A 57,309-nucleotide genomic window follows, 5' to 3' on the forward strand; every position below is an offset into this window, starting at 1 on the left:
CGGCTCCTCCGCACCCGGATCCTCACTCGACCATGAAGTTCACGGAACTCCAGACAGAGCCAAAACCGGTGAGCCTCAACAGGCGTTCACCGGAGAGCGGTGGAACGCGCAGAGATCAGTCTTCTCGCGAAGCGGGACGCCGCATCCTGCGCTCAACTTCCTTGCCCTGGTCATCCCGCAGGCCAGCCTCGAGGAGGTGGACGGCTTGGTAGGCGAGGATGCGGGCGGCGCGGAAGCCGGCTTCCATTCCGCCGACGCGGTCACGCAGCACCGGCAGACCCGACAGGGCTCCGTTGTAGCGGGGACGGCCTTTCAGGTAGCTGGTGGTGGTGTCGAGTACGGCTTCGTGGATACCGAGGCTGACGGCGGCTAGATTGGGGCGGCCGTAGAGGATGCTGCTGCGCTAGCCGACAGCCAGGCCCTGGCCGATGTCGCCGAGTGCGTTGTCCGCGCTGGACCCGACCGAGCTCATGCTTCGCCGAACCCCTGCTGACCTGCAGGCTTCAGCGAAGGCCCTGCTCGTGTACTGGGCTCCGTGGTCGGTCCCGACAGCACCTGGCTCGCCACCCGCAGCAACGCGGACACGACGGTGCGGCTATGGGACCGGGCCAGCGGACAGTGCACCACCACCCTCACCGGACACACCGACCGGGTGACCTCAGTGGCGATCTCACCCGACGGCACCTGGCTCGCCGTCAGCGGGGACACGACGCTGCGGCTGTGGGACCGGGCCAGCGGACGGTGCATCAAAACCCTCACCGCAGAATCCGGCCGGGTGGGCTCGGTGGCGATCTCACCCGACAGCACCTGGCTCGCCAGCGTGAGCAAAAGCGGAGAGATCCGTGTTTGCAACGTCCGCAGCAGAGCCATCGCAACGCTTGTGCGCACCGATGGCTCCTTGACGGGATGCACGTGGGCGAGCCACGGCCGGACCTTCGTGGCCGTTGGTATCCGTGGACTGCACCTCTTTGAGCTACGCACGTGACAGCACGTTGTTGGCCAGGCCGCACCACACAGCTGCCGCCCCATTCGTCGTCGCGGTGCGTGTGCGGGCACGCAGGCGGCCCGCTCGTCGCATCGGGTGGGCGCCGGTTGCCACGGTCCCGTCGGTGGCTCTGCTGCTCGTCGGGGTTCGAGGAGATCGACATCGCCGACATCCCCGACGTCCCGGATCTTCCCCGGGCTGTTTTCGGTCAGCCTGGGTCCGGGAAGGTGCCGAGCCGACTGATCGTGTCGGTGATCTCTTCCGTCCATGGCCAGTGGCGGGCGCATCGGAGGCGCCGTTGGCGTGCGGTCGCGATGAGTTGGGCAGCGGCGGAGAACAGCCGCAGCCTCCCACGGCAGCAGCGACCGGCAAGCCGAGGTCCGTGGCTTCCGGGGCGGGACAGCGTGACGGCGATGGTGCCGGCCGGGCCGGCACCAGTCGCGGTCACCTCATCACCCCACCGCTCGCACCCGGGCTGTTGGATCCAGGACCGGCCTTCGGAGACGGGTCGTGGTCTCGGACATAGACGGTGACTCGCGCCCCGTTGACACGGGTTGTTCCATACTCCCGGAAGTGGCGCCGCAGGGTGCTCGTTTTCGCTTCCTCCTGCGGGTTGGCCGGCGAGTGCACACCCACCGCGCGGACCGCGACGATCCGGTCGAATTGCAGCATGCGTGCCGCTATTTCCTGGGCGGGAAGCTCGACACCGGCAAGTGTGTTCGACGAAACGGGATCCTGTGCCAGGGCGAGATCTGTCAGAAGACGGGTGTCCTCGGGGTTGGCCGCGGTCAAGATCCGGTGTTGGCCGGCGAGATGGAGCAGCCCGTCGCCGGGACGGCCTTCCTTGCGTACGGCGGCGCCGATGGCGGTGACGTCATTGCTCCGGCTCTGGGGCGTCCTCAGCGAAAGGCTCGGCTGGACGAGCGCGGCCAGTACGGCAACCGCCACGATCCACGCGTAGCGGGAAGACCGCTGCCGCCGGAGGAAGTAATCCATGCAGGCGCCCAGCAGCAAGGCGATTCCGATATTGCTGTAGACCACATACCGGTCGACGAAAAGGGGCTTGACCAGTGAGGCGATCAGCAGCAGAAGGCCGGGAAGCACAAGAATCGGCACAGCCAGCACGGAAAGCCGAACGGGCCCCCTCACCCCCAGGGGTGCTCGGGCACACACCATGCCCACGACCGCCACCACCAGGAAATAACGAAGCCGCACCGGTACGCCGATCCAGGACACCTGCTCCGACTGCCCCGCACTGTAGATCGCCAGCGGCAACAGCCCGGCCACGACGCCCGCGGCAGCCACACTCCACGCTCTCAGCACCGGTCGTGGAACACGGGAGACGACCAGTGTGACGCCGTGTGCGACCAGGGCGAGGACCGCGAACTCATGGAGCAGACAGGCCAGCAGCATGGTGGAGCCATAGACCGCCCACCGCCACCGGGCGCGATGCGGGACGCTGACCACGAGCGCATAGGTGGCCCAGGTGACCAGGGCACAGACCATGGCGTACGAGCGGCCTTCCTGCGCGTACTTCTGTACCTGGGGAAGGAGCGAGAACACCAGCCCGGCCAGCAGCCCGGCACGGGGTCCCGCCAGGCGTAGCCCCAGAAGCCCGACTCCGCTCGCCGCCACGGCCATCGCCAGCACGGACGGCAGCCGCAACGTCAGCAGCCCTCCGCCGAAGAACCCGAAGATCTCATGCATCACGGCGTAGTAGAGGGCATGGACCAGATCAATATGCTGGGCGGTGAGCCATATCTGCGAAAGATCGCGGTGCGCGAGCTGATAGGTGACGGACTCGTCCCCCCACATGGTGTTCTTCCTGCGGATACCCCAGAGCCCCAGAGCGATGGTCAGCGCCAGGGGCGCGATGACGACAAGGGTCTCGGCCGGGCCCGATGATCGTCGACGGGCGGGTACGGGAGGGGAAACCGCCCTGGCGACGGCGGGGACACGTTCATCAACGGACATCGGCGACAGGGCCTTTCAGCAGTGGCGAAGACACTCCGCCAGCGTGCCCGGACCTCGTTGACCGGAGGCTGACCCAACCTGACCGGCCGATCAGGAAGGCGGGCCGGCGCTGTGCGAAGCTGCACCGCATGCGCATCCTGGTGGTCGAAGACGAGGTGGACCTTGCCCACACCCTGCACACCGGTCTGACCGCCGAGGGCTACAGCGTCGACCTCGCCCATGACGGCCGACAGGGACTGTGGATGGCCCGGACCGGCGAATACGCCCTTGTCGTACTGGACTTGATGCTGCCCGGACTCAACGGCTACAAGGTCTGCGCCCAACTGCGCCGGGAGGGCAACGCGACTCCCATCCTGGTACTCACCGCCAAGGACGGGGAGTGGGATCAGGCAGAGGCCCTGGACACGGGGGCCGACGACTACCTGGCCAAGCCCTTCTCCTACGTGGTGCTCGTCGCACGGCTGCGAGCCCTGGTCAGACGAGCGGCCACGGTCGCACCGCCCGTCCTTGCCGTGGGCGACCTCTCGTTGGATGTCGCCGGCCGGGTCTGCCGCCGGGCCGGGGCCCGGGTGGAACTCACGCCCAGGGAGTTCGCCGTGCTGGAGCTGCTGGCCCGCCGGGCGGGCCAGGCGGTCTCCAAAACGGATCTGCTCTATCACGCGTGGCCCGACGAAGCCCTGGATCCCAACCTGGTGGAGGCACGGGTCAGCGCATTGCGCAAGAAGGTGGACACCGCGTTCGGCCGACGGTCCCTGCAGACCGTACGGGGTACCGGCTACCGTCTGGTGGACGACCGTGAACGCGACTGAGCCGCGACGCCGCTGGTGGCCGCGTTCGGTACGAGCCCGCACGGCTCTGGCCGCCGCCTCGGCCGCCGTTGTCATCCTGGTCGGCATCGGCTGGTGGCTGCACCACGACGTCTACCGCCAGGGCACGCAGATCGCCGAAGGACAAGCCGAGCAACAGCTCTGGGCTCTTGTCGATCAGCTGAACGAGGGTGTGGTTCCCGCTCGCAGAGGCACTGTGCTGCCGTACGAGGTCGTCGCGACCGGCCGACGCACCGCTGTCGCCTACGGCGGAGGCATGGCCGCCTTCGATCCCGGCACCCGCCATGTGCTGCCCGCCCCATCGGAGGCCAGGGAGCCCGGAGGCTTGACGATCCTTCCCCTCCGCATACCGGTGCGCGACTCCAACTCTAGGGACAGGTTCGACATGGCCGGCAGGACCTACACGGTCATGTTCGCCGATATCAGCGCCGATGAACTCAGCAGTGACAAAGTCGCCGCTCTGGGCGTCGCCGCCGACGCCCACCTGCGGGTCTATGTGGTGGTGCTCCCGAACACAGCCAAGGCAATCGCCAAGACCACCGACCTCCTGCTGCTGCGGGCCGGGCTCGTCAGCCTCGTACTGATCGCCGCCGTCACCTACTTCGCCGTCCGCATCGCGCTGCGGCCGGTCGAAGCCATCCGTGTCCTCACCGCCTCGGTCACCGCGAGCGACCCTCGCGAACGTGTCACCGTCCCCGCCACGGGACACGAGATCACCGCCCTGGCCACCACCATCAACACCACCCTCCAGCGCCTCGACGACGCCGCCGCCCAGCAACGCCGCTTCGTCGCGGACGCCGCCCACGAACTACGCAGCCCCCTCACCACGCTGCTGGCCAGCCTGGAAGTCGCGCTCGCCTACCCGGAACGCACCGACTGGCCCGCCGCGGCCACCACCGCCGCACGACAGACCCGCCGCCTCCAGGCCCTCGCCGAAGACCTGCTGCTCCTCGCCCGCCTCGACACCCGCACCCCCATGGCCGGCCCCGAAACCGTCGACCTGGCAGCCCTCGCCTCCCGGCTGACCGAGCAATACCCCCTCGCCGAACGGCCGTTGACCCTCACCTGCGACAGCACCGCCCCCGCACACGTACACGGAAACCCCGACGAATACGAACGGCTGCTGCGCAACCTCATCGACAACGCCGCCCGCCACGCCGCACACCGCATCCAGATCACCGTCTGGAACCAGGACGCCTGGGTCGTCCTCACCGTGCACGACGACGGCCCGGGCGTGCCCACCGAGGACGCCGAGCGTATCTTCGAACGCTTCGTCCGGCTCGACGACGCCCGCTCCCGCGACAACGGAGGCACCGGCCTGGGCCTCGCCATCGCCCGCGACCTGGCCCACCGCCACCGAGGTACCCTCTCCCTCACCCCCCGGACCCTCGGAGCATGCTTCCAGCTACGCCTTCCCCGAGCCCTCGCCCCGGCCGAGGAATGACGCGCTTCACCGCGGCAGCCCTTCGGAACCGGAAGCCCACCAGATGACCACGCCCACCGCCACTGCCGCAGAAACGATCATCCACTTCACCCGCCACCTGGCTGAGCCCGGCTGCTGTGGACCTCCACCGCCCGACCCGCGCGCGGCTCGGAGATCACCTGCTGCAAGAAGCCCAAGGGCAAGAAGCTCCCGCCCGCGAAGAAGCAGGTCAACCAGCTGATCGGCGCAGAACGAGCCGTCTGCGAACACGCCTTCGCACACCTGAAGAACTGGCGGGTACTGACCCGGCTCCGCCTCAACGTGAAGCGGGCCACCCGGCTCGTCCGCGCGCTGATGGTCCTCAACTGGCACGAGATCGCCCGCTGACCGACGATCTTCACCGCAGACAGCCGCCGCCGACCAGCACGAGCATGACCTCACCCACCCATGCCACCCCCGTGACCTGCACGTTCAAGATGAACACAACTCTTTGGGCACAGCGAAGGCCAGGTATCTGTCGATGGCCGAGACGATCACGGCCCGGGACTCGTCGGCCGCCCGGTCGGGCTCCAGGGTCTTGCGCAGCCGCGAGACCTAGGTGCGCAGCACGGGCACGGCCGCCGTCGGAGGGTCCTTACCCCATACGGCGTGGACGATCTCGGCGGGTGGTGACATGGCGCTCGCGCCGCGACGGCAGCGCCGCCGGCACCACACGCTGCTGAGGCGAGCGGAGGATCAGCTCCTCCTCGCCCCGCCATATCAGGGGTGCCCCCGGCGAAGCGCAGGGAGGCTTCGGTAGCTTTCCCACATCTTGGCTATGGCTGCGCGGGCTCCGTTCCGGTTCGCTGTGTTTCCCTCAGGCGCTCGCGCCTCGCGCTTCCCCGCCGCCGCTTCCCGTAACACCTCCGCAGCCGCTGGACAGAGCATCCGCTAATGGCGGCCGCGGAGACTGCGCGAGCTGCGGGCCTCACGGATTTCCTTACGCCGACCGCCTACCGCCACGGCCCGGACGACGGCTACGTAGCGTCCCGGCCGTCTCCGAGATGCTCGTCCAAGAAGTGCTCCACTGCGTGGTACACGGCGATCAAGTTCTCCGGGTTCTCGATGGAGTGCCCTTCGTCCGCCATGAGTATGTACTCGACGGGGACCCCACGCGCCCGGAGGGCCTGGACCATGTTGTCGGATTCTGCCTGCGCTACCCGGGCGTCATTGGCGCCTTGGGCGATGAGCAGCGGTGTACGGGCCTGGTCCACCTGGCTGATCGGTGAGCGGGCCAGCATGTCGGCCTCCTGCTGCGGATCCGCGGGGTCGCCGACCCAGCGGAACCAGTTGGCGGCAAGGGCCGGCTGGACGAATTCCGGCTGGTTGCGCAGGAAGTTGGCGAGGTCAGAGACCCCGAAGATGTCCACCGCAGCAGCGAAGACATCGGGCGTGAAGGTGACTCCGACCAGTGCCGCATAGCCACCGTAGGAGCCGCCCAAGATCGCCACCCGGTCCGGGTCCGCGTATCCCTGCTGGATGGCCCAGTTCACACCGTCGATCAGGTCGTCGTGCATTTTGCCGGCCAACTCCCCGATGCCGGCCTTCATGAACGACTTGCCGTACCCCGTGGAGCTGCGGAAGTTCACCTGAAGCACCGCGTAGCCCCGGTTGGCCAGCAGTTGGACGAGAGGGTTGAACCCCCAGCTGTCTCGGTCCCAGGGACCGCCGTGCACGAGCAGGACCAGCGGCAGCCGGTGCGGCTCTGTCCCGATTGGCAGTGTCAGGTGGGAGGGGAGCGCGAGACCGTCCCGAGCGGTGATCGTCACCGGTGTCATCGGTGCCAGCTGCTCGGGATCCAGGTGGCCAAGGGGCCGGAACAGTAGGCGGCTCTCGCCCGAGGAGTGGTCGTAGAAGTATGTGGCCCCGGGGTCGCGGTCGTGGGTGAAGCTGACGACCCACCGCTGCTCGCTCTCGTCGGACGAGATGTGGGCCAGGTCGCCATCGGACAGATTCCTCAGGTTCTCCAAGACCTCGGCAAAGTGCGGGTCCAGTGCGTTGATCACCAGTCGTTCCCCGAGGTAGCGAACTCCGATGAGCTCGCCGGTACGCCGGCTGAAGATGAGCGGCGAGGGCAGTGCGGGAAAGACACGGGCTCGTGTGTCCAGGTCGTACTGCGGGTGGGAGTCGACCTCCGTCTCCTCGCCGGTTTCTGCATCCAACCGGGCCAGGCGGAGTCTGTCCGAGCCCCGGTTCGAACCGAAGAGAACGCCGGCGTCGGCGGTAACTTCCAGCGGATAGACGCCCAGCGGATAGTCCGCACCGTCGAACTGCGCGATGTGGCGCAACGTCTGCGTGGCCTCGTTCCAGCGCGAGAGGTTGAGGTCGCCCTGTTCGGTGACGTCGCTGGTGAAGGGGTCTCCGCTGCCGCCATAAAAGAGGGTGGTGGCAGCGCCTCCGGGGTTCTCCGCGAGGGTCTGCAGGTCACCGGTGGCGATGTCCAGCTCGAAGAGGTCGAACGCGGCGGGGTTCCGGCTGTTCGAGGAGAACACCGCCTTCCCCGGCTGCGCGGCGGGCAGCTTCAGATCCATGATGCGTGCGCCGGGGAAAGGGGTCAGGTCAGTAGCCCCTGCGTCCGGGTCTTCGAGATCGACGCGGTACAGGTGCCGGTTCTCGTCGCCCCCCTGGTCCCGGGTATAGAGCAGCCACCTCGGATCGTCGGTCCAGTGATAGCTCAGCAGGTTGCGGTCCTCGGAGGTGACCCGCCGCGCGTCCCCGGGCGCGTCGACACTCTCGATCCACAGGTTCAGGTGGTTCCCCCAAGGAGCCAGGTACGCGATCTTGGTGCCGTCCGGCGAGAGGGAGGCCCTCGAACGGATGGGAGGGGCAAAGAGCTCCTCGACGCTGATCGGCTTCGGCAGTGCCATGTGGGTCCTTCCTGTGGCTGTCCCCGGACAGCGAGTGATGAGGCCCTGAAGATGGTCGGCAAGGGCTCTGAGTGGGTCCGCAGCCTGGAGCCGGTCACCGTTCAGCGATCGAAGGCTGTCACTTAATGACATTGTCACTAAGTGACAGCAATGGCAAGTGCGCCACATGTCCAGCCGCTGCGGGCCGTCGATTGCAGCCTCACCTCCCCAGGGCGACCGCTCGGCCGACAGTGAACTCGTGGCGCAGGTCACATGCGCGGGGGGGTGGGCAATTCTGTCACTAAGCGTCACTATTGCAGTTAGTGACACGATGGTGAGGTCGCACAAGATGGACTTCGGGAGAGTTGGCGGCCATGAAGATCACGAGCTTCCTGCTGTGAGTCGGGTGACCGTGGTGCGGATTCATGGCGCCTTCGAGCGGCTGCAGTCCCGCCGAGTCAGGAAAAGCGCTACGCCGACAGGTCGACGGCCGAGGTCGGCGAACCCGATATGCCGTCAACGGCCCTTGTGGATCGCGCCATGCAGTAGGAACTGGTCCTGTTGCCACGTATTCAAGGAGTTCGCATGGATCTCACGCTTCCGCAGCAGATCTACCTGTGCACCTACGCCTTCACGAAGAATAAGTTTCCGGCCACTCTTCTGCAGTTCCGCGGGCAGCGGGTGCGCGCTGCTGCCCTGACCGAGCTAGTCCTTGCGGGACAGGCTGAGACCGACGGGCGCCGGGTTCGCGCACTTGGAGACCAATCACCGACGGATCCGTTTCTTGCCTCTGTGTGGGAAGAGCTGCACGCGAGACCGAAAAAGTGGATGGCACTGGTGCACAACACCGCGCACAAGGCTGAGAAACCGGTCGAAAACCAGCTGACGGCTGCTGGGATTATCGAAAAGAAGACCGGCCGCACCTTGAGTCTGCTTGGAGGGAGCAAAGTTGTCTTGCGGCGGGAAGAGGAGGCCCGAGCTGTGCAGCAAGTATTGCGCACGCGGGTCACCACCACTCCCGACCCGTCCACTCTGCCCCTGGCGCAAGTGGCACTGCCGGTGATCGCCCTGGAGAGCGACGCGACCATGGGGGTCGTACTGAACCGTTCCGAGCGCCGCATTCACAAGGATACGCTTGAGGAACTCGCCAAGAAATTCGATCGAGAAATACCGGGCCTGCGCAAAGCCCTGTCAAACTCGGTGCTTTCCAGTCGGGCTGTCGGCGGCGGATGGAGCTGAGCAAGACAAACCTAAAAATGCGCACGTCCGCAGAATGCGAGCCTAATAAGAGCTCGTAACAGGATCTTGACGGGTCCTGGTCGGGCGTGACTGTTGTGACGATCTGACCGTCTGGGTGGGTGTGACGACTCGGCCGTGGATCGTAGACGACGCCTTGTGGGCAGTGAGCGAACCGCTGTTGTCGCCCTGGCCCGAGCGGTCGCCGGGGCCGAAACCGGTGCCGGACCGGTTGTGCCTGCAGGGCATCCTGTACGTCGTGCACCAGGACATCGCGTGGCAACTCCTGCCGTTGGAGCTGGGGTTTGGTTCAGGGCAGACCTGTTGGTGGCGCCTGGATCGCTGGCAACAGGCCGGAGTTTTCGACGAGTTACACCGCATCTTGCTCGCAAAGCTGAGCGCGGTCGGCGAGCTCGACTGGTCCCGGGCGTGCGTGGACGGCTCCCATGTCCGCGCGAAAAGGGGGGAGCCGCGACCGGCCCGTCGCCGGTCGACCGGCGCAAGACGGGCAGCAAGCACCACCTGATCTGCGACGGGAAGGGCATTCCGCTCCACGTCGTCACCACCGCGGCAAACGTCAACGACATCACGCAGACCCTTGCCCTAGTCGACGGCATCCCGCCGGTGGCCGGGCGTCCAGGGCACCCCCGCCGGCGCCCCGACGCCGTGCTGGGCGACAACGCGTACGACTCCCGGGCTATCCGCCGTGAACTGCGCAAACGCCGGATCATGCCGGTGATCTCCCGCAAGGGCGTCCCGAACATCAAGGGCCTGGGCAAGCTCCGCTACGTCGTCGAGCAGACCTTCGCCCTGCTCCACCAGTTCAAGCGCCTGGCCGTGCGCTGGGAGCGACGCCTCGAACTTCACGACGCCTTCGTCTCGTTGGGCTGTAGCCTCATCTGCTGGAGGCGGCTTAGGAAGGCCGGATCACATCCGCGTTAGGAGCTTACGAGGTCACCGTGGCCCCTCATGAAGCGTCCGCCGCGCGACACCGTTGGATGAGCTCGGTGGTGGAGACACCGGCCGTGTACCGCACAAGCCGCAGCTTCCCCGCATCGGCCACAGGACCGAAGACCTCTTCGACCGCGTCAGCCGTGAGGTCGTCACCGTGCACGACCACGTCGATGCCGTGCCGGTCCAGGAACTCGTTCGTGACACGGTAGGGCGCGTCCGGGAGCACCACATCGACGTACCGGCACGCCTCGATCACCGCGATCCGCTCCGCCAGCGTCATGATGGGCCTGCGCTTGTACCCGGCCACGATCTCGTCCGAGAGCACCCCAACCATCAGCCGCTCCCCGAAGTCCCGCGCGGCCCTGAGCAGCGCGACGTGTCCCGGGTGGAACAGGTCCCCGACCATGTCGACGTAGACGGTCCCGCGCTCAGCCATGCCTGTTGCCCTCTCGACGGTCCCAAGCCGACCAAGACTGGGCCAACCGCCCCCGCTCCGTCAACCATCCGCCGGTCGGCGCCCGAAGCGGCTCAAGAAGGCTCACTCATGATCTTGTTACGAGCTCTTAAGTCCGATGTATTCAGTGATCGAATGCGACCAGCGACCGCGTGCTCGGGGCGCCGGTCTTGTGGTTGCGTCAGAGCGGCGGCCATGGCGAGGATGCGCTGGGCGACACGGACGGCGACGCCCTCGAAGGTCCGTCCGCCGTGCTGCTCCAGGTCCAACTGTCCCTTGAGGGTGTCGTTCACGGACTCGATCAGCTGCCGCACCGACTTGAGCGGGCCCTCGCCCTTGCGCTTCTTCTCCCGCTTGAACGAGGGCCGCAGCAGTTCGGCCCCACGCATGACCAGGTCATTCTCGAACTCCTTGGAGGCGAAGCCCTTGTCCGCGATGATCAGCAGTCCGGGCCGGTCGGCGACCAGGTCTTCATCGACGTCGAGCATGGCCTGGAGCACTTCGCGTTCGTCGAGTTTCGGGTTCGCCAGCGCCCACAGGATCGCTCCCGAGCCCCCGGAAGCTGACGTCGAGGTCGTCGACGTCCTGTCTGACGACGTCAGCCCAGAGGAACGCCGCGCTCTGGTCGAGCGAGAGCAGCAGGACCACTCGGCACCTGGGTCGGCGGCCAGGCCGCATACGTGTCGGGGCTGCACCAGCAGCTGTCAGACATCGCCAACGGCTTCCCGCCCCTACTCCCGGCTCGGGGTTGGCGCCACCTCTTCCCCCAGGGACTTCCACCCCCAAGCAATCACCCATGCTGGGCGCGTACACGGAAGGGGTTTGACGACGGCCGTCGTCAAACCCCTTCCGTGTACGCGGGCGGTCGGTAATTCCGGTCGCGCGGTGGCGTCGATGGGATAGCCTGTCCGGGATTTCGCGCGGCAGGTTGTCTGCCGCCCCGTTCGGCGCGCTCGGCGTCGACACGCACCGCGTGCCCTGCCCGGAAGGAGGCGAGAGACATGGACCGTGCTGAATGCGTTGCGGCCATAGTTGCCTCCGGCCGTGTGCCCTCCCTCCTCTGCGGCGCGCGGTAACTCTTCCCCCTTCTTGTTTCTTGTCTTCGGCATCTTCCTGAGATGCCGCGTCACGAGATGTCCTGGCCTGCGCGGTTCGTCGCCGCGCGGGCCGTGGGGGCGCGTGCCCGAAGACGGGCCCTTCTTTTGCTGGTCACCGTGATCTCGGCGCGCTCCGCCTCACGACCAGCAAGAGCGCCGGCGTGAGTGACACGCGGCTGGTGAGGCAAGCCCCGGGTGCTGTCCGCGGTTCCCGCTGCCCCACCGCCATGCCGTGTCCCCGTGCTGCGTGCACCGGCCCGTCGTCATCACTGCGACCGTCCCTGGCCGGCTGTCTCGACAGCACTTCGACACGAAACGTGCGTGATCGCCATGAGCAAGAAACGTCCCGGAGGGGAATCCCTCCCGTCCGCCCCTTCCCCCGCCCCTTCCACGGCAACCGACCGTTCCCCGGAGCGCGAGGTTCCCGCCGCGACTCCGGATCCGGCACCGGCACCGGCACCGGATCCGAAGCGCTGGTGGGCGCTGGCCGTCATCGCCCTCGCCCAGCTGATGGTGATCCTTGACGGCACCATCGTGAACATCGCGCTGCCCTCCGCCCAGCACTCTCTCGGCATGTCCGACGCCGACCGGCAGTGGGTGATCACCGCCTACACGCTGGCCTTCGGCGGGCTGCTGCTGCTCGGCGGCCGGATCGCCGATCTGCTGGGCCGCAAGCGCACCTTCGTCATCGGCCTGGCCGGGTTCGCCGCGGCCTCCGCGCTGGGCGGCGCGGCGGCCGGTCCCGGGATGCTGTTCGCGGCGCGGGCCCTGCAGGGTGCGTTCGCGGCGGTCCTGGCGCCCTCGGCCCTGTCGCTGCTGACGACGACGTTCACCGACCCCAAGGAGCGGGCCAGGGCGTTCGGGGTCTACGGTGCGCTGGCCGGCGGCGGCAGCGCGGTCGGGCTGATCGTGGGCGGTCTGCTGACCGAGTACCTGAACTGGCGCTGGTCCCTGTACGTCAACGTGCCCATCGCGCTGGCCGCCCTGCTCGGCGCACCGGCCTTCCTGCGCGACCGCTCCGGCCGCCGGGGCGGGCACCTGGATGTGCCGGGCGCGCTGCTGGGCTGCGGCGGGCTCGTCGCCCTCGTGTACGGCTTCAGCGAGGCCGAACCTCGCGGCTGGACCAGCCCGTCGGTGCTCACGCTGCTCGTGGCCGGCGTGATCTTGCTCGCCGCGTTCGTGTGGTGGCAGAGCCGCGCGGCGAGCCCGCTGCTGCCGCTGCGCATCGTCAAGGACCGTGTCCGGGCCGGATCGCTCGCGACGATGGGCTTGGCCACCATCGGCATGTTCGGCGTCTTCCTGTTCCTGACGTACTACCTGCAGGTCGTCCTCGGCTACCCGCCGGTGCGGACGGGCCTGGCCTTCGTGCCTATTTCGGCCGGTATCGTCATCGGCGCGACCCAGATCGCGGCCCGCCTGCTGCCACGCACGGCGCCGCGCACCTTGATGTCGTCCGGCATGGTGCTGGCCGCCGTCGGCATGGTGCTGCTCAGCAGCCTGACCGTGCATGCGCAGTACGTCCCGCACGTGCTGCCCTCCCTTCTGCTGCTCGGTCTGGGCATGGGCCTGACCTTCATGCCGGTCTACGCGACGGCCACCGCTGGCGTGCCCGCGCAGGACGCCGGTGTGGCCTCGGCTGTCCTCAACACCGTTCAGCAGATGGGCGCTTCGCTGGGCACCGTACTGCTCAACACGATCGCCACCGGCGCCGCCAGCCGTTACGTCCACTCGCACGTGCACGATCCGGCCCACGGCGGCGCGACCCTCGACGAAGGCATGGTGCACGGCTTCTCCGTCGCCTACTGGTGCTCGGCGGGCGTCCTGCTGCTCGCCGCCCTGGTGGCGGGCCTCACCGTACGGCCCAAGACGCCGAAGCACGCCGGAGACGACGCACCGGCCTAGCGAGCCGGGGCGTCTCCCGCCACCGTCCGCCTCCCCCCTCGAAGGATCCTCCATGAAACCCCTGACCGAGCACGACATCCGTACGTCGTTCGCCAACTGCTCGAAGGGCGAGGCCAAACGCCTCCCCCTGCCCAAGAACCTGGCGGACCTCGACCACTGGGACGACCTGGACTTCCTGGGCTGGTTCGATCTGTCCGCGCCCGATCGCAAGTATCTCGTCGTCGAACGCGCCGATGAACTCGTCGGCCTGTCCCTGCGCTCCGCTTCCGGCAACCGCGGATTCCTGCGCCGCAGCCTGTGCTCGCTGTGCCTGACCACGCATCCCGGCAGCGGCGTCTCCCTCATGACCGCCCCCAAGGCAGGCCCGGCCGGCCGCGCAGGCAACTCGGTGGGCCTCTATATCTGCACCGACCTGGACTGCTCGTTGTACGTACGGGGCAGGAAGAAGGCGGCACCGGGCGGGCGCATGGAGGAGTCCCTCACTGTCGAGCAGCAGATCGAGCGCCTGCGCGGCAACCTCGACGCGTTCGTGGAGCGGGTCTTCCACTGAGGCCGACAGGGGCTCGACGGCCATCGTCGCCGAGCCCCTGTCCACTCCTTGAACCGCCGTCTCCTCGCGGCTCCTCCGGTCTTACCCGCCGGACGTCCGCCGACCGGGATGCCGATCCTGTGGGCGCTGGCGAACCCGAAACTCGACGAACGCGAAGTGCTCCAGGCCATGCTCGACGTCGATGAAGACCTGGTCGCCGACCGGCCCGGACTGCTGATCATCGCGGACAAGGGCTTCGCCTCCAAGGAGTTCGAGAATGACCTGGTCATGTGTGGGGCCGAACTGCTGCGGCCCTCGTTCAAGCGGGAGAAGAAGCGCAAGGGCGAGGGCCCGCTCAAGTCGGTGCGGCAGCTGATCGAGTCCGTGAACGACACCCTCAAGGGACAGTTGGACCTGGAGCAGCACGGCGGACGGACCTTCGAGGGCGTCGCCGTCCGTGTCGCCCAGCGCATCCTCGCCATGGCCGCCGCTCTGACGCAACCACAAGACCGGCGCCCCGAGCACGCGGTCGCTGGTCGCAGCCACGCCGAACTGCAGCGCACTCTCGACCGCCTGGGCACCAACCTCCTCACCGCGTCCCCCGGCCGGACCTTCACCGGCGGCGAGGCCAAACTCCCCGAGCGTTCCATCGACATGGCGGGCCGGATCGCCCCGGTCGAGTCCGCAACCGGCACCGGCAAGGTGACGGCGTACGTCTATCGCAACGACCACATCCCGGCCGCCGAGACCGGCAGCATCAACGTCAAGGCCGCCCGCCTCGACCTCCTGGACACCGTCGGCGGCTCTCTCGCCCGCGGCAACTGGCTCAACGCCGCCACCGCCAAGTACCCGGCCGTCGTACTCGGCAGCGGCGCCGCCGACCGCCTGGGTATCGGGGAAGTCGGCCCGGACATCCGGGTCTGGCTCGGCGGTCAGTGGTTCAGCGTGGTCGGCATCCTCGACGAGGCGCTCCTGGCACCCGAGCTGAACGACAGCGCGCTCGTCGGCTGGGACGCCGCCAAGCGGTACCTGGGCTTCGACGGACACCCCACGACAATCTACGTCCGCACTGCAGACAGCGCGGTCACGTCCGTACGCGACGTCCTCGCCGCCAAGGGCGCCACCGACAAAGCCTTTACGGGCCTGATGCTCGGCCTCGGGGGGGTTGCGCTCCTTGTCGGCGGGGTCGGCGTGGCCAACACCATGGTCATCTCCGTCCTGGAACGGCGCGCCGAGATCGGCCCGCGCCGCGCCCTCGGCGCACGGCGAGGCGACATCCGCACCCAATTCCTCGCGGAATCCCAGCTGTTGGCAGGACTCGGCGGGATCGCCGGAGTCGTCATCGGGGTGGACGTCACCACCGCGTACGCCGTCGCGCAGGGCTGGCCGGCAGTCGTCCCGGCCTGGGCGATGGCGGGCGGCCTGCTCGCCACCCTCGCCATCGGGGCCCTGGCCGGCCTGTACCCCGCCGTACGGGCGTCCCGGCTGCCCCCGACGGAGGCGCTGTCCGGGGCCTGCTCCCAGGCGGGCACGTCCAAGGTCTGGATGCCCGATCGCGTCGTGCCCGTCCCAATCCGGAGCTGCTCGATGATCCTGCTCAATACGAACGGAGGCCCGCGTGCCGCAGCACGAGCTGCGGCACGCGGTGGGTCATGATTGTGCACGCGAACGCGCCCCTCACCCCGGAAGGGCGTCTCCGGTTGTGGCTACGCGTCGACGCTGGACGCCCCATCGCGCACATCGGGGCGGAAGCCGGGATCTCACGTCGCTGCCTGGCGAAGTGGTATGCCCGATGGCGGACACACGGCGAGGACGGCCTGCTCGACCACTCCTCCCGACCGTCTGCCAGCCCTACGCGCACCAGCGAGGGCATCGCCGACCTGGTGGAAGCGCTGCGGCGGCAGATCAAGTACGGGCCTGCCCGGCTCGCCCAGAACTTGAGCGGCTGCACGTCGTCACCGTGGCGCCGGCCACCGCATCCTCGTGTGTCGCGGCCTAAACGGACTGCGCTCCCTCGACCTGCGGGGCGCACCCTTCTCGTCGAGGGCATCGCGGGAGGCGTGGGAGGCGTGGGGAGCGCGGCAGTCGAGATCGCTGTAGCACAAGGTGCCACCGTGATAGGGACAGCCAGTGAACGCAACCCCCCCACCTCTCTCGGCGCCGTTCCCACCACCTACGGCCCCGGCCTCGCACAGCGCCTCACCGCTCTCGCTCCGCACTGCGTCGACCTGACACTCGACACTGCGGCTCCGGCTCGCTGGTCGACCTCGTCGCGATCACGGGCGAGCCGACGCGCGTCGCGACGGTCGCCGACCAAGCAGGCGGGTGGTGCCTGGGCACCCTCCACTGCCTTTGGTCGATGCCTCGGCGAGGTCGGCACGGGGTGTGTCGGTGGGGGTCGGGAGGGCGCGGCCGCCGGGGGCGAGGGCGCTCTCCTCGGCGAGTCGCTCCGTGCTGGTGGTCCTCTTGAGTGGCTTCTCTTCGATGAACAGGACGGCGATCAGTGCCAGCAGGGCGAACGGGGTGGCCCAGAAGAAGAGTTCGGCGGTGGCGATGCCGTAGGCGTTCTCCACGAGCGCGCGCAAGGGCGCGGGCGGGGTCATCACGTCAGGGACACCGTGCCCGGCTCCACCTCCCGGCGTGTCACCTCCCGCCGTGCGGCCGGCGGCCAGTTCGGTGGCGACGCGGTGGGCGAGGACCGCCCCGAGGACGCTGGTGCCCACGGTCCCGCCCATGCTGCGCGAGAAGGACAGGACGGAGGTCGCGCTGCCCAGAGTGTCGGCAGGCACGTCGTTCTGCGCGGCAAGGACCAGGTTCTGCGTCAGCATGCCGACGCCGGTCCCCAGGACGGCCATGTAGACGCTCAGCAGAACGAAGGGCGTGTGGGATCCGATGGTGGACAGCAGGGCGAGGCCGGCGGTCATGAGGACGGTGCCTGCCACGAGGTACCGCTTCCACCTGCCGGTCGCGCTGATCCGGTGTCCGGCGAACGTGGAGGCGGCGAGCGATCCCAGGATCAGCGGCAGACTCATCAGACCGGCGGTCGTGGGCGACTTGCCCATGGCCACCTGGAAGAACTGCGAGAGGAAGACGGTGCCGCCGAAGAGGCCGACACCGACCAGCAGGGAGGCCAGGCTGGTCAGCGCCACGGTGCGGTTGCGGAAGATGCTCAGCGGGATGATCGGCTCGGCGGCCCGGGACTCGACCCGGACGGCCGCCGCCAGCAGCAGCGTTCCGCCACCGACCAGGGCGGCCGTCTGCCAGGAGAACCAGTCGAACATGCTGCCCGCCATCGAGACCCAGATGAGCAGCGCGCTGACACCGGCGACGATCAGGAGGGCACCGAGCCAGTCGATCTTCACCTCGCGGCGGACGTGCGGAAGGTGCAGTGTGCGCTGCAGCAGCGCGATGGCAAGGAGTGCGAAGGGCACACCGATGAAGAAGCACCACCGCCAGCCGAGCCAGGAGGTGTCCACCAGGAGGCCGCCGATCAGCGGGCCGGCCACGGTGGCGCCGGAGAAGACGGCGCCGAAGACGCCGGAGTACCTGCCCAGCTTCCGCGGGGGGATGACGGCCGCCATCACGACCTGCGTCAGTGCCGTGAGTCCGCCGGCCCCCACGCCCTGCACCACCCGGCTGAAGATCAGCATGCCGACACCTTGGGAGAACCCGGCCACGAGCGAGCCGACCACGAACAGGCCCAGCGATGTCTGGAGGAGCAGCTTTTTGCTGTAGAGGTCGGACAGCTTGCCCCACAACGGAACGGTGGCCGTCATGGCCAGCAGCTCCGCGATGATGACCCAGGTGTACGAGGATTGGCTCGCCCCCAACTGGGCGGTGATCCGGGGCAGCGCATTGGCCACCACGGTTCCAGCGAGGATGGCGACGAACAATCCGCCCACCAGCCCGGAAACCGCCTGAAGCACCTGCCGGGGCGGCATCGTCACCGCTTCCGGCCTCTTCTCAGGGGAAACTTCGCTAGCCACTGACTCTTCCAATCAAGGAGAACAGGCGGCGTACTCATGGGCACAGATCGCCACCTGACGGCGATGCACCGAAGGACCGCAAACGAGGGCGGCATCCGAACCGGTGCGGGTGGATCCACCTGCCACCGGGCCGGGCCTGTGTCACACCACGCGAACAGCGCGGGCGGCCGGATCAGACAAAATGCCGAGCGTGAAACTTAATTGACAGTTTTTCTTGCGACCTGACGGTGTCGTCGCGTACGGACATCAGGTCGTAGTCGCGTCCCCCATGGCGCCTCCCGTGGCGCTGCGAACCGCCTGGGCCAGGAGCCGGTGCGCGTGTGCGAATTGCCGCACGTCGGCACCGCCGAGCAGGGCATCGCCGATCGTCTCGTTGATGATCCGTAGGGCGCCCGAGGCGGCCGCCGCGTACACCTGCACTCTGATGTCGTCGGCCGGGAGGTCAAGTCGACCGGCGATGCTCCCGGCCAGTTCGCGTTCCACCTGGTCACAAGCCATTAGCCAGGCCGTGCGGAGTGCGGGCTCCCTGTTGCTGAGCGCGATCATCTTCATCGCGAGCGCGTCGTCGGCGCGCTCCGCCCTGTGGGCGTCGCGGGCATGCCTGCTCATCTCGTCGGCGAGATGGTCATCGAGGGAGAGTTCGGGTTTCCAGCGTCGCAGGGCGGCCACCTCCCATTCGACGCCATGCAAGATGATCGGTTCGGCGCAGCTCTCCTTGCTCCGGAAGTGGCGCCAGATGGTGCGCGTCGACAGGCCCGCTGCTTCGCCGATCTGGTCGCCGCTGGTCGCGGCAACGCCCTGCTCCCAGAAGAGACGCGACGCCTCTCGAGAGATCTCCAACCGGATACGGCAGCGCCGTTGCTCGCTCGTCCCAGGTCCGACGCGATTGCTCACCTGCATGGGTTCACCTCGTCATTCATACATGGGACAACGCCACTCAGACGTCGTTCAGTTGGTGGGGCGGCGGTATCCGACGAGGGCTGCGCCTATGCCGACGAAGGCCAGGAAGTGCTGGGCCTTGCGCTCGCGGCGACGGTGCGGGCGTCGGCAGCCCATAAGAATCGACGGCCGAATTGGCCGTGGTCGCTCCGCGGTGCGGACGCGTGTGCCGGACGGGCCGTGTGGCCCGTCTGGCACGGACGGGGAGCGGAGAGGGCGTCGGTCAGTTGCTCTTGGCGGGCAGCAGCCCCACGCCCTTCAGCCTCTTGTCGGAGGCCCGGGCGGCCCAGGCGACGGCCAGGAAGCCGACGGCGAGGAGCGGGTAGCCCATGGCGATCTTGGCGAAGCCCAGGGAGCCTACCTCGTCGGCCTGGTAGAGGTACTGCTGGACGGCGAACCGGGCGCCGAAGATGGCGGCCAGCACCAGGGTGGCGATGTCGTAGTAGAACCGCGAACGCTTGTCCGCCCGCCAGACGGTGCCCTTGCCGGTCGTCGAGTTCCAGATCAGGCCGGCCAGGGGCCAGCGCAGCACCACGGAGAGGATGAAGGCGACGGCGCCGGCCAGGCTCAGCCAGATGCCGATGAGGAAGAAGTCCTTGGCGGATCCCGTGTACCAGGAGATGCCGGCGGCGATCGCCACGCCGAACATGCCGCCGAGCGCGGGCTGGATCGACTCCTTGCGTATCAGCCGCTGCACCGCGATGCCCAAGGCGACGAGCAGGGCGGCGAGGATGCCCACCTTGAGTCCCCTGGCGTTGTTGGCGACGACGAACACCACGGCGGGCAGCGCCGAGTAGATGACCCCCTTGGTGCCGCCCGCCTGTTCGAGCGCCGACTTCTTCTTCCGTTGGTCTGCCGCCTGCATGTCGGTCGCCGCCTCCTGGGGACTGGTGGTCTGCATGGTGATCAGCTCTTCCGGGTTCGTCTTGGGGGCGAAATTCTGCGTCACTAAGTGACATCTTGGCATCAAGTGACGAACGAAGCCACCTCGCGCGACGTGACCTGAGTCACGCCTCGGCGAAACCCCCGCTCAGCGAGTCGCCCGTCATCACGTGGCGATCAGGGTCCGTACGACGGTGCGGCGACCGCTGTCGCGCGGCTGGCGGAGAAGGGCGCGGGCGGCACCTGTCCCGCGCCCGCCGTCTCGCTCAGTTCGTCGCCCGGACGCCTTGGACGGCTGGGGTGAAGACGCGCGGACGTAAGGGACGGGTGTTGACGGCATTGATGCTGATCGGACCCTCGGGAGGTGTCCCGCATCGCGCAGTGAAGGGATCGAACAGCGCGCTGCCGCCGAATCAAACCTCAGGTTGACCGGCTCCCGCGCGGCGCGCCGACCAGCTCGTGGTCGGATGAGTGGCGTTCGAGCCGTGGCTGATGGGCCTGGCACGGTGCTGCCACGCTCCGCCGCTCGCTGTCCGAAGCCTTCCTGGCGGGGCGTCGGTGCGGGGCGATCAGCTCGCTCCGTGTGGGAGAGCCGGATTTCGACGTGCTTTTCACACGTGGGCAGACCAGGCGATGTCGGCATCGTCTGAATCAGGGAGGAGTGGTCCGATGGCTCGAACCCCCGATGCCGCTCCGCTCACGCGAGCCCTCGACGGCGTCGAAGCTGACCCGCGCACCCTCTCCGGGTGAGACCGGCCCCGTCGCGGGTCACGATCATTACCGCGAGCCGGTGTCCGAGTGGTCCGGTCGAGGCTGGGTGGACTCGTCCACGATCACGTGGGTCCGGTGCAAAACGTCGAGCTGCGCCGGGTTGTACAGCTCACGCAGGACCGTCTCCATGGTCTCTCGAACGAATTTCTCCCCCCTCGGGGCGTCCGTGTACAGATCGGGCAGGTCCGGGTGGTTCTGCCGCAGCCGGCGCAGGAAGGGCACCATCCGCTCCACGAGGTCTTGGCGGATGTGCTCGCCTGCGTCAGCGGGCAGTTCGCCGAACTCCCGATTGATTGGGTGAGCAGGCAGAGTGCGCACCAGTGCACCGTAGGCTTGCAGCTGATCCCCGTTCATCAACCGGGTCATGACCAGCAGGAGCGAGCGGTCGGTCTCGGACAGGGCCGTTGCTTCGCCGGGCGTGAGTTCCGCAGGCAGGTCGGCCGGGGCACGCAGGTCGATCAGTGCCGCGAGTTCGAGCCGGGCCCGCTGCAGCCGTTCGATGGTCGCGGCCAGCTCAGCGTCGAGCGTGCGCAGTGCCTGCCCGGGGTGCTCACCCTCGTCCACCGTCTCCGCGATCTGGTTCAGCGAGAACCCGAGATCGACCAGACGCTTGACCCGCAGCAGGCGGACCAGGTGCGGCACGCCGTACTGCTTGTAGCCGTTGGCGCGACGCTCGGGCTCCGCCAGCAGCCCGACCTCGTGGTAGTGCCGTACCGCCCGCAGGCTGGTGCCGGCAAGCTCGGCGATCTCCCGAGTACTCCAGCTCATGGTTCTCAGCCAACACGGTGCCGCTACGGCACAGTCAAGTCCTCCCCCGGCCGCTCACGATCGGCATCGCGATCGGGCCCGGCTGGTGCTGTTCGGCTTCCGGCTCGCGGCAGCTGGGCCAGTGCGCGGTCGCGCGAGTTCCGGTTCACACTCCGGGGTCAAAGTCCCGTGCCTGTTCATAACCGAGTTCCAACAGGGCGGCACGGAGCTTTGCTGCTGCTTCAGCCAAAGCTGACTGATCCTCCTCCTGCTTGGCCTTGCTGAAATCAAAGTCGGACATGTCCCAGACCGGCGCGACATGTATATGCAAATGCGGCACCTCAAAGCCTGCGATGACGAGGCCGGCACGCGGAGCGTTCCAAGCCCGCTGCACCCCTTGCCCAATGGCCTGGGCTACCTCGAAGCAACGCGCCAGAAGGGTCCCGTCAGCGTCCGTCCACCGGTCGACCTCACGCCGCGGCACAACAAGAGTGTGACCAGGCCGCAACGGAGCGATGGACAGAAAAGCGACGATTTCCGGATCCTGCCAGACGAAGCGTCCGGGCAGCTCGCCGACGATAATGCGCGAAAATACAGTAGTCATACGTGAAATTGTCCTCAGAGACGTCAGGCCGCGGACGGCGAATCGGGCAACGACGGCCAGAGATGCGCCCACGGCCGCGCCCGCTCCAACTGCGCAGCCAGTGCCAGCAGCTCGGGCTCCGAACCCGGACGCCCCACGAACTGGACGCCGAGCGGCAGCCCACTCGACGTCCGGTAGAGCGGCACCGACGACGCCGGGCGCCCGGTCACGTTCGCCAGCTGGGTGAAGGGCGCGGGCTCAAGGTTCGCGACGGCCAGTTTCTCGACGAGGTTCATCCGGCCCAGCACACCGCCGATCCGGGCAGCCAGCAGCCCCCGTGCGGCGAGCCGGACCGGCAAGGCGAGATCGAACTCGCCGATCGGCCAAGCCGGCCGGGCCATGGTCGGGGTGAGCAGCATGTCGTAGCGCTCGTGGAACGCGGCCAGCGCCCGGGTGTGCTGGTGCCAGCGGGACTGCGAGGCCAAATACTCCGGCGCCGAAAGGCTCCGGCCGATCGCAGCCATCATCCGGGTCTCGATCTCGAAGTCGTCCTCGGCGCAGCCGGTGAACTCCCGTGCGGCCGTGACCTCGGCGGCAACCATCGCGAACCAGGTCGTGAGGAAGTCGGCGGCCAGGCGCTGCCCGTCGATGGCCGGGGCGGATTCCTCCACGACGTGTCCGAGTCCGGTGAGCAACTCCCCCGCGTCCCGAACCGCGGCGGCGACCTGCGGATCAACCGGTCCGCCAAGCGGGGACACCGTGGTCAGCCCGATCCGCAGCGGGCGTGGGTCGTCGACGACGGCGTCGGCGTACGGACGCTCCGCCGGAGCCGCCCGGTACGGGCCCTCCGGTGCGGAGCCAGCCAGGACGTCGAGCATCGCGGCGGAGTCACGGACCGTTCGCGACAGCACGCCCTGCACCGCGGCGCCATGGAAGACCTCGTCGACCTCCGGCCCGGACGGGACGACGCCCCGGCCCGGCTTGAGCCCGAACAGCCCGCAGGCCGCAGCCGGAATCCGGATGGAGCCCCCGCCGTCGTTCCCGCCCGCGACCGGGACGACTCCGGCCGCGACGGCCGCCGCGGACCCGCCGGAGCTGCCACCGGGCGTCCGCGACGGATCCCAGGGGTTGCGGGTAGGGCCCCCCGCGACCGGCTCGGTTATCGCGCGAGCACCGAACTCGGGGGTCGCGGTCCGGCCGAACACGACCAGACCGGCGTCGAGCCAACGCTGTACCACCGTGGACGTCTCCCGGCGCGGGAAGCGTGCCAGCGATCGATTCCCACTGCCGGTCGGAACCCCGGCGAGGTGCTGGCCCAAGTCTTTGATCAGGAACGGCACGCCGGCGAACGGGCCTGCCAGAGGACTGCGAGCGCGGCCACGGGCATCGTCGTCGAGTCGGTGGCGGATCGCGTTGATCGTCGGCTCGACGGCGTCGGCACGGGCAATCGCCGCCTCGAGCACTTCAACCGGGCTCACCGCCCCGGACTTCACCAGTTCGGCCAGCCCGACGGCGTCGTGCTCCCGGTACTCATCCCAAGTGATACCCATACGAGTACTCCCATCAGAGCGATAAGGGGCCCGGTCCGCGGCATGTCCAACGTCACACCTCGGTCATCGGCGTCCCGGCCACGACCTCGCGCAGGTCTCGGCCAACCGGTCACGACCGCGTCAGACACTGCGTAGCGATGTTGATCAGCCCTAATCTGAGTCAACACTCTGCCGCGACGGCACACTCAAGCTCATGGATACCGGGATCACACCACGCTGAGTTCTGGACGCAGCACCGGGCGCGGGCACGCGATGAAGCTCAGGCTGACCGGAGGCAGAAGGGGCGTCCGGCTGCCGGGCCGGCGTAGTCCCGTCCGCCTTCTTGCGATGCCGAGTTGACGCCGTCAGTGGGCTGCGGCTGACGCGCGCCATTTCGCGCGGTCTGGCCTTCCCGACCCCGACCTGGCGCCTGACCCTCACCGTCGTCCGCGACGTACTCGCGCAGGTCCTCGGACATCGGCGTCCGACGACCCGCACCCGCGCCACATCGACGGCCGCGACCTCTAAGGAAAGTCGGCGGCGAACTGAGCGAGACGGCTGGCGCGGGACAGGTCGACAGCGATCGCCGAACCGCCGCACGGACCGTGATCGCCATACCTGATGACGAGCGACTCGCTGGGCGGGGGTTTCGCCGCCATGTGACTCAGGTCATGTCGGGTGAGGCAGCTTCATTCGCCACTTGATGCCTAAATGGCACCAAGTGACGAACGTCTGGTCCCCAGGCCACCCGGGAGGAGCTGATCACCCTGCAGCCACAACTCCCCAGCCTCACCATGACGACATCACGGAGCCCTTTTCAAGCTGGCGGTGCTGACCGCGAGTTGGACTGCCCTGCGCAACGATAAAGCTCCTGGTAGACGGGTTCTCGACCAAGATCACCCGTGCCCGCCAGGAGCTTCGCGTGCTTGTCTACCCGTCCTCGATTGATCTGTTCCAGCCGCACCCTGCGGTTCCTGACCGGACAACTGACAGTCAGGCGGCGAGAGATCGGGACGCGGTGGCGCCTTTCCGCCGCACGCCAGGCCCTGCTCGCCCTGGCCCACCTGAGGTGCGGTGACACTTACGCTCAGCTCGCTGCCGGGTTCGGCATCGGGATCGCGACCGTGTACCGCTACATACGTGAAGCCGTCGAGGCTCTGTCCGCCCTCGCCCCGTCCCTGGACGAGGCGATCCGGGCGAAGGCGTTCGTCATCCTCGACGGCACCCTGCTGCCGATCGACCGCATCGCCGCCGACATCCCGTACTACTCCGGGAAACACAAACGCTACGGAATGAGCGTTCAGGTCCTCACCGATCTGTTCGGACGGCTGCTCTGGGCCTCGCCGGCTCTGCCCGGCTCGACTCACGACCTGACCGCCGCGCGACAGCACGGCATGATCGAATCCCTCGCCGATGCGGGGCTCAAGTGCTGGGCGGACAGTGATGATGGTTGATGGCGTATCAAGGAGCCGGCGGATCTGTCCGGGTACCGTTTCGAGGCGGCCGCATCAAGCGATGGAAGCGCCGCCACAACACCACCCACGCCAGGATCCGCTGTCTCGGCGAGCGGGCCATGGCCACCCTCAAGACATCCGATGCAGTTGATCTGTCAAGCGGCTGCGGGTAGGGCGGCTGTATCGGGGGGTGGGAATGCGGTGGTTTCGTCGTAGGGCACTCGCCTGGTGAGGCAGTGGTGGAGGCAGCCGAGCAGTCGGTTGAAGAGGTGGCGTTGGGCGGCGGTGTGGCGGTCTCCCGCTTCTCGTCGGCGGTCGTAGTGGGCTCGGGCTCCAGGTGAGGACAGGGCGGAGAAGGCCCAGACGTAACCGACGGCGGCAAGTCGCTGGTTCTTGACCCGGCGGGCCATGACGACGAGGCTCTTTCCGGACGCCCGGGTGACCGGTGCGGCCCCGGCGAAGGCTTTGAGCCCTTTTGCGTCGGTGAAGCGGGATCGGTCGTCGCCGATCTCGGCGAGCACCCGGGCGCCGGTGAGTGAGCCCAGCCCTGGCAAGCTGGTGATGATCTCGGCGTCCGGGTGCGTATCAAAAGACTCCACCGCCGCGGTGGTGAGGTCATCGGCGCTGGTGCATGCGGCTTCGAGTTGCCGCAGCAGCGCGAGTGCCTGGAGGCCCATAGCCTGCTCGACCTGGGCTAATTGCCGCATCTGGGGAAGCCGGAACGCATCATGGAGCCGGTCTGCCTCGGCGTCAATGCCGCGCTGGCGGCCGGCCTTCTTCAGTAGTGACCGCAGCTGGGCGCGGGTGAGCTTGGCGGCGTGGGCCGGGGTGGGGGCGGCGGCCAGGACGACGCGCGCGACGGGTAAGCACAGTCCTTCGCGGGTGTGCTGGAAGGCGGCGAGGAAGCCGGGGAAGTACTCGCGCAGGTGCGAGCGGAGCTTGTTGCCGGCCTGGGTCCTGTTCCAGACGGCGTCCTGCTGGGCGCGGGCCAAGACGGCGATGGCCTGGGCGAGTTCGCTGTCGTTGGGCAGTGGCCGATGGGCGGCCCGGTCGGTGCGGCGGATGTTCGCCAGGACCATGGCGTCAAGGTGGTCGGACTTCTTGCGGGCGACCGCGTGACGGTCGCGGTAGCGGGAGGCCGCCATCGGGTTGATGGCATAGACCGGGCGCCTGGTGGCACGAAGGCAGGCAACCAGCAGCCCGCGGGACGTCTCGATGGCCACGGGGATCGGGGAGTCCTCGCTGTCGCCATGATCCGTCAGGAGAACAAGCAGTTGTTGCAGGCCGGCTGTGTCGTCGCTGATGCGGGCCCGGGCAACCAGGGCTCCGTCGTGGTCGACCAGGGCGACGTCGTGGTGGTCGCTGGCCCAGTCGATGCCGCAGGACACTCTCATGGTGCTGTTCGGTTCCGCTCGGTCGGGATTGCTGCTGGTCGCAGCCGCGCGGGGGCACGCGTCTCCCTAATGGAAGGGCTCGGTGGCCCTGCATCCGATTAGCCGTTCGTGACCCCAGCTGTCCGCAGGGCCCTCGGTCTGTGGAAGAGCTCGGCGGCTCCCGGTTCAGTCAGAGGTGGTCCCTGCGAACGGCTCGAACCACGGGCTTCAACGATCTGATCGTCAGACTGGATACGCCGCGGTGGCAGTGGACGGGACCGGGGGCCGACTCTTGTCCGAGGGCTCGAAGTCCAAGGGGTGTGTTACCCCCCTCCCGGAGCCGACCCCCACCACCGCAGCGGATGCTGCTCTGATCAACCTCTGGGCACAGGATCGGATCCGTCTGCAACCGGGGCTCGGAGCCCGGGGTTCGTATAGATCTCGATCCTGTGCCCGCGGCGGCAGCCGTAGAGCAACTGCCGTACACAGAACCGGATCAGCCTTGAGAAGGGGCTTGACGCCCTGGGCTGGCGAAGACCTCGATCCTGCGGCCGCTTCGGTGCCCATTAGGGCTGGCGCCTCCTGCGAAAGCTCCGCTGCAGCACCAACAGGATCACCGACATCGTGAAGGCCGTCCTCGTCCTTCACCACGCATCAGCGTGAGGTTGGAAAACGCTCATTGGCGAGCTGACCTGGCTCGAGTCTTGATCGCGAGGATGACGTCGTTCTTGGCGTCGGCGTAGTCGTTCATGTCGTTCCACTGCTGGCTGAGCAGACCTCGTTTGACACTCTCGTACAGGGCGCGATCATCTGCATGGGTGCGCAAGTGGTCACGGAAGAGAAGGTACTCGTGCACCGCTGCGTCCCCTCGTTCATATACGTGCACGTGAACGTCGCGAGTCGGCGTACGCACAAGCCGATGTCCTGGCTCGCGAACCCGCAGTTCGTAACCTGCGGCCAACAGCCCGTCGAGGTAGTCCTCCTCTGCTGTGATGTCGGCCACCGCGACGACGATGTCAACAATCGGTTTGGCGGCAAGGCCTGGAACCGAAGTCGATCCAATGTGCTCGACATCGACGTCCACTGCCGCCAACGCATCAAGGATCCGACGCCGGTGATGCAGGTAGACCTCCGCCCACCGGGCGTCATAGCTGCCAAGGCCGACCTCGAGCGCTTCTGGACCACCGATGATCTCGACCGTCGTGACGTCCGGCCGACGAGGCTTGCTGCTGTTCATCACCAACACATCCTCTATGTCTTGCGCCAGTTCACCACCTCGATCGACGGGGCTGCGGTTGGCGGCTTCGTCGAGCCTCGCCGTCGTCACGCGGGCTCGGCGGATCGGGACCTGCGTCGCGCCGAGAGCGGCGACACGTTCCTGCTCGACCCGGGAAAGGTCGATTCTACCTCTGATCTTGGCCAGTGCTCCGCCGTTTACGGCGGGGGTGAAGGCCATCTCAGAGCTGCTCTGACCCGCGCGGTTCGCACGGGTCTGCGGTGTTGTTCTCAGCCGATGGGGCGTTGCTGGTTCTCGATGTACTGCTTGACGACGGTCAGCGGCGCCCCGCCGCAGGATCCGGCGAAGTAGGAGCCGGACCAGAAGTGTCCGCCCCACAGGTAACGGCGCACGTGTGCGCTGTGTTCCTGGCGGAGCCTGCGGGAGGACACGCCCTTGAGGGAGTTGACCAGTTTGGAGAGCTGGACCTTGGGCGGGTAGTGCACAAGCAGGTGGACGTGATCCTGTTCGCCGTTGAACTGCTTCAGGTCGGCTTCGAAGTCCGCGCAGACCTCGCGCATGATCTCCTCAGTGCGCGTCAGCATGGCGTCGGTGAATGCCTTGCGCCGGTACTTGGTAACAAAAACCAAGTGGACATGCAGGTTGTAGACGACGTGGCGCCCGGTGCGCACGTCAGGATTCGGGTTCCATCGTGGTGACATAAGCCAACCGCAGTAGGCTGATCGTCATGAGCGAACTCGTGTGGGAGAAGCGGCAGTTCGGGCATCGCGCCCGGCTGGCGCTGACGCCTGCGGACACTTTGTCGGCGCCGGGGCTAACGATGTCGGCGTCCCTGCTGTGAGTGCCGTACACAAGAACCCGATCTGCGAGCGGTCCCTGAGTCTGCCGTCGCTATCCCGGGTCCTCGCTCGAGCGGCTCTCGGCAGACAACGCTTGCAATGAAGTCTGGCCTGAGTTACGTTTTCGGGCTGACCATTTCAGCCCGGCTGTCGAGGTGCCCGGCAAGGTGGGCAAGACCCGCCGCATGTTAGCGGCGAAGCCCGCGCCGCGGGCTCTACATAATCTGGAGCCAGTAGTGACCGACACCGGCAGCATCTCCGACGGGTTCCACACTTTCGACGAGCTGTACGAATTCAGGCTGCTCTACCACGCACACGCAGTCCGGGCGTGGCTGGCCGCCAGGTACCCCGTCGTCCGCTCATGGAAGCACCACGACGGTGAACCATGCTTCGGAGGCGGCTGGTTCATAGTCATGGCCCAACTCCCCACGGGGCAGGTCAGCAATCACTACCGAGCCAATAGCTGGTCGTTGTTCGGTGACGTGCCCGAGGTAGAGACGGCGCCCGTGTGGGACGGGCACAGCACCACCGACGTAGCCCGCCGGCTGCGCACCCTCCTCAGTGGGGATGGATCTACGAGCGTGGCGAGTTGACGCTGCGCCGATACGGCAGTCCACTTTCGACATGAGTCGCGGAGGGCATCCCCGGCGCCGACCTCCCACGCGAGCGCCGCGCCCACCTCTTCACCACGGACCATCAGCGAGAAGCAGGCCGGCCTGCGCACCGAAGCGGTCGCCACGCTCCTCAGAGCAGAGGAAGAAGCCCCCGAAGAAGTCCTGTGCCGCCCCAGGACCAAGAAACTCGTGGAGGGCCTACGCCTGTTACTGAGGTTTTCAGGGTGAGGTCGGTGGAGCGATGGTCAGGCCGGTGGTGGTGAGGCAGCCGTCGATCAGACGGGGTCGTAGCTGGATCCTTCGTAACTCGCGACGGAGTGTGCGGTCGAGGTCGTCGGGTGCGTTGAAGGCGGTGTTGGCCGTTGCTCTGCGCACGAGTGACCAGATGGCTTCGACGGGGTTGAGGTCGGGTGCATAGGGCGGGAGGCGGATGGTGGTGAGCCACTCGTGTTCGGCCTCGTACCGCTTCAGGCCAGCTGCCAGGTGAGTGTTGAGATTGTCCCAGACCACCACGATCGGCCCGCCGAGCTGGATGTGGGCCCGGACGAGCAGGTCCCGGTAGTCCTTCCAGGAGAAGCTCTTCCGGGCGCCCTTCAGTAACAGGTGGTTGCGGGGCCGGTGGATCAGGCGGCTGTGCTGCCCGGGTTTGTAGCAGCACAGGGCGGCGACCGAGGTCCGTCGGCGGGATCTGCCGCGGACGCGGATGATGGGGGTGTGTCCGCGTCGGCCCCAGGTGCGGGCGCGGGGCGGCGTCATAGAGAACCCGGCTTCGTCCTCGAAGACGATCCAGGCGCCATGGGCCGCCGCGAGGCTTTTACCCGCGGCCACACCTCCTTCTTCCACAGCTCGACGGCGTGCTCGTCACGCTCGAGGGCTCTGCGGGCAGGTGCCTGCCATGACCAGCCGTGCCGCTTCAGCATCCGCCACACCGTCGCCACCGAGAGGCTCACACGCAGACGGCGACGGATCACTGTCTGGACCCGGGCCAGCGTCCACCGCTCATCCTCGAATCCGTGCGCGGCCGGACCTTTCCCCAACTCCTCCTCGAGCACGGCGAACTGGCCGTCGGTGACGGTCGGCACGTTCGCCGGCCCTGCCGAGCGCAAAGCCTCCGTCCCGCCCTCGCGCCAGGCGCGGCGCCAGCGTTCCACCGACCGCACACTCACCCGCAGATCCTTCGCGATCACCGCGGTCTTCTCACCCGCCGCGAACCGCTCGCCGGCCTGAAGCCGGATCTTCTCCCGAAACGCCCGACGCTCAGGGGTCAGGCCCCCACCCTCCGGATAACGCATACAACCGACATACCGCAGGGATCATCAACCGTCACTACCCGACGACAACCCGCAAACCTCAGTAGGCACTGGCTCTCCCGAGAGCCGCTTGCGCGCACTTGCTGATCGCTGTGGACTGCCCCGGTGCCCACACGCACCCGCTACCTCTCGCCTGGCGATGCCCCTCCCGCCCACCGCCTCCTGAGGTTCCCCCGCTACGCGTTAGTGGCAGAGACAGGACNGGCCCTGCCGAGCGCAAAGCCTCCGTCCCGCCCTCGCGCCAGGCGCGGCGCCAGCGTTCCACCGACCGCACACTCACCCGCAGATCCTTCGCGATCACCGCGGTCTTCTCACCCGCCGCGAACCGCTCGCCGGCCTGAAGCCGGATCTTCTCCCGAAACGCCCGACGCTCAGGGGTCAGGCCCCCACCCTCCGGATAACGCATACAACCGACATACCGCAGGGATCATCAACCGTCACTACCCGACGACAACCCGCAAACCTCAGTAGTTACGCCTCCCCTTTTTCCCTCCCCATGGTGGTCATCGACCGCCGGGCGACGTCCTGGCCGGGCTCACCGAGGGGGACAGTCGTGACCGACCACCTGTATCTGCGTCACTCGACCGACAAGCAGACGAATGCCCGTCAGCTGCGCTTGCCGAGCTGTTGAAGGCCGGCGCCCCGAAGTACGAGGACCCTGCGACGTCGTCGCGGGTGTACGCGGTGCGTCGTGCGGGGTTCCGGGAGCTGCTCGACGAGGCGGCGGTCGGCGACACAGTGCGGATCGCGGACGCCGCCAGGCTCTTCCGCTCCACGAAGGACGTCATCGAGATCCGTGAGGTTCTGCAGCGACGTGGTCTGCACCTGCGGATCGCGACCGGCGCATGGTCCGGGTTCGACCTGGCGGCAGACGATCCTCAGACGAAGCTGTTCGTGACGATGCTCGCCGGAGTGCTGGAGTTCCAGCGGGACATGATCAGCGAGAACACTAAGGAGGGCGTCGCAGCCGCCAAGGCTTCCGGCAAGGTCCTCGGTCGTCCGTCCGCACTCAGCGAGGCCGACATCGCCTCAGTGGTGAAGGCATACACCGAGGAAGCCACCGCAGTGAAGGCCCTCGCCCGGCAGCACGGCGTCGACCCCAAGACCATCCGGCGGGTACTCGATCTGGCTGGTGCCCGCGACGTCGTCGACGAGGTGGACCAAGAGCAGACCGAGCGAGGCGAGATCGAGCACCAGGAGCAGGAGCAGAACCCTGTGGTGTCGATCGACATGCCGGTCCTGTCGTGGCGGTCCGTCAGGAAGGCCGTGGATTCGGTCTGGCCGGCGGCGGTTCCGCCTACGCTGGCGGCGCCCGCGGGAAACAGCATCAAAAGCGCTGTGTCAGACGCTTTCAGACCGACTAGGGGCCTCGCCGAGCTCGGTACAGCTCAGATTCAACTGGTCGATGCAACACCTGCCGCGTGACCGTCGGCTGAGGAGTGTGCTGCAGCTGCTCGCCGACATGGGCCTCCAGCAGAGCGGCCCGGCCTGCCCCGGGAGGCAGACGCTGTGCGAGCTGCGCGGCCAAGGACAATTCGAAGGCGGTATCGAATGCCGCGCAGTCTTCCTCGTCGGGCCCGTCCACTTCTTGGTCAGCCCTGTAGGAGCGCAGTAGCGCGGTGCGCTGCTGCGGGTCCGGATCGGCCGTTCTCAACCGGGCACCGACCAGCGCCGCAGGCACGCGCACGAACTCCTGGCTGCTGATCACCACTGTCGCCCCGACACGGAGGCGCCAGGAGCTGATCTGCTGTATGAGCCGCTCCTGCAGCCGGGAGGGGCATTCGTTGACTGCGTCCACAAGCAGCACGATCGGCAGTTGCCGCTGGCGGGCGGCCTCCACCAGGGTCTGCGCGTCATGTGGGCTGAAAGGGGACACGCACTCATCAAGGCTGTCTCCCAGATGCCCCTCATAGACGCTCGCCCGCAGCAGGATCGCCAGCCAGCCCGCATGCAGCAGCCCGAGAGCGGTGTGCGTCAGAGTATGGCTCTTGCCTGCACCCGAAGCGCCGACGACCTGGACGTGACGCCCGGGCCGCAACCACGCCGCCAGCTCCGCCGACGGCACCCGCTCCCCACTGTCCTGGTCCGCCAAGGTCAGCGGAACCAACTCATGTAAATCCCCTCTCAGGTACATGTCCAAGGAAGTCGAATAATTCTCCAGCTCCAGACGATCAGCCGTAGGAGCGCCGTCGGCCTGCTTCTCCTGGTAAGACAGGGGCCGGCAGAACACTTGCATCGTGTTCTCGCCGAAGAACCGCCGCACCAGGTCCGGCAGGGTGAAGAGCATGTCGGACAGCTGCTGCCGACCCCACAGGTCGATCACCAGTTCCTGATGCTGTCCGCGCAGCCGCGCCAACTCCAGATCGACCTTGGTGTCGCGGACATCTGCTGTGGTCACGATCACCAGGCGCCGGGCACCGAAGGGCCGGCAACCGTTGGCGTACGTGAGCACGGCTTTTCGCAGATCGGAGGCGGTAAACCTCTCGTACTTCTTCGCCTGGTACACCGCGGCAGGGCCTGATGCGAAGAACGAGACAACGTCGATCCCATCCTGCGCCTGACCATTGCGCCCAAAGGGTCGGGCTTCTACAGCCTGGTCGACCTGGACCGCCAGCGCTACCACCAGATGCTCCAGTGCCTCCCAGGTCAACTCCTGCATGTGCAGCAGCAAGGGGGCCGTAGTCGTCAACGGGGACGACACTGGTAGCCCTGACTCCGCCCACATGCCACCAGGCCCGAGCCTGACGTCATCCTCATGATTGCTGGCCACCACGTCCCCTGTCCCTAGACAGACGCAATCTTGAAAAGCACTGTCCCACGAGCCCCGGCCGGTCCATGGCGCACAACTGCTATTCACCGCTCCATGGCCACGGCACCACGATGCGGGCGATTCGGCTAGGACTGGAGCGATGCGATCTCTTCGCCAACCTCTGCTGCCTGCACGGTGAGACCGAGCTCTTCAAGCAGGCTCTGAGCACGTCTGAAGTAGGTGACTGCTTGATCTCTTTTGCCTGCGGTGGTGAGTGCCACGCCGATGCCGGACAGCGCCGCGGCTCGGAGTTCGGCAACGTTGGCCTGCTCGCATGCCGTCTCTGCCTGCAGTAGATATTCGATCTGCTGTTGCGGGGTGAGGTTGTCCAGTTGGGCGCAGGTCATCAGGGTTGCTGCCTCGATGAGGGGATTTCCCGCGGCCCGGCTGGCCGTGAGGGCACGTCGGCAGGCGGCGCGTGCATCCTCGGGCTTTCCCCATGCCTGCAGAGCGAAAGCCATCGTGCAGAGGGCGCTCGCTTCGTCGGCGGTGTCGCCGAGCCGCTGGAAAAGGGAGGCGGCACTTTCCGCCGCCGCGCACGCTTCTGCGTAGTCCTCGAGATCCTGATGGGCGAGGGAGAGATTGTTCAGCGCAGCGGCTTGTTCGCGTAGGTCACCTGTGACCCGCTGGATAGCGACGGCCTCTTGATGAGCCCTCAACGCTTCAGCAGGCGTCCCGGACTCCCGCAGGGCCAAGCCGCGCCCATTGGGCACCTTGCCCCGCTCGTTGTCGTTGTCCAGTGAAGTGAACAGCTCAAGTGCCCGATCGTAGGCGCGGAAGGCTTCCTCGTAGCGCGAGGCCTCGCTCAGCGCGATGCCGAGGTTGTTCCACGCCCCGGCTTCGGCAGCGAGTGCTCCCGACTGATGGGCGATGCGGCACGCGGTCTTCGTGACGGAGATCAGGTCGTCGTAGTACCCGCGCCAGGTGAGGTAGTCGTAGAGGGCCACCGGAAGATTGACAGCGATGTCGTGGTGTCCGGCGTCCGCCGCAGCGGCCACGGACCGTGTCAGGTTGGCCCGCTCGTAGTCCAGCCAGGCAAGCGCCTCGTTCCGATCGGCGAAATCGCCTGGAGCAGGCGGTGTTGCCTGCACGCCGAGGCGCGCACACGCAGCGACGGTGGTTGTCGCGTAGTGCTCCAACAGCCGACGGTGTCGGCGGGCCTGTTCCGTCGCAGCCTCCTGACCGGCTTCTTCGGCGGCGGTGTGCTGTGGCGGGTTCGAGATGCTGTGCGCGAGTTCGCTGGCGTAGTCGCGCACGAGGTCGTGCATCGACCAGCGCTGGTTCGCGCAGTCGAGCAGGTGTGCCTGGACAAGACTCCGCAGCACGATGCGCACTGCCGGCAGCGGAAGGTCGGCGAGGACCGCTGCCGCGCCGAGCCCGATGTCGGGGCCGGGATTGAGTGCTATAAGGCGGAAGAGCGCGGCATGATCCGGGGGCAGTCGACGGTAGGAAAGATCGAAGGATGCGCGTACAGCACGTTCGCCGTCGTCCAGGAAGCTGAGTCTGGATTGGGCCGTCGCCAGCTCCGCGTTGAGCTCGGCGATTGTCCGGCAGGGTTCCAGGATCAATAGGGCGGCGCTGATGTGCAGCGCCAACGGCAAGCGACCGCACAGGCTCGCCAGTTCTTCGAGGGCTGTGCCGGCCTCGGTGACGCGCCGGTCGGTTGGATCGGCCGTCAGCAGTGCATGACGAAGAAGCGCCACCGCTGCCTGAGAGCCAAGGACACCAAGGTCGAGGAGCCGCGCGTTCAAGGTCGCCATGGTGTGCCGGGACGTGACCAGGAGCCGGTGCATGCCGTTGCCGGGGAGCAGGAGACGAACCTGGCCGGCGCTCGATGCATTGTCGGCCACGATCAGCAGGCGTCGCCCTTGGCCGGCCAGAGCGGCCAGCTCGGTCCGGTACAGCGCTGCACGCTCCTCAACTGCTTCAGGGACGGCGTCATGGGCGACACCGAGCGCCCGCAGAAACGCCTCGAGGGCCTGACCGCCCTGAACCGGGTTCTCGTCGTACCCATGCAGGTCGATGAAGAGACTGCCGTCGAAGTAGCCGGCTTTAGTCGCGGCTTGCCCTGCCGTGAGGGCAAGTGCCGTTTTGCCCACACCGGCGAGACCCCCGATCGACGCCACCAGCACGGGGGGAAAGGCATCCTGGCCAAGGGCGGCGGCTGCCGGGCCGGATCTGGAGGAGGGGTCTGGACCCGGCTGACGCGAGATGACGGGACGCAAGGCCGACAGGATGCGTGCAACTTCAGTCTCCCTGCCACTCAGCATCGTGGGCGCTGCGGGAAGGGAAGCAAGCACATTGGGCATAGGCGCCAGTTGGTGCATCACGACCGTCACGGGGCTGTAGTCGCCTGTGGTGGCTACGCCAATATCTCGTGTGGCCGCAATGGACCGGGTTCCCGAGGCCATCGCGGCACCATCGGGTGTCCCGGGGCCGTCGTCAGAGCGCGAGCTGTGCGACTCCGGTGCCCTCTCAGGCTTCCTTCTCCACCGGTTCATGCGTGCGCGTCGTCCCCGGTGATCGCCTCGCCGATTTCACCAGCAGCTGCGATGCCGCGCTCACCGCTGGCCTGCGCCGCCCTGGGAGCTCCTGCTGCCTGCGGCATCACAGGGTTGCCCGGGAGACGGGAACGATCGCCAGTAACGGCCCGTCCGATACTGCCGCCAGCCGCGACCGACCGTGTTCCCGCCGCCGTCGCGGCGGGTGTGCCTCCGGGGGCGGCAGGCGGATGCAGGAGGGCGTATCCGCTCACTGCGGCAGCAGCCAAGCCGCCGACCGACCCTGCTATGGTCGCGAGTTGGGCAGATGTGTCGAGATTGGCGACCGCCGCGACGATGCCCAACCCCAACGCTGCCAGGCCCAGCACCACCACCAACAGCCACACCACAACCCGCGCTCGTCCTGTCACACCAGGATTATCGCAGGGGGGACTGACAGCCACTGCTTGAGAACCGGGCGTGGCCTGTCGTTGTCACGTTGCGGCCATCTCCCGCATCGGACCGAAGGGGTGTCGGCAGACGGCCGTCTCCTTGAGCCCCCTGATGGCGGTACGCGCATCGCCCAGAGCCCGGCGCTCGACGCCCTGCTTCTGCTTCACGTCCCCCGGGACCTCGCCCCTGCACCGAGATCTCCTGCGTACGAGGTCTGGGACGCCGTTGCGACCCGCGCCTGAACCCGCTGGCGGCCACCAGTACTTGGCTGACGATCCCTGCCGGCGGTCCGGGCAATTCGATAGAAGTCGCAGCCGGTGAACGGAGAGAATGCCCGGGTGCCTCCGATGCTGACCGACATGCCGTCCGACCGTCTGGACGTGCTGATCAAGCACCCCTTCCACCGTGAGACGGGCGAGCGGCTGGTCGGGTTCATCCGCGACCTGCGCGAATGCCGCACCCCAGAGGACTACGTGGCGTTCCAGCAGGACCTGCTGCACGCCAGCCTCGCCGCGAACGCCGCGCGAGCGGAGCGATCACGGGTGATCAAAAGACTCCGCAGAGGACAGAAGCTCCCTACCGATGCCCCGGAGCTCGTGATCGGCGATTCGCACAAGCTGGACGACTGGCGGCTGGAACAGGACGTCTTGGAGCGCGTAGGCCGCCAGCTGCGCTCGATCGGCGATGCCATGGCCTGGCAGGCCTTCCGCTACGACCGCCGCCACATACTCGCCCTGCGTCGCAATGAGGAGCGAGGTGCGGAAGGGTGATGGGCTGGTGGGCGGGGCAGGATGGTCGGGTGCGGGCCTCCCGTGAGGGGATGGCCGCTGTTGGAGGGGGATGCGGTGCGCGTTGATGTGTACATCGACGAGGAACGCTCTGAAGGTGAACTGCGCTCGCTGCAAGCTTGGTTGGGGCGAGAACCTGCCGTGCGCAGGGCGGCTGCGCTCACGCTGCGGGAGAAGTCAGCAGAGCCCGGATCGATGGGCGGCGTTCTCGATGTCCTGCAGCTGGCAACCGGCAACGGCTGGAGCGCCGCGTCGTTCGTGCTCTCCGTGGCCGCGTGGCGCCAGACACGCCCGCGTGCGCCGCAGATCACGATCCGGCGGGGGAACACGGAGATCAGCATTAGTGATGGGACGGAGACCGAACTGCGCCATGTTCTAGCGGTGTTGGATCATCACGGCGACGAGGGGGAGGCGGACGGGCAGGACGCGGGGCAGGGGCCGCGTCCATGAGAGCGCTGCCCGACCCGGCCGCGTCGCGGGCCGTTCTCGTTGGGGTCAGCCGTTACACCGCGCTGGAGCCGCTGCCGGCCGTGGCGAACAACTTGCCCGCCCTCGCCCAGGCGCTGACCGGCCCCACCTCGTGGAACCTGCCTGCGAGACACTGCACCGTGGTCGCCGAGCCGGAAACGTCCCGCGACATGCTGGACCCGGTCAAAGAGGCTGCCGAGGCCACCAGCGACACGCTGCTGGTGTACTTCGCGGGCCATGGCCTCCTTGATGGCCGCGGCGAGCTCTTCTTCGGCCTGCCGCGCTCCGTCCAGGGCCACAGCTACACAGGCGTCACCTACCAGGCGCTGCGCGAGATCATTACGGACTGCGCGGCCCGGCGTTTCGTCATCATCCTCGACTGCTGCATGAGCGGGCGGGCCCTGGGGACGATGGGCGGCGAGGACCTACTGGCCGACCAGGCGGAGATCGACGGCAGCTACCTGCTAGCCGCCGCCCCCGAGAACGGACGGGCCCTCGCCCCGCCGGGGGAGATCCACACCGCCTTCACCGGCGAACTACTCAACGCCCTGCAGCACGGCATCCCCGGTCGGACGCGCGAGCTGGACCTGAACACCGTCTATCACCACCTTCGCGGCGAACTTGCCGCGAAGGGGCGGCCCACGCCACAAAAACGCGACCGCAACACCGCCGGACGACTCGTCCTGGCCGTCAATCAGGCCTATCGCCCAGCCACCGCCCCCACCCACCCGGCCGAGACGGACTGGCCCGACCCAGACGACTGCCACACCCCGATCGCCTTCCTCGAGGCACTCGCCGAGATGAGAGCGCACACTGGCCTGACCATCCGCGCCATCAGCCGACGCACCGACCCGCCGCTGGCGCCCGACACGGTCAGCCGGCTGCTCAACGCAACGACGCTGCCCGCGACCTGGAAGACCACAAGCCGTTACCTCGCCGCCTGCGGACTTACCCCGGACCAGCTCAGCATCTGGCACAGGGCCTGGCAACGGTTGCATGCCCAGGAGCAGGAACTGGCACGGCCTAAATCGCCCGCCCCGACTGCCGGGCCGCAACGAACACGCTTGTGGTGGGACCGCCTGGCAAAACGAGGAGATAGCGGGAGATGGTAGGGCAGGGCGAGAAGGCGTCCCGCTCCGGGGCGGAGCAGGATGCCCACAGCTCAGCGCCCGGAGGGCGACGAGACCGACGACGGCTCGGGCGCCGGCTTGTCGCTGGTGCTGGAGTCGGGGGAGAAGAACCCCATCCAGGCCCCCACGACCAGCAGTCCCACGACCACGACTCCCGTTCCGGACTTTTTCGCCCGTGTGCCCTTGCCGTCCGACCGGTTCACCCAGTGACCCGCCCGGTAGTACTGGCCAGAACGACCCGCCACGCAACACCCCCGAGGTCTGCATCTCGCGGCGGGCCACCCGCCGCAGTCACAGAGTGTGGCAGCGCTCCGTGGCCGGGGGTACAGGATGAACTGAATTTGGCTGATACAAGACGTGACACAAAGTGACTCTATGAACACCGGCCCTCCGTACACGGGTTGCCAGGGTGCGGTGAGAGGTCAGCGCGACGTCACGCTTCGGCACCGGTCTTGAGCCGGACTGCCTCCGTCCGATTTGGGCGGGGAGAACGGCGTTGTCGATCCAACTCCGCAGCGGACTGGTGGTCTCGACGCAGATCAACTCGCAGGCGTGACACCGGCCGCACCGAGGGAGCGGATACGGGGGGCGTGTGGGGCTCACGGTCGTACTGGTGATGGCTGGTGAGGCCGTCCTCGGATTGCCCGATGCTGCCCTCATTCCTCTGCTGCCGGTGGTGGTCTTGTTCGTCGCAGTCGTCTTCAACCGCGGTCGGATGCCAACTGCGGAGCAGCTCACCGATCTGATCATTCCAAGGTGAGACGGGACGGTTCCCCTATGTCCGGCGACGCACAGCCGGCATCCAAGGCCACCGGCCCGGCGACCGCGCCGCCTATCCGCCACGCCGCCAGCACGCCGTCCCCCTCGGCCGGCAGCATGGCGTCCTCCCGCGCCCAGAACGGCAACGCCCGTGCCAGTCGTCTTCCTCGATGCCGCGCAGGCCAGCCCGGCCCCGCCGCCGATCAGCCGATCAGCTTATGTAGCACGGGAACGCTGAGCCCGAAGGAACCCAAGCCCGCGGCGACGGCCTTGGGCACGGACTTCTCGGAGAGGAACACGAGCCCCCCCATGATGACGCCGACGAAGCTGGCTGACAGGAAGACCACGGCAGCGTGCACCGACAGCAGTGGCGGCGCCTCGGACGGCAAGCCCGTGCTGGGCGGGCCGGGCGGTTCCGGGCGAGCAGATACAGGGGATTGCGGGTCCCGAGACATCGGGAGTCTCCTACGAGGCGGAGGAACAGAGACGGCGGACACCTGTTGTGGTGTCGTCCGCGTGGAGGTGGTGAGCGCCTCGCGGTCGGCGGTCCTGCTGCGGCTCTCTGCCTGAGAGCGTCCCTGTGGGGCCTTCGGCCCGGCCCAGGGTGGGCGTGTTCAGCGTAGCGGCGATCGGCGCGGGTGTTGCCCTGGGTGTCTGGCGGGTGGTCATCGGTGCTGCCTCCGGGGTGAGTTCGGCTGAGCGAGCGGGACAGTGACAGAACTCAGGTGCTTGCGTCTCGTCCTGGCGGGCACGGCTCCTTGACAGCAGCGGCCGGGAGAGCTGAGGCAGGAAGCCGGGGGACGGACAGCACCGGCTGGGGAGAAGATCGCATGACATTGCGGAGGCCCGGACCACCTGGTCCGGGCCTCCGTTCCACATTGGTTATGGGCCGCCGGCAGCGAAATGTGACGCGCGACTTCTACGACCAGCGCATTCCGATTGCGGATAGCTGCTCGACGCGTTCAGGGGAGAGCGTGGCGGCTCTGCTCCGCTGATTGCCGATCCATGCGCCCAGCCGGAGCTCGCGCTCCTCCTGGTCCTCGCTGTCCTCGTCGCCGACGACGATCCGTTCTACGTGCTTGCGCGGCACTCGAAGGTGCCCCTCGCGCTCGTAGAACTGGCGGGCGGCCTCGTAGTTCAGCGCCCATTTGTCGGCTTGGGTGCGGCGTGGCTTCGGCTTCACCTCCTCGGACGCCGGGGTGATCCCGAGGACCTGTTCGCACATCCACTGCTGCACGGTGGTGAGCCGGTCCCATCCGAGCCGCTGTGCCTGTACCCACCGTCCGAGGTCCTCGCCTTGGTGCATGACGTCGCCCGGCTGGGTCGGCAGTGAGCCGGCTTTGTCCAGGTGCTGTCGGGTGAGGTGGAAGGCGCGTTGCCATTCCACGGGCCAGGTGGGGCACCACGATGGGTCGATTTCTTCCAGTTGTTCGCGTCGCTCTTGCGACAGGGCGCCGGCTGACGACTCCGCTGGCAGTCCCTGGGCCCGTCGTTGCTCGGTCTGTGCTGCCTTGCGGGCGGCGGCTCGCTGGTTCTTCAGCCAGATCCCGATCCTGTAGCCCTGGTGGGTGGCGTCGAGCGGGGCCAGGAGGTGCCCGTGTTCGGCGGCCCATCCACGGGCGGCCGTGAGGCCTTCTTCCCAGGCGACGTCGAAGTGCGACCAGATCATGCCGAGGTTCTCCAGCTGCACGGCGCGGTCTTGGTCCATGTTGCCCCGTGCGTAGAACCGGCGGGCGTCGACGGTCCACTGGCCCAGCGGGAAGTTCGCGAGCGAGGCCAGCCATCCTTGTGCCACCGCATCCTGCCCGGCCGGGACGCGGTACGTGAACGGCACACGCAGATCACCGTGTTCCCGGGTGGCTATGACGACTTCTTGGGGAGTCGTTTGTCGAGGAGTTCGGGAGGCGTGTGACCCGGGGTGCAGTGATCAACATCGACAAGTTTTGATGTCGATAGCGTGTGCGATCACGGGTTGCGGGGTCTGCTTCATAATCCAGCTGTGGACATATCCGATGAGGGACAGCCGCTCGATCCCGTCTGGCATGAGATCAACAACAACGTGTGTGGCGGCCTGGCAGGAGCCCCGAGGGCATCGTGGGTGGCCGAGCGGTTCATCGGGGCCGGCTGGAGATCCCAATCCGGCTCGTCGTGGGAGTCGTATGAGGTCGAGACCAGCTGGTGCCGCATCGAGGTCGACCCGACCGACGGGGACACGCTCCTGAACGGAGTTGTCGATCCTCAACGGTTCGAGGATCTGGCTGCGCTGCTGACCCGGTTCGGTCTGCGGTTCAGTCTTGAGCTCTATGACGATGACGGGGAACTGCTGCGGGAGATCGAAGCTGGAACCCCGTCAGCGCCTCATGACGCAGCTCCGCGGCCTCTCAGCCGGCTGCTCGCTCCGCTTGGGCTCGGGTACTGGCGAGCCGGTAGGAGTCGGTGCCGGTCTCGATGATGGTGCCGTTGAACGTGAGGCGGTCGACGATGGCCGCGCAGAGCCTGGGGCCGGTGAACGTCTTGGTCCAGCCGCCGAACGACTCGTTGGAGGCGATGGCGACGCTGTTCTTCTCCTCGCGTTCGGTCAAGACCTGGAAGAGCAGTTCGGCGCCGTGGCGGTCGAGTTCCATGTAGCCGAGCTCGTCGATGCAGAGGAGATCGACACGGCCATAGCGGGCGATCGTCTTGTTCAGTTGCTTCTCGTCCGCGGCCTCGACCAGCTCGTTGACCAGCTTCGTGGCGAGTGTGTAGCGGACGCGGTAGCCCTTCATGGCGGCTTCGGTGCCCAGCGCGATGAGCATGTGGGACTTGCCGGTGCCGGAGTCTCCGATGAGGCAGAGCGGCTGGCTCTTCTTGATCCATTCGCAGCTGGCGAGGGTGTGGATGGTGGCCGGGTCGATGTTCGGGTTGGCGTCGAAGTCGAAGGACCGCAGGGACTTCTCCCGCGGAAAGCCGGCAGCCTTGATCCGCCTCTCCGACCTGCGGCGGGCCCGGTCGTCGCACTCGGCCATCAGCAGTTCGGCGAGGAAGCCGCGGTAAGTCATCTGGTCCTTGATCGCCCGGTCGGCGATGTCGGAGAACTCGTTGCGGATCGACGGCAGCCGCAGCAAGCGGCAGGCGGAGTCGATCGCGGCGTCGGCGGCCTGCTCGGTCAACCCTCGCTGTCGGGGCATGGTCACTGCGCTTCTCCCTCACGGTGATCGCTGCCGCTGGTGCGGCGGCGTCGGAGCAACTGGTCGTAGTGAGACACCGAGGGCAGCGGCCTGGTGTCCGGCGGAAGATGCGCGAGTCGCCACTCGTGCAGGGACGTCACCGTCGCCGGCGCCTGGCCGAGGGTTCGGGCGTCCGGTGCAGGCTCGATCTCCGCCTGGGCGGCCTTGCGGGCCTCCAGCGCGACCGCGTCCGCGGTCATCGCCCCGGCCCGCAGCGCGGCGGCCAGACCGGCGACCACATGTTCGTGCGTCATGTGGCGTCCGAGCAGCAGCACCTCGATGAGCGCGCGGGTGCCGTCCCGCTCGCCGTGGATCTTCATGGCCTGGGTCCACCAGGCGTCGTGCACCGGGGTGAACTTGCCGGCCGAGCGGGCCTGTTCGAGAGCGGTCGAGCCGGGGAAGGCGCCCGGTTTGCGGACCAGGACCTCCAGGTAGTGGTCCAGGTCCAGGCGGACGGCTCCCTTGGCGATCAGCCTCTCGTGCCGGGCCACTTCCACGTTCTGGTCGTAAACCACCAGGTGAGAGGCGTGAAGGATGACCCGCACCCGTTTGCCGATCAGCCGGATGGGGACCGAGTAGCGGTTCGTGCGGACCGGGATCTGGCCGTAGCGGTCGACCCGTGGGGTGAACAGCCGCCCGGTCTCGAACGGCTCCTCCGGAAGCGGCATCAGCAGCGGTCGTTCGAGCGCGAAGTCCTCGGCGATGGTCCGGGGCCTGGAGCCGATCCGGCGGGTGTCGTCCTGCCAGTCCCACTGCTCGACCATCTCGTTCAGCTCGGCGAGCGAGGACACCTCGGGGACGGGGACGAAGTGGTTGCGTCGGAAGTAGCCGATCTGGCCCTCGACGCCGCCCTTCTCGTGTGCGCCCTCGATGCCTGGGCGGCAGTAGAAGCTGTCGATGCCGTAGTGCGATTTGAAGGCGATCCACCGGTCAGCTTCCACCCTCGCCCGGCTCAGCCCGAGCACGCGGGCGACGGCCGCCTTGAGGTTGTCGTAGCGCACCTTGGTTCGCGGGACCCCTCTAATATGCGGGTCTCGATGTCAAGCCATCTGCGGTGTTGTGGAAGGCCAGATGTCCGACCTCAGGCGATCCGCTCCGATGTCACCGAGGTTGGGCGGCCGGTCGCAGCAAGGTGTGAGTGAAACTGCTCCGCAGCTCGAGGAGAGCGTTGTCAGTGTCCGAGGTAATACTGGCGCGATGAAGACGTCCTCCTCCATGGCCAGTTCAGCCGAGCCTTCCCTCACCTGGGTCGAGTCGATGGGCGGCCCCCTGATCGCCGTACCGGTTTCTGTAGTGGACGGATGGCGAGGCTGCACAGAGTCGGGGATCGTCATCGGCGACGGAGACGTATCGGACGACTACGACCGCGCCTGCGAGGTGGACGGTCTGGCTGGCGTGATTGCTATCGGCGACGAGGGCGCGCGAGGACTCGTCCTGGCAGACGAACCCGCCACCACCTGCTATTTGCCAGAACACCAAGCCTTCGTCCGCTGGCTCGGAGCCGACTCCGAGGCCGACCTGATCGCCGCAGCCAAGGCTGTACTCACCAACCCCACCACTCAGTGGGAGAAGTGCGGTGCCTGGGAAACGGACGGTCCGGCGGTGCTCATGGACTCTGTCACCGACGGAGCAGAACTGGACGTCGAGTATCCCATCGGTGGAGGACTGCCGGAGCAAGCCCCTGTCCCGATACCACCAGGCCGCTGGACAGTCCGCGCCGTCCATGCTTCCCCAAACGACTCCACCTCGGTGGGCCTGGTCCAACTTCTTCCCTCTGACGGAGACCCGTTCTCATCGGGGCAAGAGATCAGGACGCGTCCTCATCAAGACGGCTGAGGAGTCCATCGAAGATTTGCTCCCGTGCGACCTGTCCCTTGGCCGCCGCGTCGTCCCGCTGGCGTTCGAGGGTGGGCCGAAACTCGATCGTGGTGACGAAGAACGTGCAGGACTCGCAGATCGACTCGAAGTGGCAGTCCATCTCGACGGGGCGAGCGCAGTAGCCGTTGCCGAGCATTCGACGGTGCATTTCCCGGCGGAGCTTGGCCATCTCCGTGCCCTCGGCATCAGCCGGCAGCTGACGCGGAGCGTCGTAGAGTGCCTCGACCTTCTCGGAGACGGCGAAGTACTCGTCGGCGACGGTCCGGTCGGCGATCCGCGCGTAAACACGTGTCATGGACAGCGACTTGTGTCCAAGGAGTGCGGCGATGGCCTCCAGGGACATGCCCCTGTTGATCGCTTGAGTGGCCAGAGTATGGCGGAGCTGGTGCGGGGTGACCCTGCCCAGTCCGGCCCGCTCGGCGGCCTTGCGAACTGCGGCTTCGATGCGGGAGGCGTTGACCGGGCGGCCGTGGTCGGTGAACAGCAGGTCCGAGCGCAGGCCCTCGGGCCGGTGTAGCAGCCAGTCGTCCAGCAACGTCTTCAACTGCGGATGCAGGGGGACGTAGCGGTCGGTGTGCATCTTGCCGACCGGGACGCGGAGCCAGTAGGCGGAGCCGATCTGGACCACGGCGTCGATGGTGAGGCCGAGCATCTCGCTGCGACGCATCCCGGTGCGGGCGAGGATCTCGATGGCCAACCGGGCGAACGGATCGGGGTCCTGGCGGGCGGTAGCCAGCAGTTTGGCGGCCGCGGCGTCGTCGAGGAAGCGCGGTAGCGGCTCGTCGGCGATCGGCAGGTCGCTGTCGAACACCAGCTGGCGGGGTGGCCGGTCGGCGGCGTCCCATTCGTCGAGGCGGCGGAGAAAACCGCGGAGTTTGCCCAGGCGGTCGCGGACAGTGTGACGGTGCAGCGCTCCTCCGCGGGCGGCCGGCCGTTCCAGCAGCCACTGCCGGTAGCGTTCGACGTGCCTCCGCTTAAGTTCGGCGACGCAGCTGACGGCCGCGTCTTCGGCGGCCACCAGCAGGGCGAACTCCCGCAACGTCAGCTCGGCGTTCTTCACGGTGCCCGGCCGCAGCGTCCCGGCGATCTGCTGCAGATAGTGCTGCATCGTCTCCGCCATCCTGGCCGGGACACGGGCCCATTCGCGGGCTCGCATGTCGGCCCGGTCCGGGGTGCGCCGGCGTGGGAGCTGGTCGGTCAACTCGCAGTGGAACAGGGTGGCTTCGAGGTTGAACAGGGCGGTCGACAGGGCCTTGACGCCCCGATTGGGGATGCGGCGCGCGGCGTCCAGCAGGAGGCGTCGCCCCTCGTCCCAGTCGCGTTGCTGCAGCTCATGGGGCTGGTTGCCGAACAGTGCCACGAAGTGACCCAGCAAGTTGAACTGGGTCATGGCCACTGTGTCGCGAAAGCCGAGTGTGCGGGCGGTTTCCATAAACCGCAGGTGCAGCTCCGGCTCCGTGCGGGCGAGCACAATCCCCAGTCGCGGGCGCCGTGCGACCAGGTAGTCCGCACCCGGCTGCATCCGTCCCGTGACCGCAAGCCAGCTGATGAACCGGTGAGTCTCGTGGTTGAAGGCGAGCTGACGTTCCAGTGGCAGGCGACAGAAGTCGGTCAGGTCGGGCACTGCGGCAAGCAGTGCCCGGGCACCCCAGCGGACCTTGTGGTCGGTGTTCATGCCCTGCGCAGCCCGGTGGGCGAGGTAGAACTCGACCAGGTCCGGGCGCACGATCGGCAGGGCGGCGGCGCGGGCCCGGCGCATCAGGACTCCGCCCGGTCGGCGTCGATTGCGGCACTTGCTTCCAGGTACTGCTCGACGAGCCAGCTGTTCGCGAGGTGGATGTAGATGCGGGTCGACTCGATGGAGCGGTGTCCGGCCTGGGCCTGTACCGCTTCCAGGGCCATGCCCGCCTCCCGCAGCCGCGTCAGGCAGGTGTGTCGGAGCTGATGGCATGTCAATCTCGCTAGTCCAGTGCGCTTCCGGACTCCTTCGAGGATCTCGTCGAGGCCGTCGGCGGAGAGCGGCCGACCCCGTGTCGGCCCGCGCAGCACCACGAACAGCTGGTCGTGCTCGACCGGCGGACGCTCACGGTCCAGGTAGTCGCCGACCGCGCTGAAGAACTGCGCGGAGACGGGTATCAGACGCTGGTGCCCGCCCTTGCCCTCGCTGATGAAGACCCGACGCTCGCCCGGTGAGAGGTCACCCAGGCGCAGGCCGAGGACCTCGCAGCGGCGCAGTCCACCCAGCAGCATCGCCAGGGTCATCGCCCTGTCCCGTGCGGTATTCAGCGCGCCGAGGACCGCCTCGACCTCGCTCGGCCCGAGGACGCGTGGGAGGGTGCGAGGTGTGCGCAGCAGAGGCGCCCCGCGGGTGGCGCTGCGGCGGCGGTTGGCCAGTCCCGTCGGCACCGGGTTGCGGTCGACAGCGAGGTCGTCGCGGGTCATCAGGTAGCCGAACAGCCCGGAGATGCTGGCGAGCCGACGTTTGATGGTCCGGGCCGAGAGTCCGGCTTCACCGTCTTCGAGCCGGACAACCTTCGGGCCTCGACGCGGCCTCTTCTGCGCGGTGATGAACGCGAAGACGTCCGCGGTGACGACGTCGACCGGTTCCTTGGGCACCACCGAGAAGAAGACCTTCAGGTCGTAGGCGGTGGCCAGCAGGGTGTTCGGCCTGCAACGGGCCGCCACGAACTCCAGGTAGTCGTCGACCAGGACGTGGCCGAGCGATGCAGCAGGGTTGCCCGCGGCATCGACACGTCGTACCAACTCCGGCTGCCAGGCCATGCGAGCTCCTCGACGGGAGCGACCATCCTGACCGGGAACACGAGATCGCGGAAGAGTTGTCACCCACATAACCGCCCAGCGTCCGCAGCGCGTGGACGTGGCCTTCGAAGAACGCCTCCTGGCCGCAGGAGGCGAACACGCGGTGGACGGCCTTGCCCGAGTAGGACAGGCGGAAGGAGAACTGGTAGCAGGTCACCAGTTCGCCGGCGAGGCGGATCGTCACGTCGCCGAAGTCGACCTCCGCCTCGTGACCGGGCTGGTGGGTCTGGGGGACGAACGCCTCCAGCGGGGCCTTGCCCGACTCGACCAGGATCTCGGGCTTCCGGGCCGCGACGTAGTAGCGGACCATCCCGTAGGAGACGTCGGCGCCGTGTTCCTCGACCAGCCGGTGGAAGATCCGGGTGGCCGTGTGCCGCTGCTTGCGCGGCGCGTCCAGGTCCGCCCGCAGGATCTCGTCGATCACCGGCTTGTAGCGGTCCACTCCGGTCGCCCGCGGCGGCAGCTTCTTGCGCGGCTCCGGCCAGGACGAGTCCAACGCCTTCCGCACCGTCCGCCACGTCACGCCGTGCTTGCGCTCAAGCTCCCGCATCGACATGCCGCCACGGTGGTCACGCCGGATCGCCGCGTACAGCTCGACCTTCGACATCCGCGGCATGACCAGCACCTTTCACCAGGAGCATCTCGATGCTGCCCTGGCAAGAACCCCAGTGCCTCCCGAACTCGTCGACATCACCCATCCGTGGAACAGGGCGCCTCCCAAACCCATCGACAAGCGACGTCGCTACTGCTCGATAAAGCCAAGCCGACCACCGCCGGCGGCCCCGAGCCCGACAAGCCGCAGTAAGCACCAAGGCGCAGTTGGTGCGAGCATCACGCCGATGACGAGGGCCACCACATGTGGTGGCCCTCGTCATCGGCGTGATGTTGGAGCAGTGGTGCGGATGATGAGCGGCCCCTGCTTCGGGCCTTCTGTGTGCGCTGGGCGACGGACAGCCGCCGTCTGGGTGGGGATGGTCCGGGGTACGCCGCGCCGGCGTCAACGGCACACCGTCGCCCCCGCGCCCGCGAGGATGTTCCCTCATGTTCCTCCGTGATGTGATGGGGGAGTCGCCCCCGCGCCCGCGGGGATGGTCCGGCGTGCCCGGTGCGGCCGATGACGCGGCCTTCGTCGCCCCCGCATCTGGCGCGGCGTTGCCCCGCGCCTGCAGGGATGGTCCCCGGACCCGATCTGGCGGGGCCTGAGGCCACCGTCGTCTCCGTGACTGAAGGATGGCCCGGTGCTGAAGGCCCAGGTCAGCGCGTCGAGTTGGTCGCCTCCGCGCCTGCAAGGATGGTCCGAGCAGTCGCCTGATGTCGAGCCTCCGCCATAAATCGTCCCCGCGTCACTGCAGGGACAGTCCGTCGTCGAGCCAGTGCAGGACGAACACGCCGTCGTCGCCCCCGCGCCGGCGGCGACGGCCCTCTCCCTCACGGTCGTGTCGTCCAGATCAGCTGCTGACGATGTCGAGCAGTTCCTGGAAGCGGCGGTTCACGTGCTCGTTTCCACAGGAGCGCTGAACATCCCTATCGGACTGGAGACTCTCGACGATCTTATGGATGTCACTGCGGCTGTTGAGGAAGAGCTCCTCGATGACGGGCGCGGCTCGGTTGCTGAAAAAGACCTTCCGATTGATGCCGGCGCCGTATCCACCGGGCTCGCCGATGTAGCAGCGCACCATCCACTTGATGATCCCGGGTTTGACCTCGTTGGGGATTTCGGTGAGCCCGCCGAACTCCTCGAACAGTCGCAGTGCGGGGCCATGTGCCTCGTGCTGCTTCCAGTGGTGGCCGATGTCGTTGAGCTTGTCGAGCTGCTTCGAGAAGAAGTCCTTCCGCTGCCCCTTGTGGAGGTAGGGCAGGAGTCCAGCGGCGTGGGCGACGCGCACGGTGAGTTCGTCCAAGGCGGTACGGCCGAGCCGGTCCAGCAGGACCTTGGCGACTGCCAGACGAACGCCATTCCGAGTGAGCTCACGCAGCTCCTGGAGCACAAGGTAGGCGTTCTCGCGGACGACGTCGGCTTCGGAGTTACTCAGGGCCGTGCTCACCAGGACCTGGACGATCTCCTGCTGACGCTGGTCCGGGGCATGCTCGAAATCGGCCAGCAGGCGGGTGTCCAGCGTGATGGGGCCAGATGCCTCGATGATCTGCTTGACCTCGCGCACCTCGATCAACGTGATCGGGTCCTTCGACAGCACGGCGTCGATGCAGGTCGCGAAGGTGTACACGACATCTTCGAAGGCTGCTTCGTACTCGGAGTCCTCATGCTCGAGGTCCTTGCGGATGTCGTATACCCGCGTCATCTTGCGCCACTCGGCGCGGCTGAGAAGCCCGATGCGATAGGCGAGCTTGATCAAGTTGGAGGTCGTGTAGTGCTCGACGTCCTCAGCGTTCTGGATCGGCGGGAGCTTCGGGTTTGCAGCCTTGGCGGCCTCCCCGGCGATTCCGATGCCCACGATCAGGATCTTGTCCTTGAGGTCCCGGACCGCGGCGTTGAACAGACGCTGACAGGCACTGCTCGGATCGACAGGCAGGATGCGGCGCACCCTCTCGATCAAGTTCTTCGCCTGCCAGTCCGGCCTGATCCTCTGCATCATGCCGGGCACTTCGTCGATCGTCGTGACCGCAACGGATGTAGCTACGACGACAACGCCTTCTTCGCTCAACTTGTCCTCACCTGGGCAGAATTGAACCTCTCGTGCCTACAGGGTACGGACTCGGCCGTCCCAGGGCCGCTGGTATTTCCACAGAAGCGCAGTGCGAGGGCCACGCCCCGAAGAGGCCCTTCGCGTGCTCCGAAGCGTCTATGGTGCCCAGTCCAGTCCGAGGTCGGCCAGAACCTTCCGCTTGTCCTCGGTCAGCTTTCCGCGGCGGGCCTTCTGGTTCATGATCCCGACTCCGAGCTTCACCTCCAACCCGTCCGGCAGAGCCTCTACATGCCCCCGTGGGAGTCACGGAGCCCGTGCGGGCCTTGTGCGAGCCAGGGCGAATGCCTCGTTCGAAGGCCCCGGAAGCCGTCTTGGAGGGCTTGGCGGGCATCGTCGTGTCCGGCTTCCGCTCGGGGGCCTGGGGTGTGATGCCGATGGCCTCGAGGCGTTCGCGTTGTCCGTCGGTGAGGGCGGTCCAGACTTCGGGTTTGCGTTGTCGGGCGAGCCATCGTCCGATGTTCATGCCGTGGACGGTGACGCCGGGTTGCAGTTCGGTGAGGCTGGCTTCGTCGCGCAGCATCTCTCGTACGGCTGCGTAGTGCCGCTGCCAGTCGGGCGGCCACTGGGGGTTCCAGTCCGGGGCGATCGCGCTCAACGCGGCCTCCCATTCTGGGTGTCCGTCGAGGGCGCCGGGTCGGCGGAGGTTGGACAGCCACTGTCCCACCGGCTTGTCCAGCGCCGTCGCGGTGCGGGGCGCGCGCAGCGTCCAGTGCTCCTCGTAGTAGACCCGTGCCGCCGCGAGGTTCTCCAGGAAGCGTTCACCCGCCATGCTCCACACCATGCCCAACTGCTCGAGTCGTTTGGCGCGCACCCTCCTTGTGCCCGTACGGGACCCGGGCGTGGCCCTCACGCTCGGTGAACTTCTTCAGCGAGGCCCAGCCGCGTGCCCCTGGGCGGTACAGGGGGGCCAGGGTTAGTCGATGCTGGTGTCTGTCCCCGGAGCCTTTCGGGCGTTGTTCCTGAGGTTGGCGAAGGGCAGGGCTCCGCCGTGGAGTCTTTTGAACTCGTCGATCAGGTCCTGCTCAGCCTCACCCGGGTCGTCCTCGGTCATCGGCAGCCAGGCGACGAGCAGTGTGTCCGAGTCGGCCAGCTGCCAGATATAGCGTCCGCCCCAGTGGCCGGCCATCAGACCGGTGCCGTGGCGGCGGTAGTCGGCAAGTCGCTGATTCAGCCCGTCCTGACCCGCGGCCTTTCCGATGTACACGACCGTTGCGCCGTCCACCCAGGCATCGCCGAGCTTGTCGGCGGTCACGGACGGGTCGCGGCCCTTGAGGTGCCCGGCAGGGCTGGTGGGGAGGAACGACGGGGGCGAGGTGTCCGTGCGGATCACCACGTAGATTCCGTGCCCGGTGGGGACGTTACTGCCGGGCAGTGCACGGAACGGCACGAAGCCGCGGAAGCCACGTGCGCTCAGGGTCCACTGTGCCAGCTCTGCTGTCGGGCTCATGCCAGGCATCATGCACCAGTATCGAGGCCGGATCGCCGAACTTTGGCTGAGCTTGATCTTTAACCTGTGCGGCCGTAGTGCTGGTCGAGTGTCTCGGCGCGTTTGACGGTCTTCCCCGGTACGTGGCGCGGGGCTCTCGTGTGGTTCCTCGATCCACGGGGGCGTCCCGGGCCGGGGTGGGAGGGTTTTGGTGCAGCCGCGGGACGGGCCGTCTTCGCGCGGATGTTGCGGAATCCTCGCCGCACCCGGGCAGGCGTCAACTTGTGTGCCGCGAGCGGCCGTTCCCAGGGATGGCGCAGGTCCTGCGCGGCCGGTCGGGCGAGCCATAGCTGAGTGTGTGCGGCGATGATCAGAGTCGTCCACAGGTCGGCATTGGCAGGGTCCCGGAGCTTGGGCACGGTCCAGCCCAGTGTCTGCTTCAACAGGCGGAAGGTGTGTTCCAGGTCGAATCTGCGCAGGTAGGCCCGCCACAGCTGGTCGACATGGGCGGCGTCGGCCCCGGGGCGTGAAGACCACAGCCACACCGGGTCGGGATCCCGGCCGCCGGGCAGGCGCTCGACATTCAGGCGGACCACCAGTCCGTGCAGGATGGGGAGTTCGGCGTTCCGGTCGGTGATCCAGGCCGAGCGGCGGGTGAGGCGGGGGTGGAGCCGGTCCCATGCCGTGGCGGTCGCGGTGCCGTAGCGGGTGGTGTCGGTCCGGGTCTCGGTCTGCGGATCACCCCAGGTGGTGGGCCTGGCCAAGGCGAACGGGGCACCGTGCATGCGCGGGCGGCCGGGCCGTGGCCGGGCGTTGTGAGGTGCCGGATCGCGGGCCATCACGCGGTCCGAGCGGAGTCGGCCGCATACCTCCACGGGCAGGTCGGCGAGAAGATGGGCCAGGCGGGCCAGGTCGTAGCCGGCGTCGGCGACGATCAGCAGTTCAGGGGCGCCGTCACTCCAGTGGCCTGCAGCGATCAACTGCATCACGATGTCGCGGAGTTGAGCGGCGGTGACGGCTGCGGCATCGTCGGCAGGGCCGAGCCGGACGGCATCCAGCAGGCGGCACCAGGAGGTGCGGCCGGACTCCAGCACGGCGACGAAGGAGTAGGGCCAGCCGGGGATGAACTGGTCCTTGCTGCGGCCGCGCCCGTAGACGTGGCAGAAGAGCCGGTCGGAACTGGTCTCGGCGTCCGGCCGCAACCAGGTCGAGACGTCCACGGCCAGCACGATCCGCCCATCGACCGCACGGGGAACGGGCAGTGAGGCCAACAGGCCCCGCAGCCGGGCCGGTTCCGCCCAGCCGGCGTTCAGTGCCTGGTAGAGAGCACCGTGCCCACGCCGGTGCTCGGCCTCCAGACTGAGGTCGACCAAGGTCTGCACCGGTCCGTCCTTGCACAGGATCGCGTCGGTGAGTTCGAAGAGAGCATCGGCGCGGGCGTAGAGACAGTCGTAGAACTCGACCCGAAAGCGGGACAGGACCTCCAATCCGTCACCGGCAGAACCAGAGGCAGAGACACTCATACACAGCGGCCGTTCTCTCGCACTTCGTTACTCAACATCTCGAAGCGTGGAGAACGGCCGCCTCAGCTGTCCCGGGAAGAACCGCAGATCAGCAGGTCGGGTGACCTGCGAGGTTAAACGTCAAGCTGAGACGCTGTTGTCGTTCCGGTCTTGAGGGTTGTGCGTCGAACGGGAGTCTCGATCGGGTGATCGCTGCCGGTCGCGGGCATGAAGACAGGGCCTCTTGGTAGCTCGGGGTTGCGAAGCCAACCGAGATCCAGGAGACCCTGTTGCCGCAGTTGTACGCGTTCGCGCCGGTGGAGTTCAACTCGGCTGCTCCGTCGTGTGATTGTGTCGCTCACCGGTTCGGGAACGCGGCCGATCACCCGGAGCGTGTTCGGCGGAATCCCTCGGACATGACCGATCTGGAGTGGGCCCAGGTCCGGCCGCTGCTGCCGGTGCCGGGCTGGCTGCGGGGCCGGGGCGGGCAGCCGGAGGCGTACTGCCACCGGGCGATGTTGGACGCGGTCCGCTACCTGGTGGACAACGGCATCAAATGGCGTGCGCTGCCGATCGACTTCCCGCCATGGGATCGGGTCTATGCCTTCTTCCGGCAGTGGCGTGACCACGGCCTGGTGAGGGAATTCCACGACCGGCTGCGTGGTCAGGTCCGCACCCGGCTGGGGCGGGATGCTGAGCCGACGGCCGGCGTCATCGACTCGCAGTCCGTCAAAGCGGATGCCGTCGTCGGGATGGACAGCCGCGGCTTCGACGGCGGCAAGCTGATCAACGGCCGCAAGCGGCACGTCGTGGTCGACACGCTCGGCCTTCTACTCGCAGTGATGGTGACCGCCGCGGATACCGGGGACCGTCTCGCCGCCCACGCCCTGTTGCGTCAAGTCGCCGACGCGCACTACCAGTTGGCCGTCATCTGGGCCGACGGCGGTTACACCGGCAGCCTCATCGAGTACAGCCTGGCGGTGCTCGGCCTGGTGGTGGCGATCGTCAAACGCAGTGACGACGTGCGGGGCTTTGTGGTGCTGCCCAAGCGGTGGATCGTCGAGCGCCTATTCGCCCACTTGATGCGAAGCCGCCGCCTGGTGCGCGATTTCGAACGCCGCACCAGCAGCGCGGAGTCGGTGATCTACTGGTCCATGACGATGCTCATGACCCGCCGTCTTGCCCGGCCGCACCCGCGGCGAGCATGAACCGGCCCGACTGGGGCTCGGTGAGCCAGCCGCGCGCGACCAGCCGTTTCGCCTTCGACCGCAGTCCCTCCGCCTTCGCCGGCACCGCGTCCAGGCCGAACAAGGCGGTCATCTCCTGGCAGGTCAGCGGTCCTTGATGGAGCCGATGCCGGTCGGAGAGTGCCTGCAGAATGCGCTGGTAGTCCACCGACAGTTCTGACCATGGCAGTCCCTGACGCCACACTGGCACCTGCGTTTTCAGTCGAGCGGCCGTTGCCTTCGACGGCGCCGGAACGGGCGGGGCAGGGTCCTGCCCCGTCTCGTCCGCCGGGGCCAGGACCTCACCGACCCGCGCGCGGGCGACAGCCCACTCCCTCCAGTCCTGCTCAGCCACGGTCAACTCGGCCTGAACACGGTCGGCTTCCTCCCGCAACTCATCCACCCGGCGGCGAGCGGCCAGCTCGCGCTGTTCCAGCAGCCCCACGACCGACGGCATCCACGACCCCCACAGAAGCGATAGCACGGCAGCCCACCACTTCCACAGGATCGTGACTCCTATCCCTGACCAGCGGAAACACAGCCATCAAGCCCGGAAAGACAACAGCGTCTCAAAAGCACCAAGGCGGTCGCCCAGATGCTGCGCATCTCCCAGCGCACCGTCGAGCGGTATGTCAAATCCAGATCTACACGCCCCGGCAGACTGGTGGACGACCGCGCACCCGGCCCGACCACGTTGGTGGAGATAAGGCGTACTCGTCACGCCGCAACCGGCGTCACCTGCGCAGACGCCAGATCAAGCACACCATCCCCGAGCCGAGAGACCAGCGGGCCAACCGCCGGCGCCGCGGCAGGCAAGGCGGCCGACCCACAGGGTTCGACAAGGCGATCTACCGCCGCCGCAACGAAGTCGAGCGGACCATCAACCGGCTCAAGAACTTCCGCGCCATCGCCACGCGTTTCGACAAGCGGGCGTACGTCTTCTGCGGGACGGTCACCGTGGGCGCCATCCGTCTATGGCTTCGTCCGCAGTGAAGCGCCGTGTTCAGAGGTCCTTGGTGCCAGGGTAGTGGTGGCGAAGTTCGCTGAGTACGCGCTCGTCGGCAGCCCTGACGTCCCACGAGGAGCTGTCGAATTCGGTGAGGACGAGCACCAGCTTGTCCTCGGCGAACCCACGTGCTTCGGCGTCGATCAACTGGAGGAAGGGGGTCGTCAACGACAACAGTGTCAACGTGTCCATGCCGGCGTCGGCGGACCGTCTCTCCATCTCGACACAGCGAGGATCGACGATCTCGTCGAATTCGACGCGCCACGTCAGGTCCAGGCCGAAGCTGCCGAGGCGAACCAGTAGCTCAGCCAGGGTCACGTAGTGCTTTCTGTGCCAGGCAGGAAACGTGATCCCCTTCATCCCCGCCTCTGCTTCGGCTGTATCGCGCGACATGCGACCCCCCCTTCGTTCAGCGAACACTAGGCCACGGCCCTGATCAGCTCACATGACCCATCGGACAGCCCCTAGTGGATGAGGTTGACTTTGATGTGGTGAACGCGGACGGGGCCGTGCGCACGGCAGCTCCGGTCAAGAGCCGGGCCGCAGGCGGATCCATGAGCGGGGCCCTGGCGCTGGGCATCCTCCTGGACATGCTCAACGGCACTCAGAGTGCGGCCAGTTACTGCCTGCTGACCAATGCCCGACCCGGGGGGCGGGAGGATCAGCTGAGGGAAATTCCGACCGGGGACCTCGCCCTCGGTGCCCTGTGGGACGCCATGGCGGAACTCCTCCGCGATGCACCCCAACGCCTCGACCAGCTCAAGCGCCTGGACAGTGAGGGCCTGTCTCGACTGCCTGCTGCCGCTGGGAATTCGACCCGTGTCGGGGTACGAGCTCACGTACACAGGCCGGTACAGGCTCAAATGCAAAGATCCAGATGCCCAACTGCACTACAAGAAGCGGGTGGTGGGGCCGCCCGATGAGGAAGTCTATGGACCGCTCCGAGTGGTCAAGGGCGCCTACGGCGGTGCTCCGCGCTGGGCTTCGCCCACCCTGGAGATTGTCGATCGCCACAACCAGGCCCTGCAGCGCGCCGGGGTGCTTGTGGGTGGTGAAGTGCTCGTGCGCGAGGTGGAAGGCCTTCGTCGGGATCGCTGCGGTGTTCAGCGCGACGCTGACGCCGCCGCCGGCCGACTCCTCCTCATCGACCCACTGCTCGGCCAGACTGCCCACGAACTCCTGGGTGTCGTCAGTGAGCAGTTTGTCGCCCCAGGAGAGCATTCCTAGGTAGGTCGCTCCCTTGGTGCTGAGCTGCGTCCAGCCCTTGCGGATCGCTCCGTCCGGCTGGTTCGACTTCCCGGTGTACTTCTTCATCTCCCACAGACGGAAGGAGAATCCGCGGGCCGTTCCGCTTTCCCGGTAGACGATGAGTCCGTCGCCGCCTCCGTCGTTGACGGCGGCCTTCGGTGGTCCGAGGATCTCCACGGCGCGCGCTGGATCCTCGGGCAGGTCCCGGGTCAGGAGGTACCAGAGCCACTCGCCCACGTACCCGGCCAGCCCGTGATTGCCCTCCTTCTTCGCGGCGGCCGCTTCGAAGACGGGCTCTGCGAAGGCCTTCACCAGGACGTGATCCGTCCCGGTCAGCTTTGCGCCGGTCAAGGTGGCCTCGTGCCACTTCCCGTAAGTTCGTTGGCGCCCGCCGGTGCGTTCCCGCATGATCTCGTCGGCGATGATCCACGCGGCGGCGGCCCGCCCGTGCGGCCGCGACGTCGCGCCGCCCGGCGGCGAAGAAGGCTGCGAAGCCCGCCGTCGACCCGCGGTTCCCGCACGGTCCGCTCGCTGTGCTGGACGGTGACGGATCCGCGTACGGCGTGGACGGCATCGTGCTCGACTGCCCGGCGACCACCATTCCGGAGCTGGTGGAGTGGACGCTGCGCAAGTCCGGCCTCGGTGCCGCGAAACTCAACCGGTACGGCAAGGACAGCGACCCGCTGATCGTGCTCACCGCCGCGGCCGCCGTGAAACTCGGACTGCCGGAGCGCCTGGAGGGCCACGAGCAGCGCCGCTCCCTCCGTCTCCCGGAGGACCACCCGGTGGTCAAGGGGGTGGCGAAGGCGAAGTGGCAGCTCACGCAGCGCGGGTTCGGCCCGTGGGCCCGCATTTACCGCAAGGCGCAGGGGCGC

48 protein-coding genes and 10 pseudogenes (1 of these 58 only partly in view) are annotated in these 57,309 nt (G+C 67.6%); 25 read left to right on the forward strand and 33 right to left on the reverse strand.

The features are described 5' to 3' along the window. Positions 1-115: 115 nt before the first annotated feature. Complete coding sequence (locus tag CG723_RS49470) at positions 116-394, reverse strand: acyl-CoA dehydrogenase family protein (protein WP_100599307.1); 279 nt, start codon at positions 392-394, stop codon at positions 116-118. 141 nt (positions 395-535) lie between these two features. Between CG723_RS49470 and CG723_RS44740 the strand changes: the two genes are divergently transcribed. Continuing rightward, positions 536-985 (forward strand): WD40 repeat domain-containing protein, encoded by a 450-nt coding sequence (locus CG723_RS44740; RefSeq protein ID WP_100599308.1) that lies wholly within the window; start codon positions 536-538, stop codon positions 983-985. A 208-nt stretch (positions 986-1,193) separates the two neighbouring features. Here the strand turns inward: CG723_RS44740 and CG723_RS49475 are convergent. Beyond that, a pseudogene (locus CG723_RS49475) lies at positions 1,194-1,340 on the reverse strand (IS1380 family transposase); the annotation flags it as partial. Between the two features lie 89 nt (positions 1,341-1,429). Further along, positions 1,430-2,959, reverse strand: a complete 1,530-nt coding sequence (locus CG723_RS44745; protein ID WP_159032717.1) for a glycosyltransferase family 39 protein — start codon at positions 2,957-2,959, stop codon at positions 1,430-1,432. Positions 2,960-3,087: 128 nt separating this feature from the next. On the opposite strand from CG723_RS44745, the gene CG723_RS44750 reads away from it, so the two are divergent. The 3 genes from CG723_RS44750 (at position 3,088) to CG723_RS49480 (ending at position 5,596) form a co-directional block, all read left to right on the forward strand. Then, positions 3,088-3,768 carry a response regulator transcription factor gene (locus CG723_RS44750; RefSeq protein WP_100599310.1) on the forward strand — a complete coding sequence of 227 codons (681 nt, stop codon included), beginning with the start codon at positions 3,088-3,090 and terminating at the stop codon, positions 3,766-3,768. Continuing rightward, complete coding sequence (locus tag CG723_RS44755) at positions 3,755-5,230, forward strand: sensor histidine kinase (protein WP_100599311.1); 1,476 nt, start codon at positions 3,755-3,757, stop codon at positions 5,228-5,230. The genes CG723_RS44750 and CG723_RS44755 overlap by 14 nt, the downstream gene beginning before the upstream one ends. Positions 5,231-5,383: 153 nt before the next feature. After that, on the forward strand, positions 5,384-5,596 hold the full coding sequence (locus CG723_RS49480; RefSeq protein WP_442802648.1) for a transposase family protein: 213 nt from the start codon (positions 5,384-5,386) through the stop codon (positions 5,594-5,596). Between the two features lie 629 nt (positions 5,597-6,225). Here CG723_RS49480 and CG723_RS44765 read toward each other — a convergent pair. Continuing rightward, positions 6,226-8,115, reverse strand: coding sequence for a S9 family peptidase (locus CG723_RS44765; protein WP_100599312.1), 1,890 nt, complete (start codon positions 8,113-8,115; stop codon positions 6,226-6,228). Between the two features lie 564 nt (positions 8,116-8,679). On the opposite strand from CG723_RS44765, the gene CG723_RS44770 reads away from it, so the two are divergent. Next, a complete protein-coding gene (locus CG723_RS44770; protein WP_100599313.1) occupies positions 8,680-9,333 on the forward strand; it encodes a GOLPH3/VPS74 family protein in 654 nt (217 codons plus the stop codon). A 139-nt stretch (positions 9,334-9,472) separates the two neighbouring features. Further along, positions 9,473-10,272 (forward strand): IS5 family transposase gene (locus tag CG723_RS44775; protein ID WP_442802649.1). Its coding sequence is split into 2 segments (ribosomal slippage): positions 9,473-9,788 and positions 9,788-10,272, totalling 801 coding nucleotides; the frame shifts between segments, so codons are not numbered across the junction. 25 nt (positions 10,273-10,297) lie between these two features. Here CG723_RS44775 and CG723_RS44780 read toward each other — a convergent pair. Then, entirely contained in the window at positions 10,298-10,720 is a 423-nt protein-coding gene (locus CG723_RS44780) for an adenylyltransferase/cytidyltransferase family protein (protein WP_100599314.1), read from the reverse strand. Positions 10,721-10,862: 142 nt separating this feature from the next. After that, a pseudogene (locus CG723_RS44785) lies at positions 10,863-11,280 on the reverse strand (IS982 family transposase); the annotation flags it as partial. 885 nt (positions 11,281-12,165) lie between these two features. Here CG723_RS44785 and CG723_RS44790 point away from each other — a divergent pair. The 5 genes and pseudogenes from CG723_RS44790 to CG723_RS48525 all read left to right on the forward strand — a co-directional run. Beyond that, positions 12,166-13,737 carry an MFS transporter gene (locus CG723_RS44790; protein ID WP_199842129.1) on the forward strand — a complete coding sequence of 524 codons (1,572 nt, stop codon included), beginning with the start codon at positions 12,166-12,168 and terminating at the stop codon, positions 13,735-13,737. Between the two features lie 52 nt (positions 13,738-13,789). Beyond that, the gene (locus tag CG723_RS44795; RefSeq protein ID WP_100599315.1) at positions 13,790-14,287 is read left to right on the forward strand and encodes an FBP domain-containing protein; all 498 of its coding nucleotides are present in this window, start codon (positions 13,790-13,792) and stop codon (positions 14,285-14,287) included. Between the two features lie 108 nt (positions 14,288-14,395). Continuing rightward, positions 14,396-15,922 (forward strand): ABC transporter permease, encoded by a 1,527-nt coding sequence (locus tag CG723_RS44800; RefSeq protein ID WP_199842130.1) that lies wholly within the window; start codon positions 14,396-14,398, stop codon positions 15,920-15,922. Then, positions 15,919-16,119 (forward strand): annotated as a pseudogene (locus CG723_RS49485) (helix-turn-helix domain-containing protein); the annotation flags it as partial. The gene CG723_RS44800 and the pseudogene CG723_RS49485, both read left to right, overlap by 4 nt. 171 nt (positions 16,120-16,290) lie before the next feature. Continuing rightward, positions 16,291-16,604, forward strand: a pseudogene (locus CG723_RS48525) (NADP-dependent oxidoreductase); the annotation flags it as partial. Here the strand turns inward: CG723_RS48525 and CG723_RS44815 are convergent. From CG723_RS44815 to CG723_RS44840, 6 genes are all read right to left on the reverse strand, one after another. Then, positions 16,543-18,207: an MDR family MFS transporter gene (locus CG723_RS44815; RefSeq protein ID WP_100599316.1), complete on the reverse strand. Its 1,665-nt coding sequence runs from the start codon at positions 18,205-18,207 to the stop codon at positions 16,543-16,545. The pseudogene CG723_RS48525 and the gene CG723_RS44815 overlap by 62 nt on opposite strands. Before the next feature lie 291 nt (positions 18,208-18,498). Beyond that, positions 18,499-19,092 carry a TetR/AcrR family transcriptional regulator gene (locus tag CG723_RS44820; protein ID WP_234374871.1) on the reverse strand — a complete coding sequence of 198 codons (594 nt, stop codon included), beginning with the start codon at positions 19,090-19,092 and terminating at the stop codon, positions 18,499-18,501. A 322-nt stretch (positions 19,093-19,414) separates the two neighbouring features. Continuing rightward, positions 19,415-20,092, reverse strand: coding sequence for a DUF3159 domain-containing protein (locus CG723_RS44825; RefSeq protein WP_100599347.1), 678 nt, complete (start codon positions 20,090-20,092; stop codon positions 19,415-19,417). Positions 20,093-20,850: 758 nt separating this feature from the next. Next, the gene (locus CG723_RS44830; RefSeq protein WP_100599318.1) at positions 20,851-21,612 is read right to left on the reverse strand and encodes a MerR family transcriptional regulator; all 762 of its coding nucleotides are present in this window, start codon (positions 21,610-21,612) and stop codon (positions 20,851-20,853) included. A gap of 145 nt (positions 21,613-21,757) precedes the next feature. Further along, positions 21,758-22,195, reverse strand: coding sequence for an HIT family protein (locus CG723_RS44835; protein WP_100599319.1), 438 nt, complete (start codon positions 22,193-22,195; stop codon positions 21,758-21,760). 23 nt (positions 22,196-22,218) lie between these two features. Then, positions 22,219-23,724 carry an amidase gene (locus CG723_RS44840; RefSeq protein WP_234374872.1) on the reverse strand — a complete coding sequence of 502 codons (1,506 nt, stop codon included), beginning with the start codon at positions 23,722-23,724 and terminating at the stop codon, positions 22,219-22,221. Positions 23,725-24,625: 901 nt separating this feature from the next. On the opposite strand from CG723_RS44840, the pseudogene CG723_RS44845 reads away from it, so the two are divergent. Further along, positions 24,626-25,294: pseudogene (locus CG723_RS44845) on the forward strand (transposase family protein); the annotation flags it as partial. An 18-nt stretch (positions 25,295-25,312) separates the two neighbouring features. On the opposite strand, the gene CG723_RS44850 reads toward CG723_RS44845, so the two are convergent. After that, positions 25,313-26,551 (reverse strand): IS110 family transposase, encoded by a 1,239-nt coding sequence (locus tag CG723_RS44850; RefSeq protein WP_100599320.1) that lies wholly within the window; start codon positions 26,549-26,551, stop codon positions 25,313-25,315. Positions 26,552-27,103: 552 nt separating this feature from the next. Between CG723_RS44850 and CG723_RS44855 the strand changes: the two are divergent. Then, positions 27,104-27,193 (forward strand): annotated as a pseudogene (locus CG723_RS44855) (IS5/IS1182 family transposase); the annotation flags it as partial. Between the two features lie 13 nt (positions 27,194-27,206). Here the strand turns inward: CG723_RS44855 and CG723_RS44860 are convergent. Together CG723_RS44860 and tnpA are read right to left on the reverse strand one after the other, a co-directional pair. After that, positions 27,207-27,770, reverse strand: a complete 564-nt coding sequence (locus CG723_RS44860) for a GrpB family protein (RefSeq protein ID WP_100599349.1) — start codon at positions 27,768-27,770, stop codon at positions 27,207-27,209. 266 nt (positions 27,771-28,036) lie between these two features. Further along, on the reverse strand, positions 28,037-28,468 hold the full coding sequence (tnpA, locus tag CG723_RS44865; protein WP_100599321.1) for an IS200/IS605 family transposase: 432 nt from the start codon (positions 28,466-28,468) through the stop codon (positions 28,037-28,039). Between the two features lie 374 nt (positions 28,469-28,842). Here tnpA and CG723_RS44870 point away from each other — a divergent pair, with 374 nt between their 5' ends. Continuing rightward, a complete protein-coding gene (locus CG723_RS44870; RefSeq protein ID WP_100599322.1) occupies positions 28,843-29,199 on the forward strand; it encodes a WDGH domain-containing protein in 357 nt (118 codons plus the stop codon). Between the two features lie 240 nt (positions 29,200-29,439). On the opposite strand, the gene CG723_RS49490 is transcribed toward CG723_RS44870, so the two are convergent. Both CG723_RS49490 and CG723_RS49495 read right to left on the reverse strand, forming a co-directional pair. Continuing rightward, positions 29,440-30,512 (reverse strand): IS630 family transposase gene (locus tag CG723_RS49490; protein ID WP_442802647.1). Its coding sequence is split into 2 segments (ribosomal slippage): positions 29,440-30,063 and positions 30,066-30,512, totalling 1,071 coding nucleotides; the frame shifts between segments, so codons are not numbered across the junction. A 217-nt stretch (positions 30,513-30,729) separates the two neighbouring features. Further along, positions 30,730-30,936 (reverse strand): annotated as a pseudogene (locus tag CG723_RS49495) (helix-turn-helix domain-containing protein); the annotation flags it as partial. Positions 30,937-31,157: 221 nt separating this feature from the next. Here CG723_RS49495 and CG723_RS47210 point away from each other — a divergent pair. Further along, the gene (locus CG723_RS47210) at positions 31,158-31,955 is read left to right on the forward strand and encodes a recombinase family protein (protein ID WP_234374873.1); all 798 of its coding nucleotides are present in this window, start codon (positions 31,158-31,160) and stop codon (positions 31,953-31,955) included. Here the strand turns inward: CG723_RS47210 and CG723_RS44900 are convergent. From CG723_RS44900 to CG723_RS48845, 3 genes are all read right to left on the reverse strand, one after another. Then, positions 31,891-33,201, reverse strand: a complete 1,311-nt coding sequence (locus tag CG723_RS44900) for an ATP-binding protein (protein WP_159032718.1) — start codon at positions 33,199-33,201, stop codon at positions 31,891-31,893. The genes CG723_RS47210 and CG723_RS44900 overlap by 65 nt on opposite strands. A 224-nt stretch (positions 33,202-33,425) precedes the next feature. Next, positions 33,426-35,750 carry a tetratricopeptide repeat protein gene (locus tag CG723_RS44905; protein WP_159032719.1) on the reverse strand — a complete coding sequence of 775 codons (2,325 nt, stop codon included), beginning with the start codon at positions 35,748-35,750 and terminating at the stop codon, positions 33,426-33,428. Between the two features lie 563 nt (positions 35,751-36,313). Next, positions 36,314-36,439, reverse strand: coding sequence for a hypothetical protein (locus CG723_RS48845; RefSeq protein ID WP_267893779.1), 126 nt, complete (start codon positions 36,437-36,439; stop codon positions 36,314-36,316). Positions 36,440-36,619: 180 nt separating this feature from the next. On the opposite strand from CG723_RS48845, the gene CG723_RS44915 reads away from it, so the two are divergent. The 5 genes from CG723_RS44915 to CG723_RS48540 all read left to right on the forward strand — a co-directional run bounded on the left by CG723_RS44915 (position 36,620) and on the right by CG723_RS48540 (position 39,418). Beyond that, complete coding sequence (locus CG723_RS44915) at positions 36,620-37,042, forward strand: hypothetical protein (protein WP_100599328.1); 423 nt, start codon at positions 36,620-36,622, stop codon at positions 37,040-37,042. Between the two features lie 75 nt (positions 37,043-37,117). Then, positions 37,118-37,510 carry an effector-associated constant component EACC1 gene (locus tag CG723_RS44920; protein WP_199842132.1) on the forward strand — a complete coding sequence of 131 codons (393 nt, stop codon included), beginning with the start codon at positions 37,118-37,120 and terminating at the stop codon, positions 37,508-37,510. Next, complete coding sequence (locus CG723_RS44925; RefSeq protein ID WP_100599329.1) at positions 37,507-38,640, forward strand: caspase, EACC1-associated type; 1,134 nt, start codon at positions 37,507-37,509, stop codon at positions 38,638-38,640. The genes CG723_RS44920 and CG723_RS44925 overlap by 4 nt, the downstream gene beginning before the upstream one ends. 39 nt (positions 38,641-38,679) lie before the next feature. After that, the gene (locus CG723_RS44930) at positions 38,680-38,868 is read left to right on the forward strand and encodes a hypothetical protein (protein WP_100599330.1); all 189 of its coding nucleotides are present in this window, start codon (positions 38,680-38,682) and stop codon (positions 38,866-38,868) included. A gap of 382 nt (positions 38,869-39,250) precedes the next feature. Next, positions 39,251-39,418: a hypothetical protein gene (locus CG723_RS48540; protein WP_234374874.1), complete on the forward strand. Its 168-nt coding sequence runs from the start codon at positions 39,251-39,253 to the stop codon at positions 39,416-39,418. A gap of 202 nt (positions 39,419-39,620) precedes the next feature. Here CG723_RS48540 and CG723_RS44940 read toward each other — a convergent pair whose 3' ends face one another. The 4 genes from CG723_RS44940 to CG723_RS44955 all read right to left on the reverse strand — a co-directional run bounded on the left by CG723_RS44940 (position 39,621) and on the right by CG723_RS44955 (position 43,624). Next, positions 39,621-39,776, reverse strand: coding sequence for a hypothetical protein (locus CG723_RS44940; RefSeq protein WP_234374875.1), 156 nt, complete (start codon positions 39,774-39,776; stop codon positions 39,621-39,623). Between the two features lie 560 nt (positions 39,777-40,336). Continuing rightward, positions 40,337-41,341 (reverse strand): helicase associated domain-containing protein, encoded by a 1,005-nt coding sequence (locus tag CG723_RS44945; RefSeq protein ID WP_100599332.1) that lies wholly within the window; start codon positions 41,339-41,341, stop codon positions 40,337-40,339. Between the two features lie 457 nt (positions 41,342-41,798). Beyond that, positions 41,799-42,590 (reverse strand): IS21-like element helper ATPase IstB, encoded by a 792-nt coding sequence (istB, locus tag CG723_RS44950; RefSeq protein ID WP_100599333.1) that lies wholly within the window; start codon positions 42,588-42,590, stop codon positions 41,799-41,801. Next, on the reverse strand, positions 42,587-43,624 hold the full coding sequence (locus CG723_RS44955; RefSeq protein WP_234374876.1) for a Mu transposase domain-containing protein: 1,038 nt from the start codon (positions 43,622-43,624) through the stop codon (positions 42,587-42,589). Before CG723_RS44955 ends, istB begins: the two co-directional genes overlap by 4 nt. Before the next feature lie 196 nt (positions 43,625-43,820). Here CG723_RS44955 and CG723_RS44960 point away from each other — a divergent pair, with 196 nt between their 5' ends. Further along, positions 43,821-44,459: an immunity 21 family protein gene (locus tag CG723_RS44960; protein ID WP_100599334.1), complete on the forward strand. Its 639-nt coding sequence runs from the start codon at positions 43,821-43,823 to the stop codon at positions 44,457-44,459. On the opposite strand, the gene CG723_RS44965 is transcribed toward CG723_RS44960, so the two are convergent. From CG723_RS44965 to CG723_RS44995, 6 genes are all read right to left on the reverse strand, one after another. Continuing rightward, positions 44,431-46,260: a tyrosine-type recombinase/integrase gene (locus CG723_RS44965; protein WP_100599335.1), complete on the reverse strand. Its 1,830-nt coding sequence runs from the start codon at positions 46,258-46,260 to the stop codon at positions 44,431-44,433. The two genes, CG723_RS44960 and CG723_RS44965, sit on opposite strands and share 29 nt — an antisense overlap. Continuing rightward, complete coding sequence (locus CG723_RS44970) at positions 46,260-47,282, reverse strand: tyrosine-type recombinase/integrase (protein WP_100599336.1); 1,023 nt, start codon at positions 47,280-47,282, stop codon at positions 46,260-46,262. Before CG723_RS44970 ends, CG723_RS44965 begins: the two co-directional genes overlap by 1 nt. Before the next feature lie 1,487 nt (positions 47,283-48,769). Beyond that, complete coding sequence (locus tag CG723_RS44980) at positions 48,770-49,984, reverse strand: hypothetical protein (protein ID WP_234374877.1); 1,215 nt, start codon at positions 49,982-49,984, stop codon at positions 48,770-48,772. Between the two features lie 7 nt (positions 49,985-49,991). After that, positions 49,992-50,807 (reverse strand): helicase associated domain-containing protein, encoded by an 816-nt coding sequence (locus tag CG723_RS48545; RefSeq protein ID WP_324907841.1) that lies wholly within the window; start codon positions 50,805-50,807, stop codon positions 49,992-49,994. Between the two features lie 132 nt (positions 50,808-50,939). Continuing rightward, complete coding sequence (locus CG723_RS44990; protein ID WP_234374878.1) at positions 50,940-51,473, reverse strand: hypothetical protein; 534 nt, start codon at positions 51,471-51,473, stop codon at positions 50,940-50,942. A 59-nt stretch (positions 51,474-51,532) separates the two neighbouring features. Further along, entirely contained in the window at positions 51,533-52,975 is a 1,443-nt protein-coding gene (locus CG723_RS44995) for an NF041680 family putative transposase (protein ID WP_100599338.1), read from the reverse strand. 395 nt (positions 52,976-53,370) lie between these two features. On the opposite strand from CG723_RS44995, the gene CG723_RS45000 reads away from it, so the two are divergent. Further along, the gene (locus CG723_RS45000; RefSeq protein WP_100599339.1) at positions 53,371-54,162 is read left to right on the forward strand and encodes an IS5 family transposase; all 792 of its coding nucleotides are present in this window, start codon (positions 53,371-53,373) and stop codon (positions 54,160-54,162) included. Here CG723_RS45000 and CG723_RS45005 read toward each other — a convergent pair. After that, positions 54,119-54,637: a hypothetical protein gene (locus CG723_RS45005; RefSeq protein WP_100599352.1), complete on the reverse strand. Its 519-nt coding sequence runs from the start codon at positions 54,635-54,637 to the stop codon at positions 54,119-54,121. The two genes, CG723_RS45000 and CG723_RS45005, sit on opposite strands and share 44 nt — an antisense overlap. Before the next feature lie 105 nt (positions 54,638-54,742). On the opposite strand from CG723_RS45005, the pseudogene CG723_RS48550 reads away from it, so the two are divergent. Together CG723_RS48550 and CG723_RS45015 are read left to right on the forward strand one after the other, a co-directional pair. After that, positions 54,743-54,835, forward strand: a pseudogene (locus CG723_RS48550) (telomere-protecting terminal protein Tpg); the annotation flags it as partial. Continuing rightward, positions 54,820-55,173: pseudogene (locus tag CG723_RS45015) on the forward strand (transposase); the annotation flags it as partial. The pseudogenes CG723_RS48550 and CG723_RS45015, both read left to right, overlap by 16 nt. A 10-nt stretch (positions 55,174-55,183) precedes the next feature. Here the strand turns inward: CG723_RS45015 and CG723_RS45020 are convergent. Together CG723_RS45020 and CG723_RS45025 are read right to left on the reverse strand one after the other, a co-directional pair. After that, entirely contained in the window at positions 55,184-55,579 is a 396-nt protein-coding gene (locus tag CG723_RS45020; protein ID WP_234374879.1) for a hypothetical protein, read from the reverse strand. Between the two features lie 366 nt (positions 55,580-55,945). Further along, a complete protein-coding gene (locus CG723_RS45025) occupies positions 55,946-56,842 on the reverse strand; it encodes a hypothetical protein (protein ID WP_234374880.1) in 897 nt (298 codons plus the stop codon). A 29-nt stretch (positions 56,843-56,871) separates the two neighbouring features. Here CG723_RS45025 and tap point away from each other — a divergent pair. Next, a pseudogene (gene tap / locus CG723_RS45030) lies at positions 56,872-57,309 on the forward strand (telomere-associated protein Tap); its annotated part runs 1,293 nt beyond the window's last position; the annotation flags it as partial.

Origin of the sequence: Streptomyces sp. CB01635 (assembly GCF_002803065.1) — a bacterium.
GTDB lineage: Bacteria > Actinomycetota > Actinomycetes > Streptomycetales > Streptomycetaceae > Streptomyces.

Bases quoted from the DNA above. Each gene is read 5' to 3' on its own strand.
- CG723_RS44745 (WP_159032717.1), bottom strand. From the start codon at position 2,959: ATGTCCGTTGATGAACGTGTCCCCGCCGTCGCCAGGGCGGTTTCCCCT.
- CG723_RS44750 (WP_100599310.1), top strand. From the start codon at position 3,088: ATGCGCATCCTGGTGGTCGAAGACGAGGTGGACCTTGCCCACACCCTG.
- CG723_RS44765 (WP_100599312.1), bottom strand. From the start codon at position 8,115: ATGGCACTGCCGAAGCCGATCAGCGTCGAGGAGCTCTTTGCCCCTCCC.
- CG723_RS44770 (WP_100599313.1), top strand. From the start codon at position 8,680: ATGGATCTCACGCTTCCGCAGCAGATCTACCTGTGCACCTACGCCTTC.
- CG723_RS44780 (WP_100599314.1), bottom strand. From the start codon at position 10,720: ATGGCTGAGCGCGGGACCGTCTACGTCGACATGGTCGGGGACCTGTTC.
- CG723_RS44790 (WP_199842129.1), top strand. From the start codon at position 12,166: ATGAGCAAGAAACGTCCCGGAGGGGAATCCCTCCCGTCCGCCCCTTCC.
- CG723_RS44795 (WP_100599315.1), top strand. From the start codon at position 13,790: ATGAAACCCCTGACCGAGCACGACATCCGTACGTCGTTCGCCAACTGC.
- CG723_RS44800 (WP_199842130.1), top strand. From the start codon at position 14,396: ATGCCGATCCTGTGGGCGCTGGCGAACCCGAAACTCGACGAACGCGAA.
- CG723_RS44815 (WP_100599316.1), bottom strand. From the start codon at position 18,207: ATGCCGCCCCGGCAGGTGCTTCAGGCGGTTTCCGGGCTGGTGGGCGGA.
- CG723_RS44825 (WP_100599347.1), bottom strand. From the start codon at position 20,092: ATGCAGACCACCAGTCCCCAGGAGGCGGCGACCGACATGCAGGCGGCA.
- CG723_RS44830 (WP_100599318.1), bottom strand. From the start codon at position 21,612: ATGAGCTGGAGTACTCGGGAGATCGCCGAGCTTGCCGGCACCAGCCTG.
- CG723_RS44835 (WP_100599319.1), bottom strand. From the start codon at position 22,195: ATGACTACTGTATTTTCGCGCATTATCGTCGGCGAGCTGCCCGGACGC.
- CG723_RS44840 (WP_234374872.1), bottom strand. From the start codon at position 23,724: ATGGGTATCACTTGGGATGAGTACCGGGAGCACGACGCCGTCGGGCTG.
- CG723_RS44850 (WP_100599320.1), bottom strand. From the start codon at position 26,551: ATGAGAGTGTCCTGCGGCATCGACTGGGCCAGCGACCACCACGACGTC.
- tnpA (WP_100599321.1), bottom strand. From the start codon at position 28,468: ATGTCACCACGATGGAACCCGAATCCTGACGTGCGCACCGGGCGCCAC.
- CG723_RS44905 (WP_159032719.1), bottom strand. From the start codon at position 35,750: ATGGCCTCGGGAACCCGGTCCATTGCGGCCACACGAGATATTGGCGTA.
- CG723_RS44915 (WP_100599328.1), top strand. From the start codon at position 36,620: ATGCTGACCGACATGCCGTCCGACCGTCTGGACGTGCTGATCAAGCAC.
- CG723_RS44925 (WP_100599329.1), top strand. From the start codon at position 37,507: ATGAGAGCGCTGCCCGACCCGGCCGCGTCGCGGGCCGTTCTCGTTGGG.
- CG723_RS44930 (WP_100599330.1), top strand. From the start codon at position 38,680: ATGCCCACAGCTCAGCGCCCGGAGGGCGACGAGACCGACGACGGCTCG.
- CG723_RS44960 (WP_100599334.1), top strand. From the start codon at position 43,821: ATGAAGACGTCCTCCTCCATGGCCAGTTCAGCCGAGCCTTCCCTCACC.
- CG723_RS44965 (WP_100599335.1), bottom strand. From the start codon at position 46,260: ATGCGCCGGGCCCGCGCCGCCGCCCTGCCGATCGTGCGCCCGGACCTG.
- CG723_RS44970 (WP_100599336.1), bottom strand. From the start codon at position 47,282: ATGGCCTGGCAGCCGGAGTTGGTACGACGTGTCGATGCCGCGGGCAAC.
- CG723_RS48545 (WP_324907841.1), bottom strand. From the start codon at position 50,807: ATGGTGTGGAGCATGGCGGGTGAACGCTTCCTGGAGAACCTCGCGGCG.
- CG723_RS44990 (WP_234374878.1), bottom strand. From the start codon at position 51,473: ATGAGCCCGACAGCAGAGCTGGCACAGTGGACCCTGAGCGCACGTGGC.
- CG723_RS44995 (WP_100599338.1), bottom strand. From the start codon at position 52,975: ATGAGTGTCTCTGCCTCTGGTTCTGCCGGTGACGGATTGGAGGTCCTG.
- CG723_RS45000 (WP_100599339.1), top strand. From the start codon at position 53,371: ATGACCGATCTGGAGTGGGCCCAGGTCCGGCCGCTGCTGCCGGTGCCG.
- CG723_RS45005 (WP_100599352.1), bottom strand. From the start codon at position 54,637: ATGCCGTCGGTCGTGGGGCTGCTGGAACAGCGCGAGCTGGCCGCTCGC.
- CG723_RS45020 (WP_234374879.1), bottom strand. From the start codon at position 55,579: ATGTCGCGCGATACAGCCGAAGCAGAGGCGGGGATGAAGGGGATCACG.
- CG723_RS45025 (WP_234374880.1), bottom strand. From the start codon at position 56,842: ATGCGGGAACGCACCGGCGGGCGCCAACGAACTTACGGGAAGTGGCAC.